General features: G+C 65.0%; 58 protein-coding genes (2 of these 58 running past the window's edge). 35 read left to right on the forward strand and 23 right to left on the reverse strand.

Translation table 11 applies throughout. From position 1 onward, the window contains the following. Window positions 1-158, forward strand: partial view of a TraB/GumN family protein gene (locus tag H3H37_RS07675; protein WP_182161107.1) — the final stretch only. It extends 763 nt beyond the left edge of the window; 158 of the gene's 921 nt are visible here — the last part of the coding sequence; its start codon lies off the left edge, out of view; the stop codon is at window positions 156-158. Window positions 159-204: 46 nt separating this feature from the next. On the opposite strand, the gene H3H37_RS07680 is transcribed toward H3H37_RS07675, so the two are convergent. Then, complete coding sequence (locus H3H37_RS07680) at window positions 205-711, reverse strand: hypothetical protein (RefSeq protein WP_229218724.1); 507 nt, start codon at window positions 709-711, stop codon at window positions 205-207. A 283-nt stretch (window positions 712-994) separates the two neighbouring features. On the opposite strand from H3H37_RS07680, the gene H3H37_RS07685 reads away from it, so the two are divergent. After that, a complete protein-coding gene (locus H3H37_RS07685) occupies window positions 995-1303 on the forward strand; it encodes a hypothetical protein (protein ID WP_182161109.1) in 309 nt (102 codons plus the stop codon). Window positions 1304-1318: 15 nt separating this feature from the next. Here H3H37_RS07685 and H3H37_RS07690 read toward each other — a convergent pair whose 3' ends face one another. Then, on the reverse strand, window positions 1319-1720 hold the full coding sequence (locus H3H37_RS07690; RefSeq protein WP_182161111.1) for a VanZ family protein: 402 nt from the start codon (window positions 1718-1720) through the stop codon (window positions 1319-1321). A gap of 44 nt (window positions 1721-1764) precedes the next feature. On the opposite strand from H3H37_RS07690, the gene H3H37_RS07695 reads away from it, so the two are divergent. Further along, complete coding sequence (locus H3H37_RS07695) at window positions 1765-2094, forward strand: hypothetical protein (RefSeq protein ID WP_182161113.1); 330 nt, start codon at window positions 1765-1767, stop codon at window positions 2092-2094. 52 nt (window positions 2095-2146) lie between these two features. Here the strand turns inward: H3H37_RS07695 and H3H37_RS07700 are convergent, their stop codons facing one another. Continuing rightward, on the reverse strand, window positions 2147-2911 hold the full coding sequence (locus tag H3H37_RS07700) for an SDR family NAD(P)-dependent oxidoreductase (protein WP_182161115.1): 765 nt from the start codon (window positions 2909-2911) through the stop codon (window positions 2147-2149). Between the two features lie 153 nt (window positions 2912-3064). Between H3H37_RS07700 and pyrF the strand changes: the two genes are divergently transcribed. Beyond that, entirely contained in the window at window positions 3065-3889 is an 825-nt protein-coding gene (gene pyrF, locus H3H37_RS07705; protein ID WP_182161117.1) for an orotidine-5'-phosphate decarboxylase, read from the forward strand. 67 nt (window positions 3890-3956) lie between these two features. On the opposite strand, the gene sbcB is transcribed toward pyrF, so the two are convergent. Then, window positions 3957-5402: an exodeoxyribonuclease I gene (gene sbcB, locus H3H37_RS07710; RefSeq protein ID WP_182161119.1), complete on the reverse strand. Its 1446-nt coding sequence runs from the start codon at window positions 5400-5402 to the stop codon at window positions 3957-3959. A gap of 183 nt (window positions 5403-5585) precedes the next feature. On the opposite strand from sbcB, the gene H3H37_RS07715 reads away from it, so the two are divergent. Further along, window positions 5586-6320, forward strand: a complete 735-nt coding sequence (locus H3H37_RS07715; protein ID WP_182161121.1) for a DUF5610 domain-containing protein — start codon at window positions 5586-5588, stop codon at window positions 6318-6320. Window positions 6321-6324: 4 nt separating this feature from the next. Here H3H37_RS07715 and H3H37_RS07720 read toward each other — a convergent pair whose 3' ends face one another. After that, window positions 6325-7308, reverse strand: coding sequence for a GGDEF domain-containing protein (locus H3H37_RS07720; protein ID WP_182161123.1), 984 nt, complete (start codon window positions 7306-7308; stop codon window positions 6325-6327). A 218-nt stretch (window positions 7309-7526) separates the two neighbouring features. Here H3H37_RS07720 and H3H37_RS07725 point away from each other — a divergent pair, with 218 nt between their 5' ends. Beyond that, window positions 7527-8315, forward strand: a complete 789-nt coding sequence (locus H3H37_RS07725) for a helical backbone metal receptor (protein ID WP_182161126.1) — start codon at window positions 7527-7529, stop codon at window positions 8313-8315. A gap of 38 nt (window positions 8316-8353) precedes the next feature. Here H3H37_RS07725 and H3H37_RS07730 read toward each other — a convergent pair whose 3' ends face one another. The 3 genes from H3H37_RS07730 to H3H37_RS07740 form a co-directional block, all read right to left on the reverse strand. Continuing rightward, entirely contained in the window at window positions 8354-8713 is a 360-nt protein-coding gene (locus tag H3H37_RS07730) for an HPF/RaiA family ribosome-associated protein (RefSeq protein WP_182161128.1), read from the reverse strand. Between the two features lie 188 nt (window positions 8714-8901). Next, entirely contained in the window at window positions 8902-9570 is a 669-nt protein-coding gene (locus H3H37_RS07735; RefSeq protein WP_182161130.1) for a DUF1345 domain-containing protein, read from the reverse strand. Window positions 9571-9592: 22 nt separating this feature from the next. Then, the gene (locus H3H37_RS07740; protein ID WP_182161132.1) at window positions 9593-10621 is read right to left on the reverse strand and encodes a CDP-6-deoxy-delta-3,4-glucoseen reductase; all 1029 of its coding nucleotides are present in this window, start codon (window positions 10619-10621) and stop codon (window positions 9593-9595) included. 12 nt (window positions 10622-10633) lie between these two features. Between H3H37_RS07740 and H3H37_RS07745 the strand changes: the two genes are divergently transcribed. Continuing rightward, entirely contained in the window at window positions 10634-11542 is a 909-nt protein-coding gene (locus H3H37_RS07745) for an SDR family oxidoreductase (protein ID WP_182161134.1), read from the forward strand. A gap of 153 nt (window positions 11543-11695) precedes the next feature. After that, complete coding sequence (locus H3H37_RS07750; protein ID WP_182161136.1) at window positions 11696-13237, forward strand: vanadium-dependent haloperoxidase; 1542 nt, start codon at window positions 11696-11698, stop codon at window positions 13235-13237. A 69-nt stretch (window positions 13238-13306) separates the two neighbouring features. Here the strand turns inward: H3H37_RS07750 and H3H37_RS07755 are convergent, their stop codons facing one another. Next, window positions 13307-13570 (reverse strand): hypothetical protein, encoded by a 264-nt coding sequence (locus H3H37_RS07755; protein ID WP_182161138.1) that lies wholly within the window; start codon window positions 13568-13570, stop codon window positions 13307-13309. A gap of 266 nt (window positions 13571-13836) precedes the next feature. On the opposite strand from H3H37_RS07755, the gene H3H37_RS07760 reads away from it, so the two are divergent. Together H3H37_RS07760 and H3H37_RS07765 are read left to right on the forward strand one after the other, a co-directional pair. Beyond that, window positions 13837-14082 carry a hypothetical protein gene (locus H3H37_RS07760; RefSeq protein WP_182161140.1) on the forward strand — a complete coding sequence of 82 codons (246 nt, stop codon included), beginning with the start codon at window positions 13837-13839 and terminating at the stop codon, window positions 14080-14082. Between the two features lie 247 nt (window positions 14083-14329). Then, complete coding sequence (locus tag H3H37_RS07765; RefSeq protein ID WP_008445950.1) at window positions 14330-14569, forward strand: hypothetical protein; 240 nt, start codon at window positions 14330-14332, stop codon at window positions 14567-14569. Between the two features lie 195 nt (window positions 14570-14764). Here the strand turns inward: H3H37_RS07765 and H3H37_RS07770 are convergent, their stop codons facing one another. From H3H37_RS07770 to H3H37_RS07785, 4 genes are all read right to left on the reverse strand, one after another. Then, window positions 14765-14950, reverse strand: coding sequence for a hypothetical protein (locus tag H3H37_RS07770; protein WP_182161142.1), 186 nt, complete (start codon window positions 14948-14950; stop codon window positions 14765-14767). 106 nt (window positions 14951-15056) lie between these two features. After that, the gene (locus tag H3H37_RS07775) at window positions 15057-15956 is read right to left on the reverse strand and encodes a UCP032817 domain-containing protein (protein ID WP_182161144.1); all 900 of its coding nucleotides are present in this window, start codon (window positions 15954-15956) and stop codon (window positions 15057-15059) included. 376 nt (window positions 15957-16332) lie between these two features. Beyond that, the gene (locus H3H37_RS07780) at window positions 16333-18156 is read right to left on the reverse strand and encodes a CHASE domain-containing protein (RefSeq protein WP_182161146.1); all 1824 of its coding nucleotides are present in this window, start codon (window positions 18154-18156) and stop codon (window positions 16333-16335) included. Between the two features lie 216 nt (window positions 18157-18372). Then, window positions 18373-20136, reverse strand: coding sequence for a glutamine--tRNA ligase/YqeY domain fusion protein (locus H3H37_RS07785; RefSeq protein WP_182161148.1), 1764 nt, complete (start codon window positions 20134-20136; stop codon window positions 18373-18375). 270 nt (window positions 20137-20406) lie between these two features. Between H3H37_RS07785 and H3H37_RS07790 the strand changes: the two genes are divergently transcribed. The 4 genes from H3H37_RS07790 (at window position 20407) to H3H37_RS07805 (ending at window position 22934) form a co-directional block, all read left to right on the forward strand. Further along, window positions 20407-20700 carry a DnaJ domain-containing protein gene (locus H3H37_RS07790; RefSeq protein WP_182161150.1) on the forward strand — a complete coding sequence of 98 codons (294 nt, stop codon included), beginning with the start codon at window positions 20407-20409 and terminating at the stop codon, window positions 20698-20700. Between the two features lie 67 nt (window positions 20701-20767). Then, entirely contained in the window at window positions 20768-21268 is a 501-nt protein-coding gene (locus tag H3H37_RS07795) for a hypothetical protein (RefSeq protein ID WP_182161152.1), read from the forward strand. Window positions 21269-21270: 2 nt separating this feature from the next. Next, window positions 21271-22047 carry a hypothetical protein gene (locus tag H3H37_RS07800; RefSeq protein ID WP_182161154.1) on the forward strand — a complete coding sequence of 259 codons (777 nt, stop codon included), beginning with the start codon at window positions 21271-21273 and terminating at the stop codon, window positions 22045-22047. Between the two features lie 14 nt (window positions 22048-22061). Continuing rightward, complete coding sequence (locus H3H37_RS07805) at window positions 22062-22934, forward strand: hypothetical protein (protein ID WP_182161155.1); 873 nt, start codon at window positions 22062-22064, stop codon at window positions 22932-22934. 38 nt (window positions 22935-22972) lie between these two features. Here the strand turns inward: H3H37_RS07805 and H3H37_RS07810 are convergent, their stop codons facing one another. Next, window positions 22973-23908, reverse strand: a complete 936-nt coding sequence (locus H3H37_RS07810) for a LysR substrate-binding domain-containing protein (protein ID WP_182161156.1) — start codon at window positions 23906-23908, stop codon at window positions 22973-22975. A gap of 102 nt (window positions 23909-24010) precedes the next feature. Here H3H37_RS07810 and H3H37_RS07815 point away from each other — a divergent pair, with 102 nt between their 5' ends. After that, on the forward strand, window positions 24011-25252 hold the full coding sequence (locus H3H37_RS07815; protein WP_182161588.1) for an MFS transporter: 1242 nt from the start codon (window positions 24011-24013) through the stop codon (window positions 25250-25252). Window positions 25253-25280: 28 nt separating this feature from the next. Here H3H37_RS07815 and H3H37_RS07820 read toward each other — a convergent pair whose 3' ends face one another. Continuing rightward, on the reverse strand, window positions 25281-25940 hold the full coding sequence (locus tag H3H37_RS07820) for a hypothetical protein (protein ID WP_182161157.1): 660 nt from the start codon (window positions 25938-25940) through the stop codon (window positions 25281-25283). Window positions 25941-26081: 141 nt separating this feature from the next. On the opposite strand from H3H37_RS07820, the gene H3H37_RS07825 reads away from it, so the two are divergent. Then, the gene (locus tag H3H37_RS07825) at window positions 26082-26885 is read left to right on the forward strand and encodes a DUF1223 domain-containing protein (protein ID WP_182161158.1); all 804 of its coding nucleotides are present in this window, start codon (window positions 26082-26084) and stop codon (window positions 26883-26885) included. A 14-nt stretch (window positions 26886-26899) separates the two neighbouring features. Here the strand turns inward: H3H37_RS07825 and vapC are convergent, their stop codons facing one another. Further along, a complete protein-coding gene (vapC, locus tag H3H37_RS07830) occupies window positions 26900-27301 on the reverse strand; it encodes a type II toxin-antitoxin system tRNA(fMet)-specific endonuclease VapC (RefSeq protein WP_182161159.1) in 402 nt (133 codons plus the stop codon). Beyond that, window positions 27302-27535, reverse strand: coding sequence for a type II toxin-antitoxin system VapB family antitoxin (vapB, locus tag H3H37_RS07835; protein ID WP_311197424.1), 234 nt, complete (start codon window positions 27533-27535; stop codon window positions 27302-27304). Between the two features lie 202 nt (window positions 27536-27737). Between vapB and H3H37_RS07840 the strand changes: the two genes are divergently transcribed. The 7 genes from H3H37_RS07840 (at window position 27738) to H3H37_RS07870 (ending at window position 35905) form a co-directional block, all read left to right on the forward strand. Further along, on the forward strand, window positions 27738-28064 hold the full coding sequence (locus H3H37_RS07840) for a hypothetical protein (protein WP_182161160.1): 327 nt from the start codon (window positions 27738-27740) through the stop codon (window positions 28062-28064). A 144-nt stretch (window positions 28065-28208) separates the two neighbouring features. Beyond that, complete coding sequence (ugpQ, locus tag H3H37_RS07845) at window positions 28209-28961, forward strand: glycerophosphodiester phosphodiesterase (RefSeq protein ID WP_182161161.1); 753 nt, start codon at window positions 28209-28211, stop codon at window positions 28959-28961. Window positions 28962-29071: 110 nt separating this feature from the next. After that, window positions 29072-31681: an alanine--tRNA ligase gene (gene alaS, locus H3H37_RS07850; RefSeq protein WP_182161162.1), complete on the forward strand. Its 2610-nt coding sequence runs from the start codon at window positions 29072-29074 to the stop codon at window positions 31679-31681. A 192-nt stretch (window positions 31682-31873) separates the two neighbouring features. Continuing rightward, window positions 31874-32101, forward strand: a complete 228-nt coding sequence (locus H3H37_RS07855) for a sulfurtransferase TusA family protein (RefSeq protein WP_182156115.1) — start codon at window positions 31874-31876, stop codon at window positions 32099-32101. Between the two features lie 207 nt (window positions 32102-32308). Continuing rightward, a complete protein-coding gene (locus H3H37_RS07860; protein WP_182161163.1) occupies window positions 32309-33058 on the forward strand; it encodes an electron transfer flavoprotein subunit beta/FixA family protein in 750 nt (249 codons plus the stop codon). Between the two features lie 36 nt (window positions 33059-33094). After that, entirely contained in the window at window positions 33095-34027 is a 933-nt protein-coding gene (locus tag H3H37_RS07865) for an electron transfer flavoprotein subunit alpha/FixB family protein (RefSeq protein ID WP_182161165.1), read from the forward strand. Between the two features lie 87 nt (window positions 34028-34114). After that, the gene (locus H3H37_RS07870) at window positions 34115-35905 is read left to right on the forward strand and encodes an acyl-CoA dehydrogenase (RefSeq protein ID WP_182161167.1); all 1791 of its coding nucleotides are present in this window, start codon (window positions 34115-34117) and stop codon (window positions 35903-35905) included. Between the two features lie 75 nt (window positions 35906-35980). Here the strand turns inward: H3H37_RS07870 and lnt are convergent, their stop codons facing one another. Genes lnt through H3H37_RS07885 form a run of 3 tightly spaced genes read right to left on the reverse strand, consistent with a single transcriptional unit; the run spans window position 35981 to window position 40295 of the window. After that, complete coding sequence (gene lnt / locus H3H37_RS07875) at window positions 35981-38485, reverse strand: apolipoprotein N-acyltransferase (RefSeq protein ID WP_229218725.1); 2505 nt, start codon at window positions 38483-38485, stop codon at window positions 35981-35983. 4 nt (window positions 38486-38489) lie between these two features. After that, window positions 38490-39170, reverse strand: coding sequence for a hypothetical protein (locus H3H37_RS07880; protein ID WP_229218726.1), 681 nt, complete (start codon window positions 39168-39170; stop codon window positions 38490-38492). A 36-nt stretch (window positions 39171-39206) separates the two neighbouring features. After that, window positions 39207-40295 (reverse strand): SGNH/GDSL hydrolase family protein, encoded by a 1089-nt coding sequence (locus tag H3H37_RS07885; protein WP_182161169.1) that lies wholly within the window; start codon window positions 40293-40295, stop codon window positions 39207-39209. A gap of 252 nt (window positions 40296-40547) precedes the next feature. On the opposite strand from H3H37_RS07885, the gene H3H37_RS07890 reads away from it, so the two are divergent. Next, window positions 40548-41279: a metallophosphoesterase family protein gene (locus tag H3H37_RS07890; RefSeq protein ID WP_182161171.1), complete on the forward strand. Its 732-nt coding sequence runs from the start codon at window positions 40548-40550 to the stop codon at window positions 41277-41279. Between the two features lie 152 nt (window positions 41280-41431). Then, window positions 41432-42241 carry a c-type cytochrome gene (locus H3H37_RS07895; RefSeq protein ID WP_182161173.1) on the forward strand — a complete coding sequence of 270 codons (810 nt, stop codon included), beginning with the start codon at window positions 41432-41434 and terminating at the stop codon, window positions 42239-42241. Window positions 42242-42327: 86 nt separating this feature from the next. Here the strand turns inward: H3H37_RS07895 and H3H37_RS07900 are convergent, their stop codons facing one another. Both H3H37_RS07900 and H3H37_RS07905 read right to left on the reverse strand, forming a co-directional pair. After that, window positions 42328-42930 (reverse strand): outer membrane lipoprotein, encoded by a 603-nt coding sequence (locus H3H37_RS07900; RefSeq protein ID WP_182161175.1) that lies wholly within the window; start codon window positions 42928-42930, stop codon window positions 42328-42330. Window positions 42931-42952: 22 nt separating this feature from the next. Continuing rightward, the gene (locus H3H37_RS07905) at window positions 42953-43390 is read right to left on the reverse strand and encodes an NINE protein (RefSeq protein ID WP_182161176.1); all 438 of its coding nucleotides are present in this window, start codon (window positions 43388-43390) and stop codon (window positions 42953-42955) included. A 223-nt stretch (window positions 43391-43613) separates the two neighbouring features. Here H3H37_RS07905 and rpsP point away from each other — a divergent pair, with 223 nt between their 5' ends. The 9 genes from rpsP to H3H37_RS07950 all read left to right on the forward strand — a co-directional run bounded on the left by rpsP (window position 43614) and on the right by H3H37_RS07950 (window position 51592). Beyond that, entirely contained in the window at window positions 43614-43862 is a 249-nt protein-coding gene (gene rpsP / locus H3H37_RS07910) for a 30S ribosomal protein S16 (protein ID WP_182161178.1), read from the forward strand. A 38-nt stretch (window positions 43863-43900) separates the two neighbouring features. Beyond that, window positions 43901-44440 carry a ribosome maturation factor RimM gene (gene rimM / locus H3H37_RS07915; protein WP_182161180.1) on the forward strand — a complete coding sequence of 180 codons (540 nt, stop codon included), beginning with the start codon at window positions 43901-43903 and terminating at the stop codon, window positions 44438-44440. Between the two features lie 41 nt (window positions 44441-44481). After that, complete coding sequence (trmD, locus tag H3H37_RS07920; RefSeq protein ID WP_182161182.1) at window positions 44482-45228, forward strand: tRNA (guanosine(37)-N1)-methyltransferase TrmD; 747 nt, start codon at window positions 44482-44484, stop codon at window positions 45226-45228. 118 nt (window positions 45229-45346) lie between these two features. Next, window positions 45347-45733 carry a 50S ribosomal protein L19 gene (gene rplS, locus H3H37_RS07925; protein WP_182161184.1) on the forward strand — a complete coding sequence of 129 codons (387 nt, stop codon included), beginning with the start codon at window positions 45347-45349 and terminating at the stop codon, window positions 45731-45733. Between the two features lie 66 nt (window positions 45734-45799). Next, on the forward strand, window positions 45800-46459 hold the full coding sequence (locus tag H3H37_RS07930) for a CoA pyrophosphatase (protein ID WP_182161186.1): 660 nt from the start codon (window positions 45800-45802) through the stop codon (window positions 46457-46459). 92 nt (window positions 46460-46551) lie between these two features. Further along, on the forward strand, window positions 46552-47511 hold the full coding sequence (locus H3H37_RS07935; RefSeq protein ID WP_182161188.1) for a CobD/CbiB family protein: 960 nt from the start codon (window positions 46552-46554) through the stop codon (window positions 47509-47511). Window positions 47512-47754: 243 nt separating this feature from the next. Next, window positions 47755-48099 carry a DUF3579 domain-containing protein gene (locus tag H3H37_RS07940; RefSeq protein WP_182161189.1) on the forward strand — a complete coding sequence of 115 codons (345 nt, stop codon included), beginning with the start codon at window positions 47755-47757 and terminating at the stop codon, window positions 48097-48099. Window positions 48100-48225: 126 nt separating this feature from the next. Continuing rightward, entirely contained in the window at window positions 48226-48675 is a 450-nt protein-coding gene (locus H3H37_RS07945) for a CBS domain-containing protein (protein ID WP_182161191.1), read from the forward strand. Window positions 48676-48856: 181 nt separating this feature from the next. Next, the gene (locus tag H3H37_RS07950) at window positions 48857-51592 is read left to right on the forward strand and encodes a M16 family metallopeptidase (RefSeq protein ID WP_182161193.1); all 2736 of its coding nucleotides are present in this window, start codon (window positions 48857-48859) and stop codon (window positions 51590-51592) included. Window positions 51593-51672: 80 nt separating this feature from the next. Here the strand turns inward: H3H37_RS07950 and H3H37_RS07955 are convergent, their stop codons facing one another. Continuing rightward, the gene (locus tag H3H37_RS07955; protein WP_182161195.1) at window positions 51673-52413 is read right to left on the reverse strand and encodes a GntR family transcriptional regulator; all 741 of its coding nucleotides are present in this window, start codon (window positions 52411-52413) and stop codon (window positions 51673-51675) included. 348 nt (window positions 52414-52761) lie between these two features. On the opposite strand from H3H37_RS07955, the gene H3H37_RS07960 reads away from it, so the two are divergent. Then, window positions 52762-55140: the 5' portion of a TonB-dependent receptor gene (locus tag H3H37_RS07960; protein WP_182161197.1), read on the forward strand. It continues 315 nt past the right edge of the window; only the first 2379 of its 2694 coding nucleotides appear in the window; its start codon is at window positions 52762-52764; the stop codon falls past the right edge of the window.

Below are 55140 nucleotides of genomic sequence, written 5' to 3' on the forward strand. Positions count from 1 at the left end.
TGGGCAAGCGCAATCCGGAAATGGCCAGCGCCATTGAACGCATCCTGCAGCAGGACCGCGTGGCCTTCGTCGGCGTGGGCCTGCTGCACCTGGCTGGCGACCAGGGCTTGCCGCAATTGCTCAAGCAACGCGGTTACGCCATCGAACAGTTGTACTAGGCGCGTCGCCTGGCCCCGGCCCGCGTGCGGGTGGCGCCGCGCGTTGTCAGTAGCGCTGCACGGTGCCGTTGCTGTAGCGGATACGGTCACCCACCTGGTAAGTGGGCATGGTATCCACCACGACCGTTTGTTCCGTGCCATCGTCGAGCTTGATTTTGACGCGGTAGACCTTGTCCGTGGGGGCGCCCATGGTGCCGCCCGCAGCTGCCGCGCCAACGGCGCCCACGCCCACGTCCTGGCGCATCACCTGGTCGATCGTCTGCACCACGCCGTAGGAAGTCTGCGCCGTGGCCGAGCTGCCGCCCGTTGCACTGGTGGCGGACGCGCCGCTGCCGGTGGTGGCGGCCGTGTTGCCGCTGCTGCTCATGTTGCCCGTCGTTTCGTTGCTGTTGCCATAGTTGCTGCCTGTGTTGTTGCCCGTGCTGCCCGTGCTGCCATAGCTGCTGCTGGTGCTGCCTTCCGTTGAGCTCATGCGGTTGCTGTCGGTGCTGCTGCAGGCAGCCAGCAGCACGCACACGGCGCCCATCCAGCGTATCGGTGATTTGTTGTTCATGCTGTTCTCCTTGTGGGGTGTCGACGCCCCGTGGTGCCGGGGCGGCATGGCAAGCCCGCCATTGCGATGGGCCGCCAACGTAAGAGTGGCCATGTCGTCATTCGTTCGGCGCGCAATCGTGCGTATTGAGCGGGATCAAATCCAAGGTTGGCCAGCTTGTATCTGGCACAAATGATTGTCTGAAAATCATCTTCATTCCCCCGGCGAAAGAGTTGATGCATCTCAAAAGAATGCCGTCGCGGACACGTGATAATCGCTGGGTAGCCATTCACAGGACATCCCAATGTTGACACGCGCGACAGATAATATTATTGAAGAATTAATTGATGCGACGTATGGCGACCCGGCGGACGTCCGCCAGCGGCATGTGTTCGCCCATGCCTTGCACGGGCTGGTGCGGCTGGCCAAATCGGAGCAGTTGCTGGATATGCGCCTGGACGTGGCGCGTGCCACGTCGCCCGTACCCGGCCACAGCAGCCGGCATCAGGCGCGCGCGTTGTTACGCAAGATCGGCATGGAACTGGCGCGCGACGCGGAGGGCGGCGCGGCTGGCCGGCCCGATACCCTGCACGGGGGGCTGGAAGACCGTTGAGGGTGTGCGGCCGGGTCAGCCGGCCAGCGGCGCCTTGCGGCGGCGCCACAGCAGCCACAGCACGCTGGCGGCCACCACGGCGGCCGTGCAATCAACCAGCCAGTCCGACACGGCCGCATGGCGGTAGGGGAAGAAACTCTGCACGGTCTCATCGAGCGCGCCCATGGCGGCGATGGTGAACACGGCCTTGGCGGCGCGCGCCGTGATTCCGCCCGTGCCACCCGTGAACAGCAGGAAGGTCAGGCCGGCGTAGGCACAGGAATGCAGCACCACGCCGGACGCCACTTCGCCGATATCGCTGCGCGCACCCGGAATCGAACCCAGCACCAGGATCAGCACGTAAAGGACGATGGCGCTCCAGTAGCGCAGGCGCGCGTGCGAGTCGGTCAGGAAAATCTGGTGGAGCAGGGCGGGCATGGGCTGGGCCTGGGAAAAATGATGGGAAAGATACCACGTCCCCGATGAAAAAAAAGCCCGCTGGTCAAAGCGGGCGCAAAAAACCCATGCGGGCCAAGAGAGGTGTGGCGGGCGCAGCCAGCGGCCTGCGCCTGGAATCCGGAGGTGGCGCGCCGGAACCGGTCCGGCGCGCCTGGCTGCAATCATGCGTATCGGTTGCATGTATTGCAGATGTGGCCAGTATAGGGAGGCAATATGACGCGGGCATGACAGCGCGCAACAAAAATCGGCGCGAAAAAAAAAGCCCGCTGATGAAAGCGGGCTTAAAACTATTTTCTTGGAGGAGAATAGTGGAGACAGGTGTAATTATGCTGCGATGCGTTATATATGTCTAATTGTCGTTTCGGATACCAGTCATGCCTTTGAGTTATATCTCCTCGGAAACACTCAATCCTTGACGGGAACGGTGTAATTCAGCGCCAGCCGGCCGCCATCGACGAACAGGGTCTGGCCCGTCATGTAGCTGGCGTCGTCGCTGGCCAGGAAGGCGGCGATGGACGCCACTTCCTCGGGTTCGCCGCAGCGGCCCATGGGCGTGCGCGACAGGATGGTGTGGCGCGCTTCCGGGCTGCCCAGCACGGCTTTCTTGGCCAGTTCGGTCAAAATGGTGCCGGGGCCGATGCCGTTCACGCGTACGCCGTGCGGCGCCAGGTTGAGCGCCATCACCTTGGTCAGCTGGTTGATGCCGCCCTTGGAAACGACGTAGGGCACCTGGTTGGGAATGGCCAGTTCCGAGTTGACGCTGGACATGTTGATGATGCAGCCACTGTGGCGCTTGACCATTTCGCGCGCCACGGCCTGTCCGCACAGGAACATGGATTTGAGATTGATGCGCAGCACGCGGTCGAAATCCTCCTCGGTCAGGTCGAGGAAGTCGGCGGCGTGGGTGACGCCGGCGTTGTTGACCAGGATGTCGATCTGGCCGAACGCGGCCAGGGTGGCGGCCACCAGCGCGTCCACGTCGGCTTTCTGGCTGACGTCGGCGGCGAAGAAGCGGGCCTGCGCACCCAGCGCGGCGGCCGCTTGGGCGCCGTCGGGCTTGATGTCGACCAGCATGACCTTGGCCCCTTCGGCCACCAGGCGTTGGGCGCACGCCAGGCCGATGCCTTGGGTGGCGCCAGTCACAATCGCAACTTTGTTTGTCAGTTTCATTGGGCTCGTTTCCATGCTGAAGGTTGAGGGCGCTTGTGGCGCCCGGACGGGGAGGGTGTAGCGGATTTTACTCCACCGTGGCGGCCGTTTTCGCGCGGGCTGCGGGTGGCCGCGTTACAATTGAGGGTTTGCAATCGAATAAAGGGCCCTGTCGTGAATTTCATCAATAAATTATCCGCCGCCTGGACGGCCAACGACTCCCTGCTGTGCGTGGGCCTCGATCCCGACATGGCCAAACTGCCGGCCCAGTTCCAGTCTGCGCCGGACGGCATCTACCAGTTCTGCCGCGAGATTATCGACGCCACCGCCGACCTGGCCTGCTCGTTCAAGCCGCAGATCGCCTACTTCGCGGCGCTGGGCGCCGAGCAGCAACTGGAACAGATCTGCGCCTATGCGCGCGCCAACTATCCGCACATTCCGCTGATCCTGGACGCCAAGCGGGGCGACATCGGCGCCACCGCGCGCCAGTACGCGCGCGAAGCGTTCGACCGCTACGGCGCCGACGCCGTCACCGTCAATCCCTACATGGGTTCCGATTCGGTCGAGCCTTACATGGAGTGGAGCGAGCGTGGCGTCATCATCCTGTGCCGCACCTCCAACCCGGGCGGCTCGGACCTGCAATTTTTGAACGTGGACGGCAAACCGCTGTACCAGCATGTGGCGCGCCTGGTGGCCGAAAAGTGGAACAGCAACGGCCAGTGCGCGCTGGTGGTGGGCGCCACGTTCCCGGAGGAACTGGCCCAGGTGCGCGCCATCGTTGGCGACATGCCGCTGCTGGTGCCGGGTATCGGCGCACAGGGCGGCGATATCGCGGCCACCGTGCGTTCGGGCCGTACGGCCAGCGGCCACGGCATGATGATCAATTCCTCGCGCGCGATCCTGTACGCACCGCAGCAGGCCGGTGAGGATTTCGCCGCCGCCGCCCGCCGCGTGGCGCTGGAAACGCGCGACGCCATCAATCAGTACCGCGCCGGCTGAGGCGTATCTCCAGGGGCAGACCCCGGCGCCAAGGCGGGGAGTCTGACCCTCTGCGCTGCGCCGAAGGTCAGTAGCGCGCCGGCGCCACCATCTCCGCGTAGTCGTACAACTCGCCCAGGATGTGCTCGCCGCGCTCGTCGGCCGTTTCCTGCAACTGGTCGATCTCGGTGAACAACTGGTCCACCGTGCGGGCGCCGGCTTCGCCATCGAACAGGCGGGCCGCGCGGTGTTGTTCCCAGTGCTCCATTTCCGCCGCCGACAGCGTCTCGGGGAAGTTGCGGGCGCGGTAGCGGAACAGCAGTTCGGTCAGCCGCGCGTCGTCGAACACGGGCGACAGCGTGGCCAGTCGGGCCGGGCTTTCCTTGCGCAGCGATTCGAGCAGGCGGCGGTCGCCCGTGCCCACGAAGCCGTTGTACAAATCCTCGTCCACGTCCAGCGCGGGCACGCCGGGCCGGTGGAATACCTCGGCCCAGATGGCCGCCATGTCCGGCGCTGCCGCCGCCAGCGCGGCGTTGGCGCGGCATTGCTCGACGTCGATGCCCCAGCGCGCGGCCATGGCCGGCGACAGCGTTTTCAGGTTGGACACCAGCATCGGCGATTTGTTCAGGTGGATGCTCTTGATCGGCAGGCGCGTCATGCCTTCCGGCAGCGCGTCGGCCTTGCTGAACAGGCGCAGCCGTATCGTGTCGGCGTCCAGCTTGGCCAGCTCGCGCGGGTCGTAGCTGCAATCCCACACGATCACTTCATTCTTGTTGGTCGGATGGACGCCCAGTGGCCAGACGATGCCCAGGCAGCCGCGTTCGGCCGGGAACATGCCCGATACGTGCAGGAACGGCGCGCGCAGCGCGGGCGCCAGGTGCATGCCGATCTCGTCGGCCACGCGGTCCTTCTTGTGCAGCGCGAAGCAGAAGTCGAACAGCTTCGGTTGCTTCTGCTTGATCAGGCGGGCCAGCGCGATGGTGGCGCGCACGTCCGACAGCGCGTCGTGCGCGGCCTCGTGCAGCAGGCCGTTGGCGGCGGCCAGGTGTTCCAGGCGGAAGCTGGGCTTGCCGTCCTCGCGCGTTGGCCATTCGATGCCTTCCGGGCGCAGCGCATAGGTCATGCGCACCACGTCCAGCAAGTCCCAGCGGCCGCACTGGTTCTGCCATTCGCGCGCGTAGGGATCGATCAGGTTGCGCCAGAACATGAAGCGCGTGATCTCATCATCAAAACGGATGGTGTTGTAGCCCACGCCCACCGTGCCCGGCTTGGAGAATGCCTGCTCGATGGTGGCCGCGAACTGGTGCTCCGGCACGCCCCATTCCAGGCACTGCTGCGGCGTGATGCCGGTGATCAGGCACGATTGCGGGTCGGGCAGGAAATCGTTGGCCGGCTTGCAGTACAGCATGATCGGCTCGCCGATCTCGTTCAGGTCGGCGTCGGTGCGGATGGCGGCGAACTGGGCGGGGCGGTCGCGGCGCGCCTGCGCGCCGAAGGTTTCATAGTCGTGCCAGAGGAAAGTGTGGGAAGTCATAGAATTGTCAAAAATACTGCAGTTTTCTGGCCGCGGGCCGATAGTATAAGGTGGGAGACCAGGCCGAGTCCGTGCGCGCCCCGGCAGCGCCGCACACAACTGGTTTGCCCCGGGGCTGGCGGCATGGCCGCTGGCCGCGCGCTGAGCAAGTTTGTCCAATATGCTGGGGCAAGGAGCACCATCATGTCAAATCACGTTTCCGTCAACGCCACCGTGGCGGCGCCGAGCGCGCCAGTGAACGTGGCGGCCAGCCAGCAGACGGGCGAGGCCGGACCGGCGCCGGCCGCCCAGGCCAAGCTGCAGTTGAATGCCTCCATCGTGCAGGCCTCGCTGACGGTGTCGATCGGCGCCCAGGACGATCCGCTGGCGTTGCTGCTGAAGTCGGCGCTGACCGGCATCAACGAAGCGTTGCGCGGGCAGTTCGGCGAGAACGCGATCCAGAACGCCATGTCGCAGGACAATACGCCGGAGGGCACGGCGGGGCGCATCGTGTCGCTGTCCACGGCGTTCTATGGCGCTTACCAGAAGCAGCATGCGGGCGAAGACCCGGAGCAGATGCTGAGCAATTTCATGGCTACCATCAAGGGCGGAATGGAGCAGGGCTTCAAGGAGGCGCGCGATATTCTTACCGGCCTGAACGTGCTGAACGGCGACATCGCCGGCAACGTGGACAAGACCTACGAACTGGTGCAGAAGGGCTACGCGGACTTCGAGGCGGCGCAGCGCAAGGCGGCCAGCGTCGCTGCATCGCCGGCTCCCGCGGATGCCGCATCCGCAGCGGGCACAGCTGGAGCAGGCATCTCTGCGCCAGCCACCTCCACGCCCGCCACGCCGGCAGCGGTGGCGGTTACTCACACGGCGTCCGTGTCGGCCCAGGCCTCGGTGGTGGCCACGCCGGCGGCCGGCGGCCGCGCGTGAACTGTCAGGCCGGCTGTTCTTGCAGGGCCACGCGGTTGCGGCCCGCTTCCTTGGCGCGGTAGAGGGCCGCGTCGGCCGCTGCGATCAACGCGTGCTCGTCCTGTTGCGGCTGCAGGCTGGCCACGCCCAGCGAGGCCGTGATGTGGGGCAGCGGCAGGCGCATGTCGCCGAACACGACGGCTTGCCGCATCCGTTCGCACAGCCGCTCGGCCACGGCCGCCGCCACCTTGTCGCTGGTGTCGGGCAGCAGCACCATCATTTCCTCGCCGCCGTAGCGCACGGCGCAATCGGTCGGGCGCAGTGCGCCGCTCAGCACCTGGGCCGCCGTGCGCAGCGCCTGGTCGCCGGCCAGGTGGCCGTGGCTGTCGTTGAATTTCTTGAAGTGGTCTAGGTCGATCATGATCAGCGCCAGCGGCGTGCCGGCGCCGTGTGCCGTGGCCACCATGGTGGGCAGCACATCGTTGAGCCAGGCCCGGTTGTACAGGCCCGTGAGGCCGTCGATCATCGACAGCTGGCGGTAGAACTCGCCCAGCTTCTGGCGCCGGCGCAACTGGGCGTTGGCGGCGCGGATGCGGAACGACAGCAAGCGCAGCAGGTTGCGCGCCAGCGCGTTCGACTCGTCGATCAGTTGCCACACGAGGTCGGCCTCGATCACCAGCAGGTCGCTCTGTTCGAGCGCGGTGATCGACGCCAGGTTGGCTTCCTCGTCCAGCACCGATTGCTCGCCCACGCTTTCGCCCGGCAGCACCTTGCTGACGGTGCCGTCGGCCATGCCGGTGCGGGTGTCGGCCGCCACGGCCAGCGCACCGCTCAGCACGATGTAGAGCCGGGCCTGTTGGCCGTGCGCCACGGGTTGGCCCGCCTCCACCCGCATGACGGCGCAGCCGGCCAGGCGGCGGGCGATGGCGGGCGCGTCATCGGAGCCGCGGAACAGTTGCAGTTCGCTGAGCTGATGGCCGGACGCGCCAAAGGTGCTGATGTGTTTCACGATCGTCTTTCAGGGGAACGCGGCTGCCAACATGCAAGCCTGGGCATGATCATAACGCAAACAAAGTTGTCACGGCACCTAAGACCGACACCGGGGTCAGGTCATGCTTCCGCGCATTTTGCGCGAAGGCATGACCTGACCCCGGTTTGAAGGGGGCTTTTGACCTTGGTGTGCGGCCGTGTTTCAATAGCGCCATTCTTCGCTACCGGGACACTCGGATGAGCTTCATCGACGCCATCGGCCAGCACCATGTGGCCGCGCCGCAGGCCCGCATCGTATCGCTGGTACCTTCCATCACGGAATTGTTGTGCGACCTGGGCCTGGCCGGCCAGATCGTGGGCCGCACGGGCTTTTGCATCCACCCGGCCGAGGTGGTGCAAGCCATCCCCAAGATCGGCGGCACCAAGGACGTCAACCTGGACAAGATCCGCAAGCTGGCGCCCACCCACCTGGTGGTCAACATCGACGAGAACGAAAAGCCCACGGTCGATGCGCTGGCCGCGTTCGTGCCCCACATCGTCGTCACCCATCCGAACCAGCCCTACGACAACGTGGCACTGGCGCGCCTGATGGGCGGCATCTTCTGCGCGGAGGAGCGGGCGCAAGCGTGGTGCGCGGCGTTCGAGGACGAATACCAGGCCTTGCGCGCAGAGCGGGCGGCGGCGCCCGCGCGCCCGCAAACGATGTTGTATTGCATCTGGCAAGACCCGTGGATGAGCGTGTCGCGCGACACCTACATCGCCAACATGCTGGCCGAGATAGGCTGGCAGGTGCCGGACCTGGGCGCGGACCGTTATCCGCGTTTTGCCTGGACGCCGGAATTGCTGGCCGCCATCGATGGCGTGCTGTTGTCGAGTGAACCGTACCGCTTCACGGAAGCCCATTGCGATGCGCTGGAACGCCAGATCGGCAAGCCGGTGCTACTGGTCGATGGGGAAATGATGTCGTGGTATGGCAGCCGGTCGCTGCAGGGATTGCGCTATTTGCGCCAGCTGGCGCAGCGCTGACGGCGCGCCGCGCAGGGCGGCGGGCCGTCCAGGCTATATCAATCAGCCGTTTCGGTGGCGCTGTCCGGGGTGGACGCGCGCAGTTTGGCGTCGTTCAGGCGGCCCAGGGCGCTGTCGATGGCGCGCTTGAGCTTGTCGGCGGAGCCGCCGATGGCCTGGTGCAGCGTGGCTGCGTGGTCGCTCACGGCGATCGGCTGGTAGCCGGTCACGCGCGCTTCCATCAGGCAGCGGTTGTCGCCGTCGGCCGACTTTTGGCCCTTGTTGTCGCTGAGGTGGACTTCGACGCGGCTGATATGCTCGCCAAACCGGTTGAGGGCGGCGCTGACGACAGATTGCACATGTTCGTCCAGGCCTGCATGACGTTCGATGGTTTTATCGGTGTTGATATTGATCTGCATATGCTTACTCCCGGTTATACAAGAAGGCAGGGTCAAAGCATCGCGCTTCGAGGCCGGCGCCCATGGCGCGGCCGGTGTGCACCCAAACCTGGTGGCCTCATCGCCTTGCACACGGTTTTATCTTACTCCTTTTCGGCAACGGCGAAAGCCATGCCAGATCATGTCCCTACGCGATGCTTGGGTATTCCTCAGGTGTTGATAATGCCCGCTGCAATATTGATCGACAGCCCCAATATGACCAGGTTGAAGAAGAAGCTGAGCACCGACTGGCCCAGCACCAGCTTGCGCATCAGCGGCGCGCGCACCGTCACGTCCGAGGTTTGCGCGGCCACCGCGATGGTGAACGAGAAGTACAGGAAGTCCCAGTAATCGGGCTGCTGTTCGCCGTCCGGGAAGGCCAGCGGCGGGGCGCCGGGCTCGGTGTAGTACAGGTGGGCGTAGTGGAAGGTGAACAGGGTGCCCACCAGGAACCACGAGCCGAGCAGGGTGAGCACGGCCAGGCCGTAGTGCCAGGCCCGCTCGTCGGCAGCCACGTCCTTTAGTGTCGACAGCTGCGACACGATGGCCGCCAGGCTGGCCAGCGCGGCCACGCACAGGGTGGACAGGATCACGGGCGAGCGCTCGTCCTGGCGGGCGGCGATCCGTTTGACCACCGCGTGGTCGGCGCGCATCATCATCCAGGCCATGGTCACCAGGTAGCCCCAGGTGCCCGCGTTCCACGCCACCAGCAGGCGCGTCAGCCACGACCAGGCGTCGGGCAGGAACGGCGCCACCACGGCGCCGAGTGCGATGGCTCCGATCAGGTGCGGGCGGCTGCGGACGAAACCGCGCAGCGGCAGCCGGAGACGTCTTGTCATGGGGCGAGCGTGGTGGCCGTCATCACGGCTGGTTGATGTCGGCTTCGCTGGTGAACGCGTCCGCGTAGAACTCGTCGGCCGGCAGCTTGCACTGGGCCACGAAATCCTGGCGGGCCGTGTCGACCATGATGGGTGCGCCGCAGGCATATACCTGGTGGCCGGACAGGTCGGGCAGGTCGGCCATCACGGCCTGGTGCACGAAGCCGGTGCGGCCCTGCCAGTTGTCCTCGGCCAGCGCGTTCGACACCACCGGCACGTACTGGAAGTTGGGCAGCTCGGCGGCCCACTTGCGGCACAGCGTATCCATGTACAGGTCCTGCGGGCGGCGGCCGCCCCAGTACAAGGTCATGGAACGCTGCGAGCCCTGCTGCACCAGGTGTTCGACGATGGCCTTGATGGGCGCAAAGCCCGTGCCCGAGGCCAGCAGCACCATCGGCTTGTCGCTGTCGTCGCGCACGAAAAAGGTGCCCAGCGGGCCTTCGAAGCGCAGGATGTCGCGCTCCTTGAGCGTGGTGAACACCTGCTCGGTGAACAGGCCGCCCGGCATGTGGCGGATGTGCAGCGCCAGTGGTTGTTCCGAGTCCGGCGCCGTGGCCACGCTGTAGCTGCGGCGCTTGCCGTCGCGCAGCATGAATTCGATATACTGGCCGGCCCGGTACTTGAGCTTCTCGTTGGCCGGCAGTTGCAGCGTCATCACGATCACGTCCGGCGCCACTTTTTCGAGCGTGCTCACGCGCGAGGGCATTTTCTTGACCGGGTACTCGCTGCTGCCTTCCACTTCGCGCGCCTCGATCACCAGGTCGCTGTGGGCGGTGGCGCAGCAGAACAGCGACCAGCCCGCGCTTTCTTCTTCCGGCGTCAGCGCTTTCTGCTGGTGGGCCTTGTGGCTGACCGTGCCCGACACGACCTTGCCCTTGCACGAGCTGCAGGCGCCGTTCTTGCAGCCGTAGGGAATGCCGACCCCGGCGCGCATGGCGGCCGTCAGGACGGTTTCGTCTTCCTCACAGGTGAATTGATGGCCGCTGGGCTGTACAGTAATTTGAAACGTCATACAATCTTTCTTATGAAAAAAACCGTTATTCGAAAATTCCACCGTCCGCGCCTGCTGATCATTGGCTGCGGCGATGTGGGCATGCGCTTGCTGCCCTTGTTGCGGACACAGTTCCGTGTGTTCGCCGTCACCAGCCAGCCGGCCCGCTGCGCCGAATTGCGCGCGCTTGGCGCGGTGCCCGTGGTGGCCGATCTGGACCAGCCCGCCACGCTGCGTCGCCTGCAAGGCCTGGCGCCTTACGTGGTGCACCTGGCGCCACCGCAGTCCGACGGCGCGCGCGATTTGCGCACCCGGCATTTGACCGCCATTCTACCTGAGGGTGGGCGCCTGGTTTACGTCAGTACCAGCGGCGTGTATGGCGATTGCGGCGGCGCGATGATAGACGAGAGCCGGCCGGTGGCGCCGCGCAACGGGCGTGCCCTGCGCCGGGTGGATGCCGAGCAGGTGCTGCGGGCCTGGGCCGTGCGCCGCAAGGCGGTGCTGTCCATCCTGCGCGTGCCCGGCATCTACGCGGGCGACCGGTTGCCGCTCAAGCGCCTGCGCGAAGGCACGCCGGCGCTGATCGAGGCCGATGACGTGTACACCAACCATATCCACGCCGACGACCTGGCCCGCATCGTGGCGCGCGCGCTGCTGCGGGGGCAGGCGAACCGGGTCTACCACGCGGTCGACGACAGCGACATGAAGATGGGCCAGTACTTCGACCTGGTGGCCGATGCCCATGGGCTGGCGCGCGCACCGCGCCTGCCGCGCGCGGAGCTGGAGCGGGTGGTCACGCCAACGCTGCTGTCGTTCATGTCCGAATCGCGGCGCATGCGTAACACGCGGCTCAAGCAGGAGCTGGGCATGCGCCTGCGCTATCCGACGGTGGCCGACGCGCTGGGCGGCGGTTGTGGTTGCCAGTGCGGTTGCGCCGGTTGACGCGTCGCGTATCCCTCACGCCACATTTTTTGATTTTTTATCAATGGACGCCGGGTACTATTGGTAGAATCGCGTGCAAAAATGAAAGGTTGTCATTCGGAAAATCTTCCGGACAACCTTTCCCACGTTGATCCATCCAGAACAAAGGCAACCATGTTGATTTCTTCTTCCAGCCGCAAGGGCGCGCGCTGGACCACTTTCGCCTGCGCGGGCGTGATGCTGGCGCTGGCCGGCTGCGGCGGCAGCGATCCGTCCGCCCCCGCGTCCACCCAGGCGGCGCTGATCGTGCCGGCGGGCGACAACGTTGTGCTGCAGTGGGAGCAGGCCCACCTCCAGGCGATCCGCACCGTCAAGCTGGGGCCGCCGATCTCGGCGCGCGGGCTGGCCATGGTGTCGACCGCCATGTACGACGCCTGGGCCGCCTACGATGCGCGCGCCAACGGCACGCGCTACGGCGACACGCTGCGGCGCCCGGCCAGCGAGCGCACCGACAGTTACAAAGCCAAGGCGATCAGCTACGCGGCGCTGGAAACGCTGCTCGACATCTATCCCAGCCAGAAGAGCAGCCTGGAGGCGCTGATGGTCAAGCTCGGTTACGACCCCGCCGTGCGCTCGTCCGACCCTGCCACGCCGGAAGGCATAGGCCACCTGGTGGCCCAGGCGTTGCTGGCTTACCGCCACGTGGACGGCGCCAACCAGTTGGGCGAGCTGGCGCCGCCCGGCCCCGGCGGCAATCCGGTGCCGTACGCGGATTACACCGGTTATGTGCCGGTCAACCCGGCCATGACGGTGGCGGTGGCCACGCCGCTGTCGGCCATGCCGCACCCGGAGGCCTGGCAACCGCTGAGCTATCCGAACCTGGCGGGCGCCACCGTCACGCCAGCCTACATCGCGCCGCACTGGGGCAAGGTGCTCGGTTTCGCGCTGACCCGCAGCGACCAGTTGCGGCCCGCCCCGCCACCAGCGTTCGGCAGCGCCGACTATGTGGCGCAAGTGCAGGAAATCATCGACCTGACGGCCGCCCTGGACGACCGCCAGAAAAGCATGGCTGACTACTGGGCCGACGGCCCCAATTCGGAACAGCCGCCCGGCCACTGGCATTTGTTCGCCCAGCTGGTGTCGGCCCGCGACAAGCACACGCTCGATGACGACGCCAAGATGTATTTCGCGCTGTCGAATGCCATGTTCGACGCCGGCATCGGCACTTGGGAAGCGAAGCGCTACTACAACACCTCGCGTCCGATCACGGCCGTGCGCTACCTGTTCAATGGCAAGCGTATCCGTGGCTGGGGCGGCCCGGGCCTGGACAATGTGGACATGGATGGCGCAGCCTGGATCCCGTTCCAGCCCAGCACCTTCCCGGTGCCGCCGTTCGCGGAATATGTGAGCGGCCACAGCGCGTTCAGCGCGGCGGCGGCCGAGGTGCTGCGCCGCTACACGGGCGCCGACACGTTCAGCGCCAGCGTCACGGTGCCGGCGCACAGCCTCAAGGCGGAACCGGCCTCGCCGGCGGCGGACGTGGTGCTGGCATGGCGCACCTTCTCGGAAGCGGCCGATGAGGCCGGCATGTCGCGCCGCTACGGCGGCATTCATTTCCGCGCCGGTGACGAGGCGGGCCGCCAGCTGGGGCGCAGCGCCGGCGCGCAAGCCTATCTGAAGGCGGCGTCGTTCTGGCAGGGGGATGCGCGGCCCTGATGGCGGTGCTGCGCGGTGACGGGCGTTGAGGGCGGCCCCGGCCCGGCACGGGCCGGCCGCCCGGATGGCTCAGCGCTTCTTCTGTACGCGCTGCTGGTGCAGGCGCTGCTGTTGTTTTTGCTGCGTCTGCGTTTTTTTCTGGCGGGCGTCGTACAGGGCCACGGCTTCCTTCTTGGCCTGCGCGAACGTGCGCAGTTCGGGCTGGTCGTCGTGGGTGACGAAATAATCGGCGGCCTGGGCGTCCATCACCAGCTTGATGGCGGCGTCGTCGGCCATGTCATACAGCTCGGTGAGCAGGGTGGTGACTTCATCGAGGAATTCTTCGTAGGTCATGGCGGTCATCTTTTGCGTCGGTTGCGTTCGTGGGCAGGGCCGTCATTCTAGCGCAACGCCGGCCGTGGGCCGCGGCCAGGCTGCAAGTTACGTGTAAGCTTAATCCGACACACTTGTAAGACGAGTTGCATGATGTGCATCAACCAGGCGGCTCTATGATACGATATCGTGAGCAAAATCGTCGTGGCGGCTGCGGAAATCGCTTAGCTGGCCGTTAACGATACTATCGCCAGCGCAAGCCGGTGGTGACCGTGAAGGAGCGCGACATGCCTACCTCTCTGCATCCGACCAAGGAACAGGTCCGGGCTTATATGCATTTGCGCGAATTCGACCGCCGTCCCCCTCCCACCCCGGATGAGATCCGCCGCCAGCTGGGCTGGTATGGCGAGTCCCACTGTGGCGTCCCCTCCACAGGCCAAGGCCTGTTCCTCCCGGGCACAATCGCCCAGCTGGCCACGCTGTTGGCCGTCGAATGGTGTTTCCTAGCAGCAGGTTTCAGCCGCAAACGCTAAGGTTTTTTACTTATTTCGCAAGGAAAATGTTCCTACCACAAGAAATAGGCGTAAAATCTCTCTAAATCTCACAGAAATGTCTGATGAGTTAGCCTTACGTTAACGGAAGCGTGCATTATCCCGGTTGTGCGCCGTATGCCAGTAGGAAAACTGGCGTCCGGGGCCGCGAGCGGGGAAATGTAGCTGCATATTTTTTATTTGAGTGTCGTTTTCTTACCAAGAGACGGCCGGAAACCTAGTGAACATCATGTCTATCAAAGAAATCACCGCATCGCCTACGTACAACCCGAACCGTGTGCTGGATGCCATCATTGAGAAACTGCAACTGAAAAATGATGCGGCACTGTCGCGCGCGCTGGAAGTCGCTCCACCCGTGATCAGCAAGATCCGCCACAACACGCTGCCGATCGGCGCGACCATCCTGATCCGCATGCACGAGATCAGCGATTTCAGCATCCGTGAACTGCGTGAGCTGATGGCTGCCTAAGCAGCCATTGCCTGGGGCGTCAGCGCAGCCTGACGCCCTTGCTCGTCTGTGCGCCAGGCCCGGCGGGCCTGCCATGACGGCGCCGTCCGGCGTACCGTCTTCTCCGCGCTTCTTTTGTCCTGCCGCCCTCGCGCGTGGCGCGGCGTGCGCGTCTTCCCCGGCCTTGCGGCCAGCCTCGTTCCCTTCCTTGTACCGTCAAGCCGTGGTGCTGATGGTCGTGCCTATCTTCTGGCCCTGGGTGTTGACCGCCGGTGCGGGAGGTGGTGGCGGAGGCGGCGCCGCGACCTGCTCGGCGGCCGGCTTTTGCGCCGGCTTGGGCGGCGGTGCGGGCGGCGCCTGGACGGCGGCGCTGCTGCTGGTGGTGACGGCGTTGACGCTCATGATGCCCTCCACGAAAGAATGAAAAATGCCGGCGGCCCTTGCGAACCCCGGCATCATGGTCTGGCCGCTGGCGGCCGTGCCGCCAGTACGTGCGCTTAGGTGTCCATTATGCGCTCAGGCGTGGCCGCACCGTGTACATGCTGTCGGGCTGGGCCGCGACCGCCGCGCCGGAGTAGGCTGTCTGCTGTTCTGCCTGTAATCCAGAATAGGCCATTTTGTTGGCGTTCGCATCAGAAATCGCGGCACCGGAGTGGGCCACCGTTTGCGCGCCCGAGTACGCCGTTTCCTTGGCCTGCCTGGTGGCTGCGCCGGAATAGGCGGTCTGCGCGCCCGAGTAAGCCGTTTGCTGAGCTTGCCGGGTGGCGGCGCCCGAATAGGCCACCGTTTGCGCCCCCGAGTAGGCCGTTTCCCTGGCCTGTTTGGTGGCCGCGCCCGAGTAGGCGACAGCCTGTGCGCCCGAGTAAGCCGTCTGCTTGGCCTGCTGGGTGGCGGCGCCCGAATAGGCGACCGTCTGGGCGCCGGAATAGGCCGTTTCCCCGGCCTGCCTGGTGGCCGCGCCAGAGTAGGCCGTTTCCGCGCCGCCCGCCTGCACCGCCGCGCCCGAGTAGGCCGGACGGGCGCTGCGGTCGTAGCTCTCGCCGAAGGTCGCTTCATACAGCTCGCGCATGCGCTCGCCCACGCGGTGGTGCACTTGCTCGTCGTCCTCGCCGCGCAGGCCGATGTAGGGGAAGTGGTGCAGGAAATAGCCGAACACGGCTTCGCAGTCGGCTGCGTATTTCATCGTGTCCAGGATGTGGTAGTGCCAGAAAATATCCACGTCCATCAGCGGCGCCGTTTGCTCATGCGGGAAGGTCTTCATCAGGTACAGGAAGCGGCGGTACTCGAACTCGACCGCATTGACCTGCTCCAGCGACCATCCTTCGCCGGACTCTTCATGCATCAGTTTGACCTTGATCGGTTCCAGGTCCAGGTCGGCGATTGCTTGAAAGCTGTCATGTGAAATCATGGATGAATTCCCTTTGCCTTGAGTGAGTTGAAAACGAAGTGGGTGGCGCGGCGCGCTCCGCCGGAAGCGGTGGCCTGGTCGCCGGCCGTTGATGCAGTGTTGCCCGGGCCGCGCTGCTACGGAGGTCGGGTAGCAGTTAGTTGATGCATATCAACATCACCAGTATATTCGGCGCACCACCGATTGCAACGTGAAATTTAAAAAATTGTCGGTAATCGGCACTATGAGAATGGCTTGCAAAATGACAGTAAGTCGCGGCCCGTGACGCCGCCGCGTTGCGGTCCCGGAACGGCTGTGGCGAGCGCGTCAGGAGGGGAAATTGTTGCCCATGGAAAAGATCCCCTTATTGATATTTCTCAATGAACTGGCAGGTTTTTCATGCCGCCAGCACCCGGCCGTCCTGCGCCTGGGTATCTGCCCGCTCGCCCAGCGGCACCACCACGGTCACCGTGGTGCCCGTGCCGTGCTCGCCGGCGCCGATGGTGCAGTGGCCGCCCAGCAGGCCGATGCGCTCCTCGATGCCGACCAGGCCAAACGAGCCGGGCTTGTTGCGTACCGTGGGCGCGATGCCGACGCCGTTGTCGCTGACGGTCATGGTCAGCACGCCGTCGCGCTGGCGCAGCGCCACCCGCACGGCGCTGGCGCGCGCATGCTGCAGAACGTTGCTGAGTGACTCTTGTAGCACGCGGAACAAAGCGGTGGCGCACAGGTCGTCGACGGCGATCTCGTCCCCGACGTCGAGCTCGCACGCCAGCCCGCCATGCCGGCGGAACTGCGCGATCTGCCATTCGACGGCCGCGTTCAAGCCCAGGTCCAGCACGGCCGGGCGCAGGTCGTTGATGATGTGGCGCACGCTGCGGATGGTGCGGTCGATCTGGCCCAGCGTGGTGCGCGCGCGCGCATGCAGGCGCGGGTGGCGCTGGCGCGTGCGCGCGGCCAGCAGGTCGGCCTCGATGCGCAGCACCAGCAGGTTCTGGCCCAGGTCGTCGTGGATCTCGCGCGCGATGCGCTTGCGTTCCTGTTCCTTGATGCGGTCGGCGTGCGCGACCAGGCGGCGCAACTGGTAATGCGAGCGTTGCAGGCTGGCCTGGCTGTCGCGCAGTTCGCGTGTCATCCCCTTGGCCATGCGCACGGCTTGCCGGCGCGACGTGGCCAGCGTGTGGAACAGCAGGTACAGCAGCAGCGTGACCAGGCCGCCCATGCCCAGCGCCAGCCACGGCAGGTAGCGGTCCACCCGCGAGTGCCAGGCTGCCTTGGGCGCGCTGAATTGCGCCTGCCACAGGCGGCCGCCGCATTCGACCGTCAGCGTAGTGGTGAAGGCGTCGCCTGCCGGCCCGCCACGGGCGCCGCCCGCCGGGCTGGAGAACAACAGCTGGTCGGGCGCCGTGCGCGGACGCGGCTCGTACAGTGCGCCGTCGTCGTACAGCGCCAGGCGCAGGTCGTGGCCGCCGATTTCGTCGAGCGCCGCCTGCACCAGCCGGCGCACGCTGAAGCCGATGCCGACTGAGCCGAGGTAGGCGGCGCGCCGCTGCGAGACGCTGTCGAGTACCGCGTCCTGGCGGTAGACGGGCAGGCGCAGGGCCAGTTTGGCGTGGCCCGGCTGGCCGGGCACGGTGATCAGCTGGCCGGAGGTGGCCGGCGCGCCCGTGTCCCGCGCCAATGCCAGCGTCGCGGCCACGGCCGGACGGGCGGCGATGTCGAGGCCCAGCTTGTCGCCGTACTGCTCGACCGGTTCGATCAGCGTGATGATGGTGTAGTCGGGGCGCCGGCCCGGCGGTTCGACGGCGAACGCCGGATAGCCGTCGTGCGCGCTGGCGCTGGCGCGCACGGCCCGTTCGAAGCGTGCGCGCTGGCCATCGCCCACGTAGCGGGCGAAGTTGATGTTGTCGATGGTGGCGAATTCCTGCGGCAGGTTCAGGCCGTTGACGTAACGGTGGAAGCTGGCGCGGTCCACCCCGTCTGTCGCCTGGAAGAAGCTGGCCGCGCCGCGCAGCACGTCCGTATAGGCCCGCACCCGCGCCGCGATGGCATACTGGGCGTTGCGGGTCTGGTTCTGGAAGCGCAGGTGCGCATCATGCTCGATCGACAGTGCCGTGACGACATACAGCGCCAGTCCCACGCCCAGCGACAACAGCGCGCCTGTCCACCACACGGAAGCCGCATGGGAAAGCCAATTCTTGTACGCGGGAATGGTGGGCATGAGGGTGGTCGCCGGACAGTTCCTGGTGGTGGGAAGCGAGGCCGGGGCGTGGCGGCCTGGTCGGCGGGGAAATGTTGCTTGATTTATAAACCCGTTTTACAGTCGCGTCAAGTTGTTTGTCAAATTGCTATTTGTCCTATGCAAAATGGCGCACGCTTTGCTGTCGCGCGCGCAAAAAAAAACCGCCCGAAGGCGGTTTTCCGGGCGGGCGTCCGCTTACTTGGCGACCCAGCTGTCTTTCAGCGTGACGATGCGGTTGAACACCGGCTTGCCAGGCGTGGAATCGACGCGGTCGGCCACGAAGTAGCCATGGCGCTCGAACTGGAAGCGCTGGTCGGGTTGGGCCGCCTTCATGCCAGGCTCCAGGTAGGCCGTGATCACTTCCTTGGCGTTCGGATTGAGCGCCTGCATGAAGTCCTTGCCGCCGCCGTCCGGCTGCGGGTCGGTGAACAGGCGGTCGTACAGGCGCACTTCGGCTTCCAGCGCGGTGGCGGCCGACACCCAGTGGATGTTGCCCTTGACCTTGTAGTTGTCGGAACCGGGCGTGCCCGATTTGCTGTCGGGGAAGTAGTTGACGTGGACGGCGATCACTTTGCCGTTCTCGTCCTTGTCATAGCCCGTGCATTCGGTCACATAGCCGTGGCGCAGGCGCACGCGGCTGCCCGGCGCGTCGCCGATCGGCGGGTAGTAGCGGAAGTAACCCTTGCTCGGCGTTTCCATGAAGTCTTCTTCCTCGATCCACAGTTCACGCGTGATGGGGAAGGTGCGCACGCCCATTTCCGGATGGTGCGGGTGCACGGGCGAGCTGCAGTCTTCGCTGGCGCCGGCGTCGAAGTTGTCGATGATCAGCTTGAGCGGGCGCAGCACGGCCGTGGCGCGCGGCGCTTTCGGGTCCAGGTCTTCGCGCAGGCAGCCTTCGAGCGTGCTCATGTCGATCCAGCCGTCGGACTTGGTCACGCCGATGCGTTCGCAGAACAACTGGATCGCTTCGGGCGTGTAGCCGCGGCGGCGCAGGCCGACGATGGTGGGCATGCGCGGATCATCCCAGCCGTCGACGATCTTCTCGTCGACCAGCTGGCGCAGCTTGCGCTTGCTGGTGATCACGTAGGTCAGGTTCAGGCGTGAGAATTCGTACTGGCGCGGCACCGGTTGCTTGAAGAAGCCGCCTTCGGCAAGCGTCGCCAGCAGCCAGTCGTAGAACGGGCGGTGGTCCTGGAATTCCAGCGTGCAGATCGAATGGGTGATCTGTTCCAGCGCGTCCGAGATCGGGTGCGTGTAGTCGTACATCGGGTAGATGCACCAGGCGTCGCCCGTGCGCACGTGGTGGGCGTGGCGGATGCGGTAGATGGCCGGGTCGCGCATGTTCATGTTGGGCGAGGCCATCGCGTCTTCGCTGGTCTTGGCGCGCAGGATGTGGGCGCCGTCGGGGAATTTACCGGCGCGCATGTCGCGGAACAGTTGCAGCGATTCCTCGCGCGGGCGGTCGCGGAATGGCGAGTTCTTGCCCGGCGTGCTGAAGTTGCCGCGGTTGGCCGCCATGTCCTCGGCGCTCTGGCTGTCTACGTAGGCGTGGCCCGAGGTGATCAGGTATTCGGCCATCGCGTACAGCTGCTCGAAGTAGTCGCTGGCGTAGTGCAGGTGGTGCTCGGTGCCGTTCGGGCCTTCATGGTCCCAATTGAAGCCCAGCCACTTGACGCTGTCGATGATGGTGTCGACGTATTCCTGTTCTTCTTTTTCGGGATTGGTGTCGTCAAAGCGCAAATGGCAGCGGCCCTGGTAGTCGCGCGCCAGGCCGAAATTCAGGCAGATCGATTTGGCGTGGCCCACGTGCAGGTAGCCGTTCGGCTCGGGCGGGAAACGGGTGATCACGGACGGCAGGCCGTCGCGCACATGGGTGCCGGCCGCCAGGTCCGATTCGACGATGGCGCGCAGGAAGTTGGAGGCCAGTGCCGGCGCGGTGCTGTTTTTATCGTTGCTCATCTGAAAAGTTGCTTTGCAAAGTGTCGAGTAGCGGGCATTTTACCGTATCGCTCCCGCGTGGAGCGGGATTTGCTGCGGCGCGCCATCGAAATGGAAGAATAGACAAGATTGTGACGGCGATGACGCTCGCGCGGCCGCGTTTTGCGTGCCGATGGCGGTGGGTTGCTGCCCGTATGCCAGCCAAAGCGGGGCCAAAGCGGGACGGCGGCACCCGATCTATAGGATAATTCGTCTTTAATGTTTATGGCATTCGGCCCGGAGAATTTCCTAATGGAAAATTTATACAATGTGCTCGGTGTCGCGCCCAACGCCACGGACGATGAAATCAAGAAGGTCTACCGCTCGCTGGCGATGCGTTACCACCCCGACCGCAACCAGGCGCCCGGTGCGGAAGTGCGGTTCAAGAGCATCACCAAGGCGTATGAAATCCTGTCCGACCCGGTCAAGCGCGAAGAGTACAACCAGAGCGTGAACCACCGCATCATCATTGACCCGGAGGCGGAGGCTTACCAGTTGTGGCGCTCGGTCTTCGGCCTGCACGGCACCACGTTGCCGGCGGCCTGACGCCACCCCGGGCCGCCCGCGCGGCGCCCCGTTTCAATCCGATCAGCAGTACAGAACGAAAGTAATCATGAGAAAAGTACACCCTGAATTTGCCTATCAGTCGCGCGAACTGGGCGGCCAGATCGAAGGCATTCTGGGCGATCCGCCCGATCACAAGAACTACAAGAACATGGTCGACGCCCTGGTGTCCGAATACGCCAGCGGCGGCGGCATCGAGGATGTGAACATGCTGGCCTTCGCGCTGGTCGATCACATCGAGTTTTCCAACCCCAAGGGCTTGCTGGCCGAGGCGGAAGACTATGAATTCGGCGACCCGTCGCGCGTGTTCGCCATGGCTTCCTGCCAGGGCGAGGAGCCGGCCAGGATGTACGCGGCGCTGGAAGAAAGCTTCCCCGACCTGGCGCGCCAGGCCATCATTACCGCCTTCCTGTACAAGAACCCGCGCAAGTGGGACGACGACGACCAGTCGCTGGACCAGCTGTCGGCCAACGACGACGGCGACGACGAGTACGAGGAAGACCAGGCGAGCGACGACTTCGCCCAAATGTTCGATCAGGAAGGAGAGTGACCATGTCGGAAAAAAGCAATCTGCCCGCGCTGCGCAAGCAGGTGACGGAACTGGTGCTGGCCGGCTCGCTGGGCCACGCCGAGCAAGCGTTTGCCGACGCGGCCGACCAGCACGGCGACCTGGCCGTGGTGGAGGTGCTGCAGGACCTGCCGCCGCAGGTGACGGCGCTGCACATGGCCGGTTTTGACGGCGGCAAGATGTCGCTGGCCACTTTGCTGGTGCCGCCCAAGGCCTGGGCCGACAGCCTGGCCTTCTTCGCCGCCACCTGGCCCGATGATCTGATCGAGGACGATCCCGAGCGCATCGCCGAGTCGCTGTTCGCGCACGTGCACGGCGTGGTGTTCGCCAACGACGACGAGGACCGCCGCAACGCGCTGCTGGCGGAAGCCTCGGCCACCGACTGGGGTTCGACCGTGTTCGCCATCCTGTTCTCGATGGCGCCCAAGGAAATCCTGGAAGTGGCCGGCGAGATCATCTCCAAGGGCCCTTACCTGACGGGCCAGACCTCGTCCGACAACGACGTGGTGCCGCTGGCCGTGGCGCTGGCGCAGGCCTCCGAGGATGGCTGGGACCGCGCGCTGTTCGAGCTGTTCCCCGAATTCCGCCACAGCGCCGACCTGGCCGACGCCGAGTTCAGCGACGATCCGGACGAGGAGCCCAAGCACTTGCAGCGTTCGACCAAGGAACTGCTGTACCGCTTGCGCAAGCAGGTGCCGTCCACGCGCAGCGCGCCCAAGCCCGGCGCTCGCCGCAGCATGGGCACCAACATTTTCTCGTGATGGAAGTCCGATAGATGTTGCCTGCAATCGTAGTAGAAACCCTGCCGCGCCTGACGCGCGCCATCAAGCTGCTGGCGACGGATTCCCGTCCCGACGCCGCCGTCAACCTGGCCGACGAGCTGACCGGCATCACGGCCATGGTGGCCGAAAAGTTCACCAACGACCGCACCGCCGATGGTATCCAGAAGGCGCTGCAGTTGACGGTGGGCGGCGTGTCGCTGGGCCTGGAGAGCGTGCTGCTGGCCGAGAGCGACGAGGCCGCGCTGGACTTCCTCGTCGAGCACGGCGCCGAACATGCGTTCCAGGCCGGCTTCCGTCTGATCCGCGAACTGGCCGCGCTGCCCGAGGATGCGCTGGTGGGCGAGTACGACCAGGACCCGGTGTATGCGCAGCGCCGGCTGCGTGAACTGTTCATCGACATCTGCCAGGCCGACCCGAACCAGAACTGGTCCGGCTATGAGCGTTACGCCCAGCAGCTCAAGCAGCGCAAGGAGGTGCAGGCCATCGTGCGGCTGGCGTCCTGGCTGCGTCGCCACAACAGCGAAGGCCCGGTCAGCGATGCCGACCTCAATGCGGAAGGCGTGATCGCGCTGGCCATCATCTTCGCCGTCGAAGGCGGGGGCAGGGTGGTGGCGCGCACCGGGCAGAAGGAGTTCGAGCGCTTCGTCAAGTCGGTGCGCAAGAACAAGCCGGACTTCGAAGAAGGCTGGGCGGCGCTGGTGGCCGCCGTGCCGGCCCAGCACCATCCGGTGCTGCTCGACCGCATCGACAGCTACCGCAACACCTGCACGGTGCTGCAGCATATCCGTGGCCGCACGGCCATGAAGACGCTGTTCTCGGAACTGGAAAACTACGCCGGCTCCGAGCTCGATGCCGATTACGCCTGATCGACTTTTTCAGATCAGGTCGTATCGCTAAACCAGGGTCAGATCCGCGGGTCTGACCCTTTTGCTTCCTCCTCCTTTTGTTCTTCCTGCGCCGCCGCCAGCGCCAGCGCGACGAATGCCTCCACCAGCGGTGACGTTTCATCCTTGCGCTGCGCCAGCAGCAGCGTGGTGGTCGCTTCCGGCTCGGCCAGCGCGCGGTAGCACACGCCTTCCATCCGGATGCTGTTGAAGGAACCGGGCAGGATGGAAATGCCGCAGCCGGCCGCCACCAGCCCGATGATGGACGACACCTCGCCCGCCTCCATCGCCACCTGCGGTTCGAAGCCGGACGCGCGGCACAGGCGCAAGATCTGGTGGTAGATGCCGGTGCCCGCCGTGGGCGGATACATCACGAACGGCAGCCCTTGCAGCTCGCGCGCCGCCACCACCTCGCGCTGCGCCAGCGGATGGCCGACCGGCAGCACCAGCAGCAGCGGGTCCTTGCGCAAGGTGGTCATGCGCACCGTGTCCAGCACGGCCACTTCGGGCGGGCGCACGAAGGCCAGGTCCAGCGTGCGCGCGGGCAGCGCTTCGATCTGGGGCAGGGTGGGCATTTCATGCAAGGTGAGCGTGACGCCCGGATAGCGCTGCCGGTAGCGGTTGATGACGGTGGCAAACAGCGGCGTGAACGGGGTGGAGAAGGTGAAGCCGATGCGCAGCTCGCCCGCTTCGCCGCGCTGGGCCCGGCGCGCCGTCTGCATGGCCTGGTCGGACAGGGCCAGCACGCGGCGCGCGTCGTCGAGGAACAGCTTGCCCGCTTCCGTCAGGCGCACCCAGCGTTTGCTGCGTTCGAGCAGGCGGGCGCCCACTTCGGCTTCCAGCGCCTGGATCTGCTGGCTCAGCGGCGGCTGGCCGATGTGCAGGCGCTGCGCCGCCCGCGTGAAACTGAGTTCCTCGGCGACGGCCACAAAGTAGCGCAGGTGGCGGAGTTCCATTTTCAGTAATCGTTTTTATGTATTAGTAACGCCTTAAATATATATTGGACGATATGAATGGGCAATCCTAAGATGAAGGCATTGTTCCAGCCCAAGCCCATCATGTCCGCCTCTGCCTCTGCTTCCGCCTCTCCCCGCATCGCCGCCGGCACGCCGGCCTTCCGGCGCACCAACCGGGCGCTGTTCTTCGGCGGTTTTTCCACGTTTGCGTTGTTGTATTGCGTGCAACCGCTGATGCCGGTGTTGTCGCACCAGTTTGCGCTCACTCCGGCGCAAAGCAGCCTGGTGCTGTCGATCTCGACGGCGGCGCTGGCGTTTTCGCTGCTGCTGTCGAGCGCGCTGTCGGAGCGCCTGGGCCGCAAGCCCATGATGGTGACGGCCATGGCGCTGGCGGCCGCGCTCACCGTGCTGTGCGCGCTGGCCCGCAACTATCCGCAACTGCTGGCGCTGCGCGCCATGCTGGGGCTGGTGCTGGGCGGCATGCCGGCCGTCGCCATGGCTTACCTGGGCGAAGAAATCGAACCGGCTTCGCTGGGCTTGTCGATGGGGCTGTACATCAGCGGCAGCGCGTTCGGCGGCATGAGCGGGCGCTTACTCACGTCGCTGCTCAGCGATTATTTCTCGTGGCGGGTGGCGCTGGCCGTGATGGGTGTGGCTGGGCTGATGGCGGCCTGGGATTTCTGGCGCAGCCTGCCTGCCTCGCGCCATTTCGCGCCGGCACGGGGCGGCTGGCGCGCCATGCGCGATGGCTGCCGCCTGCACCTGACGGACGCCGGTTTGCCGCTGCTGTTTGCGCTGGCGTTCCTGCTGATGGGTAGCTTCGTCAGCATGTACAACTACATCGCCTACCGGCTGCTGGCCGCGCCGTATGGCCTCAGCCAGACTTCGGTGGGGCTGATCTCCCTGTTGTACCTGCTCGGCATCTACAGTTCCGTGTGGGCCGGCCGGTTGGCGGACCGGCTGGGGCGGCGCGGCGTGCTGTGGCGCGTGCTGACGCTGATGCTGGCTGGCTTGCTGCTGACCTTGTCCCAGGCGCTGCCGCTGATCGTGGCCGGCGTGGCGCTGTTCTCGTTCGGTTTCTTCGCCACCCATTCCGTGGCCAGCAGCTGGGTCGGGCGGCGCGCCGCCGCGCCACGGGCGCTGGCCTCGGCGCTGTACCTGTTCTTCTACTACTTCGGTTCCAGCGTGGTTGGTTCCGCCACCGGCATGGTGTGGGCGCGCGGCGGCTGGCCGGGCGTGGTGGCCGTGCTGGGCGCGGCGCTGTGCGTGGCGCTGCTGATCGCGCTGCGCCTGCGCCAGTTGACCCCGCTGGCGCCCGCCGCACCGGCGCTGGCGCCGGGCTGAGGCAGGCCGAGACGGGCACGACGGTGCGCTAGCGCGGGCAGTTGGTGTAGGCCTTGCGCCCGTCCTCGTACTGGGTGAAGCAGTAAGTGCCCATTGCCGTCATGATCTTGTAGACGCGCGTCTTGCTGTCGGGCTGGCTCAGTTCCACCATCTTCGCACCTTCATACCACTTGGGGCCGACGGCATCGTGCGCGGCGTTGATGCCGCGTGCCAGCCTGGCCTGCACGCCGTCGGGCGGCAGTTCAATTCCCCGTGATGGAAATTCCTTGCGCAATTGCTTGTCGATGCCGGCGATGTCGCGCCGTGCGCGGCTCATGATGTCGGCCGCGCTGGGCGGGGCTGGGCCGAAATCCGGCTCCGGCGGCAGTTGCTCGGGCGGCGTGATCGCTTGCGGCTGGACGGGTGCCGTGATGGGCGTCTGCGCGGCGGGCTGCCCGGGTCGGGGTGGCGCGGGCGTGCGCGTCAACGGGGCAGGGCGGGGCGGAAGCAAGGGCGGCGCGACCCGCTCCGGGGCCGGACGCGGCGCGAGCGGCAGCAGCCACTGGATGGCGGGCCGGCCATCGGACCGCCCGGTGGCGGGACGGTCAGGCATCTGGCGCCACAGGGCGAACAGCAGCGCGACGTGGATGAGTGCTGTCAGCAGCAGGCCGGGCCAGCGGCGGGCCGTGTGCGATACGGGGTCGTCCATGCTTCAGGTGTGGATGGATGAGGTTGCGCATGGTAACTTATATTTTCGATATGTTTTGTGTTTGTCGCAATTTTTTACAACGGCTGTCAGGTTGCGGCCTGCGGCCCGACAAAAGGGCGTACGGTTTGCATTGGAGACGTCATGAAACACTTTGTATTGAGCCTGGGGTTGAGCCTGGCCGCGGCTGCCGGGCTGAATAGCGCCCCTGCGCTGGCCGCCGGCAGTTGCAGTGCGCACAGCCCCGCTTACCGGGTTGCGCTGCTGGAGTTGTACACCTCGGAAGGTTGCAGCAGCTGTCCGCCGGCCGACCAGTACGTGAGCGGCCTGCGCGCGGCCGGCGTGACGCCGGAGCAGGCCGTGCTGCTGGCGCTGCACGTCGATTACTGGAACGACATCGGCTGGAAAGACCCGTTTTCGCATGCGGCCTACAGCGCGCGCCAACGCTGGCTGACGGGGCTGGCCGGTTCGCGTACCGTCTATACGCCGGAGCTGTTCGTGGCGGGGCAGGAGTTGCGCGGCGGCGTGGAGCGCTGGACGGGCGGCGTGCCGGCCGCCGTCAAGCGCATCAACGCGCGACCGGCGCAGGCCGATATCCGCATGACGCTGGGGCCGGCCAGCGCGGCCGGGTTACCGGTGGAAGTGAACGCCAGCGCGGCCCGCAGCGGCACACTGTTCGTGGCGCTGGTCGAAAGCGGCCTGGCCAGCAAGGTGACGGCCGGTGAAAACAGCGGCCGCCTGTTGCGCCACGATCATGTGGTGCGCACGTGGCTGGCCCCTGTTCCCTTGTCGGCGGGCGGCAAGGCGGGCCTCAACATGGCGACCGTCGCGCGCACACTGCCGTTGCCGCCGGGCGCCGCGCCGGGCAAGCTCGGCGTGAGCGCGTTCGTGCAGTCGGAGCGCGGTGATGTGCTGCAGGCGTTCTCCTTGTCCGTGTGCGGGAACTAAAAGTACAGCAAGTGTTAGCTGGTCCAGTCCTCCACACGCAGCCCCGGTATGCGGTCAAATTCCCGGCGATTGTTGGTAACGACGATCAGCCCACGCGAACGGGCATGGCCGGCGATCATCTGGTCATAGGGGCCGATTGGCGTACCGGACCGGGATAATTCCGCGCGGATCTGTCCAGTGTGTGCAGCGGCATGACTGTCGAAGTCCATTACTTCCAGTCGGGCCGAGAAGCCTTCCACCTCCGCCAAGTTTCGCGTCGGGTCGGTCGACTTCTCCGCGCCATAGATCAGCTCCATCAAGGTAACCGTACTGATGCACATCAAACCATGTTGCCGTATGAACTGCTCCCGAACATGGGCCGGCTTATTCTTGATGGTGAAAATGCAGATATTGGTATCGAGCATGAACTTGAGCATTTAAAACGACGCCCTTTCTTGCTCAGCGGGCTGCTCGCGTTCCGTCATAAAGTCAACTGTGACGCCAGGGCCATCAAACCAGCTTTCCCAGGACGTACCCGCCGGTGCAATGATTCTGGTTTGGCCCAGTACGACGACATCAACCCGCTTCACATCGTCAGGAAAGGCAACCGCCTTGGGCAAACGTATGGCTTGGCTGCGATTGCTTTGAAAAACGGCACCTTGTTCCATCATGCTCTCCACGGTATATACAATGCATATATCCCATCTTAGCTGGTTTTGAGGATATGTCAAAGGCATATCCCAGTGCAATAGCGCAAACCGTTTTCGCCGTGCTTGTGCTGGCTCAAGCGGCATGACGGAACCGGGGCGCCATCGTGCGCCTCCAATGATCACGTGCGCATCGTGCGCGCGAACTACTTTGGAGGAAACCATCATGCTGCAAGCGAATGAGATTCAACGGCGGTTCAGCAGTGTGGAACACGCGATCGGGCAGGCGTCGCAAGCGTGTTCGGCCGAGCGCAACGTGCCGGGCGAATTGCGCGACTGCATCGAGCGCCTGGACAAGCAGGCCGACATGGCGAAGGACGTGATCCAGTCCAACGACGAGAACCGCATCCGTCAGATGGTGGACGACCTGGAACAACTGGGCGACCGCGCCAAGCGCGTGTGCAGCAGCGGCGCCGACCTGACGCCGCAAATGAAAAGCGCCGTCAACCACATGCACCATGAATTGTCGGAGTTGAAGCATCAGTTGCACTAGCATTGGTGGTATAGAAAATGCACCATGTTGGTGCATTTTCTTTCGATGATGTCCGCAAGCGAGAAGCGGGGCACGGCCATTTTCCGCCGCGCCCAAGGCAGGCATGGTAAGGTTGAAACAACAATCTTTTGCGAGGCGTTCGCCATGTGGCCTTATCCTAAAATCGTTGCGCACCGGGGCGGCGGCACGCTGGCGCCGGAAAACACTATCGCCGCCCTGCGCTGCGGGCTGGCCTATGGGTTCCGGGCCGTGGAATTCGATGTCATGCTGTCGCGTGACGGCGTCGGCGTGGTCATGCATGATGAGCAATTCGGCCGCACCGTGCCCGGCCTGGGCAGCGTGCCCACGACGGACGCGGCCGACCTGGCGCGGCTGGACGCGGGCGGCTGGTTCGGGCCGGAATTCCAGGGCGAGCCGGTGCCCACGTTCGCCCAGTTTGTCGATTACTGCCGCGCGCAGCGCATCTGGATGAACATCGAGATCAAGCCGGCACATGGTTTTGAGGCGGCCACCGGGCGCTGGGTGGCCGAGGCCACCCGCGACAAGTTCACCGATGCGCTGGCCGTTGGCGACCCGGCCGGGCTGCCATTGCTGTCCTCATTCAGCATGACGGCGCTGGCCGCCGCGCGCGACGCCGTGCCGGCCCTGCCGCGCGGCTGCCTGTTCGACACCATGCCCGCCGACTGGCAAGCCCAGGCCGCCGCGCTGGACGCGGTCGCCCTCCACACCAACCACAAACACCTGACGCCGGTGCTGGCGCAGGCCGTCAAACAGGCGGGGCTGGGGCTATTTTGCTACACCGTCAACACCCCGGAGCGGGCGCGCGACATCCTGGGCTGGGGCGTGGATGGCTTCTGCACCGACCGCATCGACCTGATCGGCCCGGCGTTCGCCTGAGCGCCACCTGGCACGCCTAGAGGCCGCCGCCAACACCGGCAGGTATTTACCGGCCATTTCTTCACGTATAATCAACCCTTTGCACATGCCAGCCACCATTGCCAACCGACATGAAATCATCTGAAATCCGCGACAAATTCCTCAAGTTCTTTGAATCCAAGGGTCACTCGATCGTCCGTTCCAGTCCATTGGTGCCTGGTAACGACCCGACCATGTTGTTGACCAACAGCGGCATGGTGCAGTTCAAGGATGTGTTCCTCGGCCTCGACACGCGCCCGTACTCGCGCGCGACCACCGTGCAGCGCTGCGTGCGCGCCGGCGGCAAGCACAACGACCTGGAGAACGTGGGCTACACGGCCCGCCACCACACCTTCTTCGAGATGCTGGGTAATTTCAGCTTCGGCGACTACTTCAAGCGCGATGCGATTCACTACGCGTGGGAGCTGCTGACCAAGGTCTACCAGCTGCCAGCCGAGAAGCTGACCGTCACCGTCTATTTCGAGGACGACGAGGCCTACGACATCTGGGCCAACGAGATCGGCGTGCCAAAAGAGCGCATCATCCGCATCGGCGACAACAAGGGTTCGCGCTACGCGTCGGACAACTTCTGGCAGATGGCCGACATCGGCCCCTGCGGTCCTTGCACGGAAATCTTCTACGACCACGGTCCGGACATCTGGGGTGGTCCTCCCGGCTCGCCCGAGGAAGACGGCGACCGCTTCATCGAAATCTGGAACCTGGTGTTCATGCAGTTCAACCGCGACGAAGCGGGCAACATGAACAAGCTGCCCAAGCCGTGCGTCGACACCGGCATGGGCCTGGAGCGCCTGGCCGCCGTGCTGCAGCACGTGCACAGCAACTACGAGATCGACCTGTTCCAGAACCTGATCAAGGCCGCCGCGCGCGAAACCGGCGCCACCGACCTGGAATCGAAGTCGCTGCGCGTGATCGCCGACCACATCCGCGCCGCCGCCTTCCTGATCGTCGACGGCATCATTCCGAGCTCGGAAGGCCACGGCTACGTGCTGCGCCGTATCATCCGCCGCGCGCTGCGCCACGGCCACAAGCTGGGCCAGGCCAAGCCATTCTTCTACAAGCTGGTGGCCGACCTCAACACCGAGATGGGCGCGGCCTATCCGGAACTGACGGAAGCCATGGAGCGCGTGGCCCAGACGCTGAAGGCCGAGGAAGAACGCTTCGGCGAAACGCTGGAACACGGCATGAAGATCCTGGAAGCGGAACTGGCCAAGGATGCAAGCAAGCTCGACGGCGGCACCGCCTTCACGCTGTACGACACCTATGGCTTCCCGCTGGACCTGACGGCCGACATCTGCCGCGAACGCAATGTGACGCTGGATGAGGCAGGCTTCCATGCGGCCATGGAAAACCAGAAGAAGATCGCCCGCGCGGCCGGCAAGTTCAAGATGGCCGCCAACGTTGAATACAGCGGCGAGAAGAACAAGTTCGTCGGCTACGACCAGTTGCAGCACAACTCGAAAGTGATCGCGCTGTACGCCAACGGCGCGCCGGTGACGGAGCTGAAGGCGGGCGAGCAGGGCATCGTGGTGCTCGACACCACGCCGTTCTACGCCGAGTCGGGCGGCCAGGTGGGCGACCAGGGCTTGATCCAGGCCGCTGCCGCCAAGTTCGAAGTGGAAGACACGTTGAAGATCCAGGCTGACGTGTTTGGCCACCATGGCGTGATGGCTTCCGGTGTGCTGAAAGTGGGCGATGCCGTGGGCGCGGAAGTGGACCAGCACCTGCGTGGCCGCACCATCCGCAACCACTCGGCCACCCACCTGATGCACAAGGCCCTGCGCGAAGTGCTGGGTTCGCACGTGGCGCAGAAAGGCTCGCTGGTCGATCCGGACAAGGCCCGCTTCGACTTCAGCCACAACGCACCCGTGACGGCTGAACAGATCGCGCAAGTGGAAGCCATCGTCAACCGCGAAATCCTGGCCAACGTGGCCACCCAGTCGCACAACATGTCGTTCGACGACGCCGTCAAGCATGGCGCCATGGCGCTGTTCGGCGAGAAGTACGGCGACGTGGTGCGCGTGATGGACATCGGCACCTCCAAAGAACTGTGCGGCGGCGTGCACGTGCACCGCACCGGCGACATCGGCCTGTTCAAGATCGTCGCCGAAGGCGGCGTGGCAGCCGGTATCCGCCGTATCGAGGCGGTGACGGGCGAGGGCGCGCTGGCGCTGGTGCAATCGATGAATCGCCGCCTGCTGGACGCGGCCGCGGCCCTGAAGGCGACCCCGGACGAACTGACGGCCCGCATCGTGCAGATGCAGGACAACGCCAAGGCGCTGGAGAAGGAACTGGCGGCCCTGAAATCGAAACTGGCCGCCGGCCAGGGCGATGAACTGGCCACCCAGGCGGTGGTCGTGAACGGCATCAAGGTGCTGGCCGCGACCCTGGACGGCGCCGACGTGGCCGGCCTGCGCGAAACCATGGACAAGCTCAAGGACAAGCTGAAGACGGCCGCCATCGTGCTGGCCAGCGTGGCCGACGGCAAGGTCAGCCTGATCGCCGGCGTGACGGCGGACGCCACGTCCAAGGTCAAGGCGGGCGAACTGGTCAACTTTGTGGCCCAGCAGGTGGGCGGCAAAGGCGGCGGACGCCCCGATATGGCGCAGGCGGGCGGCACCGATGCTGCGGCGCTGCCGGGTGCGCTTGCGGGCGTTGCAGCATGGGTGGCACAACGGGCATAATAAGCGTCCATGCGGCCTGCGCCCCGGTGCAGGCCGTTACCACGCTGAATTTCTCGTTGTGAACATACAACGGTATGCGAACTATTTTGGTGCAGCGCGTCAAACGCACTATTTTGGGGTAGTATGTCTGAAACCAGCGGAACATTTGGAAGCGGGATCGCAATGACAGATACACTACTCGACAACGAAATCATGGAATTTCACAAAGAGCTCGACGCGCGGGGCCTCAATTGCCCGCTGCCGATCCTGAAAGCCAAGAAGGCACTGGCCGAGCTGCAAAGTGGTGAAGTGTTGCGTATCATGGCGACTGATCCCGGCTCCGTACGCGATTTCCAGGCCTTCGCCAAGCAGACGGGCAATGCCCTGTTGTCGCATGTGCAGAATGGCCGCGAATTCGTGTTCCTGATGCGTCGCAAGTAATTCGTTGTATCCTATGCAACCGGGCCAGCAATCCCGTCCCGGTTCTTACTCCCCCGGAAATGTTTTAGCAGTAAATGTCTTTTTTAGGGGTTTTGCACTAGCAAAAAATCGCACGATCGTGCTTAAATTTAGTTTAGGTGGAAAATTTCTTTTATAATCTTCCCCTACTTAGTTCCGTTACTCTTTATTTTTCCCAAAGGCACAGCTATGAAAGTCTTGGTACCCGTCAAACGCGTGGTCGACTATAACGTCAAAGTGCGCGTCAAATCCGACGGCAGCGGCGTCGATATCGCCAACGTCAAAATGTCGATGAACCCATTCGACGAGATCGCTATCGAAGAGGCCGTGCGCCTGAAGGAAGCGGGCAAAGTCACCGAAGTGGTGGCCGTATCGTGCGGCGTGAGCCAGTGCCAGGAAACCCTGCGTACCGGTATGGCCATCGGCGCCGACCGTGGCATCCTGGTGGAAACGGGCGTGGAGCTGGAGCCGCTGGGCGTGGCCAAGCTGCTCAAGGCGCTGGCCGACAAGGAACAGCCACAGCTGATCATCCTGGGCAAGCAAGCCATCGACGACGACTCCAACCAGACCGGCCAGATGCTGGCTGCCCTGCTGGGCTGGCCACAAGCCACCTTCGCCTCGAAAGTGGTGCTGGAAGACGGCAAAGCCGTCGTGACCCGTGAAGTGGACGGCGGCCTGGAAACCCTGTCGCTGACCCTGCCAGCCATCGTCACCACCGACCTGCGCCTGAACGAGCCGCGCTACGTCACGCTGCCGAACATCATGAAGGCCAAGAAGAAGCCACTGGACACCGTCAAGCCGGAAGACCTGGGCGTGGACGTGGCACCGCGTCTGAAGACCCTGAAAGTGGCCGAGCCAGCCAAGCGTTCGGCCGGTATCAAGGTTCCGGACGTCGCCACCCTGGTCGCAAAACTGCGCACCGAAGCCAAAGTCATCTAAGCGCGGCCTGGCCGTTCACATTTTTGAGGAAGAATCATGGTCGCATTAGTTATCGCTGAACACGACAACGCTAGCCTGAAAGGCAGCACCCACCACACCGTTACCGCAGCCGCCCAGTGCGGTGGCGACGTGCACGTCCTGGTCGCTGGCGCCAACGCCGGCGCCGCCGCTGCCGCCGCCGCGCAGATCGCCGGCGTATCGAAAGTGATCCTGGCCGACGCGCCGCACTTCGCCGACGGCCTGGCCGAAAACGTGGCCGAGCAAGTGCTGGCCCTGGCCGGCGCCTACAGCCACATCCTGGCTCCCGCCACCGCCTACGGCAAGAACATCGCGCCGCGCGTGGCCGCCAAGCTGGACGTGGCCCAGATCTCGGAAATCACCAAGGTCGATTCGCCCGACACCTTCGAGCGTCCTATCTACGCTGGTAACGCCATCGCCACCGTGCAATCGGGCGACAAGGTGAAAGTCATCACCGTGCGTACCACCGGCTTCGACGCCGCTGCCGCCACCGGCGGTTCGGCCGCCACCGAAACCGTGGCCGCCGTTGCTGATCTGGGCAAGTCGGCCTTCGTGGGCCGCGAGCTGGCCAAGTCGGACCGTCCTGAACTGACCGCCGCCAAAGTCATCGTCTCCGGTGGCCGTGGCATGGGTTCGGGCGAAGCGTTCAAGATCCTGGAACCGCTGGCCGACAAGCTGGGCGCCGCCATGGGTGCTTCGCGCGCCGCCGTCGACGCCGGCTACGTGCCGAACGACTGGCAGGTTGGCCAGACCGGCAAGATCGTCGCGCCTACCCTGTACATCGCCGTCGGTATCTCGGGCGCCATCCAGCACTTGGCTGGTATGAAGGACTCGAAGACCATCGTCGCCATCAACAAGGATCCTGAAGCCCCGATCTTCTCGGTGGCCGACTACGGCATCGTTGGCGACCTGTTCGAAGTGGTACCGCAACTGGTCGCAGAACTGGGCTGATCGATTTAGCGCCTAGATGAATTACAGGCCACGCTGGTTCCGGCACAATTGCCGGACCACCGTGGCTTTTTTCTTGGAGAATAGAGAATGCCGTATCAAGCACCCGTAAAAGACATGCTGTTCGTGATGAACGAACTGGCCGACCTGGCCGCTGTGAACGCCCTGCCTGGCAATGAAGACGCCACCCCCGACACGGCCGAAGCCGTGCTGGAAGAGAACGCGAAGTTCTGCAGCAACGTGGTCGCCCCCCTGAACAACCCCGCCGACAAAGAGCCCAGCTACTGGCACGATGGCCAGGTCACCACCTCGAAGGGCTTCAAGGAAGCCTTCAAGGCCTTCGCGGAAGCCGGCTGGCAAGGCGTGCAGCACCCGGTGGAATTCGGCGGCCAGGGCCTGCCCAAGCTGCTGGCCACCCCTTGCATCGAGATGCTGAACTCGTCGAACGTGTCGTTCGCCCTGTGCCCGCTGCTGACCGACGGCGCCATCGAAGCGCTGCTGACGGCCGGTAGCGACGAGCAGAAAGCCACCTACCTGGAAAACCTGGTGTCGGGCAAATGGACCGGCACCATGAACCTGACCGAGCCGCAAGCCGGTTCCGACCTGGCCGCTGTGCGCAGCCGCGCCGTGCCCCAGGGCGACGGCACCTACAAGATTTTCGGCACCAAGATCTTCATCACCTACGGTGAGCACGACATGGCCGAGAACATTATCCACCTGGTGCTGGCCCGCACGCCGGACGCGCCACCGGGCGTGAAAGGCATCTCGCTGTTCATCGTGCCGAAGTTCCTGGTCAACGCCGACGGCTCGCTGGGCGCGCGCAACGACGCGCACTGCGTGTCGATCGAGCACAAGCTGGGCATCAAGGCCAGCCCGACGGCCGTGCTGCAGTTCGGCGACCACGGCGGCGCCATCGGCACGCTGGTCGGTGAAGAGAACCGCGGCCTGGAATACATGTTCATCATGATGAACGCGGCCCGCTTCGGCGTCGGCCTGCAGGGCATCGGCGTGGCCGAGCGCTCGTACCAGCGCGCCGTGGCCTTCGCCAAGGACCGCGTGCAGTCGCGCGACCTGGCCGGTTCGGCCGGTCCCGTGTCCATCATTCACCATCCGGACGTGCGCCGTATGCTGATGTCCATGCGTTCCCAGATCGAGGCGGCGCGCGCGCTGGCCTACGTGGGCGCGGGCCTGAGCGACATTGCCCACACCCATCCCGATGCGGCGGTGCGCGCGGCCAACCTGGCCACCTACGAATTCCTGGTCCCGCTGATCAAGGGCTGGTCGACGGAAATGGCGCAGGACGTGACCCGCGACGGCGTGCAAGTGCACGGCGGCATGGGCTTCATCGAAGAGACGGGCGCTGCGCAGCACTACCGCGACGTCAAGATCCTCACCATCTACGAAGGCACCACCGCCATTCAGGCCAACGACCTGGTGGGCCGCAAGACCGTGCGTGACGGCGGCGCCGTGGCCAAGGCTATCATCGCCCAGATCCGCGCCACGGAAGCGCAACTGGCAGCGCAAGGCGGCGCGGAGTTCCAGGCCATCGCCAAGCACCTGGCGGCCGGTAGCAAGGATATGGAAGCCGTGGTCGACTACGTGGTCGCCAACATGAAGAGCGACATCAAGGGCGTGTTCGCGGGCAGCGTGCTGTACCTGAAGCTGGCCGGTATCGTGGTCGCAGGCTGGCAGATGGCGCGCGCCGCGCTGATCGCCAAGCAGAAACTGGACGCCAACGAAGGCGACGCCAGCTTCTACCAGGCCAAGATCGTCACCGCGCGCTTCTTCGCCGACCATATCCTGTCGCAGTCGTCGGGTCTGCGCAGCGCCATCGTTGAAGGCAGCGCCGGCGTGCTGGCATTGACGGAAGACCAGTTCTAAGCAGCGTTCCACGCTTAGTCTGAATAGGAGCCTGTCGCGGCATCGTTCGCGGCAGGCTCTTTTTTTCGCGCTGCATCAAGCGCGGTAGATGGTCAGCAGCAGCCAGCCGGGCATGCCGAGATAGAGCGCCACGTGGCCGGCCCGCTCCAGCCAGCGCCGCATGGCGATCGCGCGCGCGGGGCGCAGCAGCGCCACCAGCAACGTGGCCATGCTGATCGCCATCCGCAGCAGCGTCTGCGTCAACACCACGCCGATGGCCCACGCGGCCCACCACAGCGCGAATGCGCTCAGATACGCTTTCAAGCCGAAGCTGTAGTACTCGCCGAACGCACTGCCGTAGGCGATGTGCTGGTACAGGTGGAACGCCGGCAGCGCCAGCGCGAATGGCAGCAGGATGTGCTTGAGCAGCGGATGGTCGAGCCGCGAGCGGCCGATTGCCAGGCTGGTTTGCGCATACACCTGCGGCACGCCGCGCACGCTCGGTTCCGCCGCTTGTGCCGATTTTGCCGACTGTGCCAGCTGTGCAGCGGTGGCGGCCCGTGCGGCGGCGCGGGCGTCGGCATTGGTCAGTGCCAGTCCGTAGCGCCAGCGCCGTCCCGTGTTCAGTCGCAGCGACAGGCCGGGACCGGGGAAGGGCAAACGCCACAACTGGACTTCCGCCACCTCGCTCAGCGCCAGTTCGCGCCGGCGACCGCCACGCGTCAGTGCCAGCTTGCCATTGACCACCATGGCCTGGGCCGAACACGCCGTAAGCACGCACCACGCGGCCGCTTCAGGCAGCAGGAACAGCATCGAGAACAGACGGATCTGCGCCAGCGTGTTGGTGCGCAGCGCTTCGTTGAGCAGCAGGACGAGGCACATCCACAACAAACCACCGCGCGCGCCCGCACGCAGCAAGCCTGCCAGCAAGCGCGTGGCCGGCGACAGCACGGCCACCCGGGCCGGCAGCGCCGCCGCCAGGCTGATGGCCGGCGCTGCGGTCGCCTCTTCGCCCGTATGCGCGGAGCGCCACGCCGGGAAGGCTGCAACGACCGCCAGCAGGACCAGCGCCGCCGCCGCCACGCGCCCGACCCAGTCGCCCCAGCGCACGATCAGCGTGGGCGCGGGCGTCTGAACGGGTAGGGCGCCTACCACCAGCGTCTGCTCGCCCATGCGCGTGCCCGCGAGGATGGCGCCGGTGGCGTCGATCACGCCGCTGTAGCCATTGCTGGTGACGCGGAACTGCGGCAGCCGCGTTTCGATGCTGCGGAACGCCGCCGCCGACTGGTGCAGGCGCGCACCCAGCGGGTCGGCCGTGAACCACGAATCGTTGGACATGGTGAGAATCGCTTGCGCGCCCAGGCGCACGCCGTCGATGGCGAGATTGGTGTCCATGTCGTCGAAGCAGATCAGCGGCTGCACCGGAATCTCGCGGCCATCGGCCAGCCGCAGCGGCAGTACGCGCGCGCCGTTACCAGGCTGCCAGTTGCCGGTCCACGGCAGCAGGCGCCGCAGCTGCGGGCCGTCCAGCCACGCGGGCACGTATTCCGTGAGCGGGAACAGACGCGTCTTGCGGTAGAAGCCCAGCAGGCCGGCGCCCGGTTGCACGAAGGCGGCCGCGTTGTATTCGCCGGCGCGGTCGCGGTCGTAGGTGCCGAACACGAAGGGGACGCCGGCCGCGTTGACGATGCCGACAATCTCGCGATCGAGTTCGGCACCGGCCGCGCTCTTGGGATGGCCGAAGGTGGTGGGATAGACGGTTTCCGACCACACCACCGCGTCCACGTGCTGGCGCTCGACGGCGTCGTAGCTCATCGCGTAGTGGGTGTCGAGTACCTCGCGCACGAAGGCGGCCGTGCCTTTCTCCTGGCGCTGGCGTTCGTAGTCGATGATGTTGGACTGGATCATCCCCATGCGCAGTGGCTTGCCCTGGGGCGCGGGGCTGGCCGAGAGCGTGAACTGGCCGTAGCCGGCCAGCAGCAGCGGCGCCAGCGCGGCCATTGCCAGCGGGCGGGCGATGGCGCGCGGGCCCGCCGCCCGCCATGCCGGCGCCAGCGCGGCGGCCACACCTTCGTTGGCCAGCAACAGCAGCAGCGTCAGACCGGCCGTGCCCACCACGGCGGCGCCCTGGCGCAGCGCCACGGACGGGTAGAGGCCGTAGCCCAGCGTATCGCCGAGGAACTTGGGCAGCAGCCATTCCGTCGCCACCCAGGCTGCGGCGCCGGCCAGCGCGCCGGGCGCGGCGCCGTAGCGCTGGCGCGTGAGGTGGCGCACCACGGCGAAGCTGAGGAACTGCGGCTGGAACAGCGGGGCGGCGAGCAGCAGGATCGCCAGCCCGGCCGCGCCGCCGATCTGCGTGTAGTGGCCGAAGGCGATGCCGAACCAGGCGAAGGCGCCGGCCGTGTAGCCGATCGCCATGGCCCAGCCGCGCAGCAGGGCGCGTGTCACGGTGGGGCTGGCGTCGAGCGCGCGCAGGCATGGCACTAGCAGGACGAAGCCGAGCAGCCAGCCGGCGCCGCCGCGCGCATACAGGGCGGACATCAGCGCGCTGGCGAGGATCGCTGCCGGCACGCGCATTTTTACAGGAAGGGTCAGGGTCATGTCTCTATTGGCCGGGTCTTGCCGGCTCTCGTGGTGCGGGGATGGTGATGCGCCGCTGCGGCAGGCCGGGCGGCGCAAGTTCCGGCGGCACAACGCGGTCCTTGGGCATGGCGACCGGCTGGTTGTTCGCGTCATACAATTGGAAGTCGGGGGCGAACATGAGGATCGCTTCGATGGTCTGGCCATCATCGGTCACCTGGTGGTGGCGCACATACCCTTTGGGCAGGTCGAAGTCTTCGGGTACGGCCAGGCCGACCAGCGGCGGGCGGGTGCCGGGCGGCGAGAACGCACCGAGGCCGCTGAAGATGCCGCGTTCATGCAGGCGCTCGATCACTTCGGGCATGCTGGGATTGGCGCCACGGGGGATGTAGCTTTTCAGGTCGCGCGTGGGATCGGCGTCGCCTTCGGGCGCATGCGCCGGCTCCTGCGCCGGCCCGGATGACATGCCTGGCAGGTCCGACAGCCAGCCCGGCTTCGCGCCGGCGGCGGCGGACGGCGCCGCCGCCGTGGCTTCACCGCCTTCGCCGGCCGACGAGGCGGACCACAGCCACAGCCCGCCCAGCACGGCGACGCCCGCCAACGCCAGCAGCAGGCCGATGTTGGAGCGGCCGTGCGCATGCGTGCGCGCGCGGCCGGCGCCGTTGCAGCGGGCGCCGGCCGGTGTCGCCTTGGTTCGAGGTGGCATGGTCAACCCAGATCCGGGCCGGGACTTGGCTGGTGCTTAAGGCGTGGCCGGATTGAAGGTCGAAACGGCCCAGCCCATGCGCTCATGCCCGTACTGGTTCCAGATCGGGTTCTTGCCGGCGGTGAAGGAGGTGTAGCGCGGCGCGCCGCTGCCCGTGGTGTCGCCGAACAGGCCGGAGGTGATGGTGCTGCCGGTGTAGGTCGGGTGGGTATCGTCGGACTGGATGTAGTCGTAGCTGCTGCTGGCGGAGACGAAGTGCGTGTTGGCGTCGCGCAGGGTCGAGCGCAGCGTGGTGGTGATGCGGGTCACGTAGCTGGCCTGGCTCTCGCCGGCCACGTAGCGCAGCGCGTCGGAGTCGATCTGGCCGTCGCCGTTGCTGTCATAGTCGCCGCCCATGTACTGCGCGAAGTTGTCGGCGCAGGTGAAGCCCTTCTGGCGCGCCGTATCGCACATCATGTAGTTCATGCGGGCCAGCGATTGCAGGAAGCGGTCCTGCATCTTCACGGTCTGGCCGGTGGTCGCGTCGGTGCACGAGCTTTGCACGTTGTCGGCCGCGTAGCCCGGATAGTGCAGGTTGGAGATCACCTTCAGCTTGACGCCGGGGTAGGCGTTGGCGTTGATGTAGTCCATGGCCGCCGCCACGTAGGTCTTGCAGCTCGCTTCGGCGTTGTCGAGCACCGTGTAGTCGCAGGTGCCGGTCTGGCTCTTGAAGCTGGTGCGCGCCTGCAGGCCGTCGTTGCCGCACATTTCGAAGGTCACCACGCGGGTGCTGCTGGCCTGCATGTAGGAACGCTCGGCCACGATCTTGTTGTTGTACACGTCCGAGGCGACAGCGCCGGACTTGGTGCGGCGCACGCTCTCGATGTCGGCGCCCCACAGGGCGGACATGTATTCCGCGTCCACCGTCGGCGCCGAGTATTTGGCGGCGCTGGTGATGGAGCCGTTGTAGCCGGCGTAGATGGAATCGCCGTAGGCCACCACGCGGTACTTGGTGCTGGTGTTGGCGCGGTCGATGGTCCACGAGGCGTTCTGGTTCAGGGTGCTGGCCGATGCTTCAGCGCCGGCGGCGAGCAGGGCGAGCATGGGTAGCAGGGTGCGTAGTGTGTGGCGAATACGAGTAGGCATGCAGTGTCTCCTTGGTGTGGTTATATGTCTGGACTGCGTCTCTTGGGAATTCGGACTACGCTTAAATGTAGGGCAAAAACAAGTGCAAAAACCGAGCAGGTGCTCGCAATTGAGTGAAAAAACCTGCATGTAAATTAATTTGTTGTATTTTCACAATGCTGTCGAACTGCTCACTTTTCGATACGGTGGCCGGTGCGGCGGGCGGATACTCGCGCTACACTGATGCTCCCATCGAGTGCGCGCGAGTGAGCCATGCGTTATGCCATCGTTTCCGACATCCACGGCAACCTGCCGGCCCTGCAAGCCGTGGTGCGCGATATCGCGCGGCGGGGCGTGGACCGGGTCATCAACCTGGGCGATTGCGTGTCCGGCCCCTTGCTGCCGCTGGAGACGGCCCAGTTCCTGATGGCGCAAACGGAGTGGGTCCACCTGGCTGGCAACCATGAACGCCAGCTGCGCTCGCCGCGCGGGCGCGAAGCGTCGGACGCGTTCGCCTTTGCCCAGCTGGGGCAGGCGGAGCTGGACTGGCTGGCGACGCTGGAGCCCGCATTACGACTGAACGCGCAGGTGCAGCTATGCCACGGCACACCGCGCAGCGATTTCGAATATTTCCTGGAGTCCGTTGAGCCCACCCATGTGCGGGCCGCCACGCTGGCGGAAATCGACGACCGCCTGGCCGGCTGCGACGCAGAGTTGATCGTCTGCGGCCATACCCACGTGCCGCGCGCCATGCGCTCGTCGGCTGGCCAGTTGATCGTCAATCCGGGCAGCGTGGGCTTGCCCGCCTATGACGACAACCGGCCCTGTTTCCATGTGATCCAGAACGGTTCGCCCGATGCGCGCTACGCCATCGTTGAACAGGGCGAGGGTGGCTGGCAATGCGACCTGATCGCCGTGCCGTATGGACATGCCGCCATGGCCGACCTGGCGCGCCGCAACGGCCGCGCGGACTGGGCGCGGGCGCTGGCCAGCGGCTACGTGTGAGCACACAACAAATCGGGCAATATATCGCGCAACACGGGACCGGCCACGGAATCAATCCGCCGCCACAATTGCTAAGGATGGGATCGCCAGCAGGTCTAGAATGAATCCATCGCTCGCCGCCCCGGGCGGGACGTCCAACAGGAGGAAACAGCATGAACCTGCAGCGTAGTTCGATACTCTTCGCCGCCCTGTGGGCGGCCGGCGCAGCCAGTGCGCAGACGGCGCCCGATCTGAAACCGCCATCGGAAGCGAGCATGCCATCGGGGCCGCGCGGCGCCGCCATCGCGGCCGGCAAATTGCTGCTGAGTGAAACCCATCAGCGCTTGCCTGGCAACGTGGGCAACGGCCTGACGTGCACCAACTGCCACATGACAGGCGGCACCGTCGCGCAGGCCTCGCCATGGGTCGGGATCTGGGGCGTGTTCCCCGAATACCGCGCGCGCAGCGGACGCCTGATTTCCTTGCAGGAGCGCGTCAACGATTGCTTTGAACGGTCCATGAACGGCAAGCCGCTGGCCTTCAATTCCGAGGAGATGAACAACATCCTCGCCTACATGCAATGGCTGTCGAGCGGGGTGCCGACTGGCGTCAGCGTCAAGGGGCGCGGCTTCGGGCCGGTCGACCAGAAGCTGGTGCCGAACCCCGTGCACGGCCAGCAGGTCTATGCGGAGAAATGCGCCAGTTGTCATGGCGCCGGTGGCGAGGGCTTGAAGAATGGCGTCGCGTATGCGTTCCCGCCGCTGTGGGGGCCGGCGTCGTTCAATGATGGGGCCGGCATGGCGCGCACTTATACGGCGGCGGCCTTCGTCAAATACAACATGCCGTTGGGGCAGGGCGGTACGCTGTCGGATCAGGATGCGGTCGATGTGGCGGAATATTTCACCCACCAGCCACGGCCCGTCTACGCCGGCAAGGCCAAGGACTGGCCCAAGGGTGACCGGCCGAAGGATGCCCGCAACTGAGGCCATAACGATGCCGTTCAGTCATGCTGAACGGCATCCGTTGGACCGAACTTGTCGGGCGGTGCGCTGCCGGACTTCGTTGCGTCTTAGTTGCGTACCACGGTGCCGTTGGCGTTGCGCACCTGGTCGCCGGCCAGCAGGCCGGGATCGTGGTCGAAGTTGAAGCTGGCGTGCTGGCCGTTGTTGTACTGCACTTCCACGGTCCACACCTTGGTCGACTTGGCCTTCTGCTCGATCTGTTTGCCGGCATAGGCGCCGCCGGCGGCGCCGGCCACGGTGGCCAGTTCGCGGCCATGGCCGCTGCCCACCTGGTTGCCCAGCAGGGCGCCGGCCACGCCGCCGGCGATCAGGCCCAGCGCGCTGCCTTCGCCGGCTTTTTCGGTGACGGTCACGTTGACCACCTTGCCGCAGTCGTTCATGCAGGCGCCGGCCTTGGCGGGCGAGGCTTTCATCGCGGCCTTGGCCTGGGCGATGCTCTTGTCGTATTCGGATTTGGCGTCGCGCATGCACTGCATGCGGGTGCTGGAATCGGTCTCCTCGGCGCACAGTTTCTTGTCATCCGCATAGCGGGTGGCGGCGTGCTTGCTGTCGATCGCATATTGTTCTTTTGCGCTCACGGGCGCCTGCGCCCAGGCGCTGCTCATCAGGCCAGCCAGGCTCAGGGCCAGGATCAGGGGACGACTCGTCATGTTGTTCTCCTAAAGTTGTTGATCAGCCATACGCACCGCCAGTGTACAGCAAGTCAAACAGGCGGGAAATCGTTGCGATGAGCATGCCGGCGCCCACCATTAATGTGAGCACCAGCAACACGGCCAGCGGCCAGTTGGCAGCCGATTGCCGGCCCGATCCGGCGTTATAGCGGGCATCCCATTTCTCGTCCGGCATCAGGCCCAGCACCAGCGCTTCCAGGAAGCCAATCAGCGCCGAGACCACCAGCGGCAGGATCTTGTAGAACCAGTCGGCGCCCGGCGCGGCCACGGCCACCACGGCGGCGGCCGGCAGGCTGGCCAGGTGCAGCCACAGCCAGCGGTCGCGCGCGCCGTGCAGGTAGAGCCGGTGGCCGCCCAGTCCACCCAGCACGAAGGCCAGCAGCGTGGCCACCGTTTTGTTCTTGTGGGGAAGATGTTGCGTTTGATGCAAATTGGCCATGGTTTTGCTAACAAATTGCGGGAAAGCACGCAGTATCGGTCATAATACGGCCCCCGGCGGATCTTTTTTGAGATCGTGAGGCACTTGCCCAGTTCGCCGGAACGGGGGATAATCATCGATTGCCCCAACCCGCCCAATTATGTGCATTAATGCTTGCTGCTACGTGGCAAGGCGCGCTATAATTTGCGGCTTTTTCCGTCTCAGCACACTTTTTGGAAATATTATGGTCGTTATTCGTTTAGCTCGTGGAGGCGCCAAGAAGCGTCCGTTCTACAACATCGTTGCAACCGACTCGCGCAATCGTCGCGATGGCCGTTTCATCGAGCGCATCGGTTTCTACAACCCGATGGCAGCTGGTGGCGAAGTGCCGTTCCGCATTACCGCTGACCGCCTGGCACACTGGGAGTCCGTGGGCGCGCAACTGTCGCCTGCCGTGGCCCGTCTGGTCGCTGCCGCTAAAAAAGCAGCCTAAGTCTGGTTTCTGGTTTGGCCGCTAACAGTGCATCCGGGGTGAAAGTCCCCGACGATCTGGCGCAAGTGGGCTTTGTCTACGGCGCGTACGGCGTTGCTGGCTGGGTGAGGGTAAGACCTTTCTCGGAAGATGCAGATGCATTGCTCAAGGTGAAAACCTGGTGGCTCGACAAGCCGAATGTGCATGACGTGGACGTCAAACAGGTCAAACTGCATGGCGGCGACGTTGTTGCCCAGCTGGTGGGAGTGACAGACCGCAACGTGGCAGAAGCGCTCAAGGGCGCCGCTGTTTCGGTGCCGCGCAGTCGTTTCCCGGCGCTGTCGGCTGACGAATTTTACTGGGCCGATCTGATCGGCCTGGATGTAGTGAACTTGCAGGGTGAGCACCTGGGGCAGGTCACCGACATGATGAGCAACGGTCCGCAGTCGATCTTGCGCATCACGCCGGCCGCCGCCGCCGACAGCGCTCCCGACGATGAAGCGGCGCAAGAGCGCCTGATTCCATTTGTCGATCACTATGTGATCACGGTGGACAAGGCCGCCAAGCGCATCACCGTCGACTGGGGCCTGGACTATTAAGACTCACCTGTGCAACACGGTACAGTCGGAAGGGACGGTCCATGCAATTTGATGTCGTGACCCTGTTCCCCGAAATGTTTGCCGCGCTGACGCAGTCGGGCGTGACCCGGCGCGCGTTCGAACAACAGAAGTGGGGCCTGACGTTGTGGAATCCCCGTGATTTCACCACCGACAATCACCGCACCGTGGATGACCGCCCCTATGGCGGGGGGCCCGGCATGGTGATGCTGGCCAAGCCCCTGGAAGCGACGATCAACGCCGCCAAACAGCGCCAGGCCGAAGCCGGTCTGCCCGCGCCGCGCGTGGTGTTCATGTCGCCCCAGGGCAAGCCGTTGACGCATGAGCGCGTCATGCAGCTCAAAGCCGAACCGGGTCTGGTGATCCTGTGCGGCCGCTACGAGGCGGTCGACCAGCGCCTGATCGACCGTTGCGTCGATGAGGAGATCAGCCTGGGCGACTTCGTGCTGTCGGGTGGCGAATTGCCGGCCATGGCCCTGATGGATGCCGTGGTGCGCCAGTTGCCCGGCGTGCTCAACACGGACGCCTCGGCCGTCGAGGATAGCTTCGTCAATGGCTTGCTCGATTCGCCGCATTACACGCGGCCGGAAACGTATGAAGGCGTGACGGTGCCCGCCGTGCTGTTGGGCGGCAATCACGCCGAGATCGAAAAATGGCGCCGCCAGCGCATGCTGGAGGCGACGGCGCGCAAGCGCCCCGAATTGCTGGTCCGCGCGCGCGAGGCAGGATGGCTGAGCAAGCAGGACGAACAGTTTTTGGCAGGTTTGTAAACCTGCAATTTGCAGTAGCTAGCGGGCATGTTGCCCGCGTGTTTAACCCCATCCTCTACTGGGCGAGTGTCTGAACAGCACTCATTGCGCGCCAGCATGATGGTTTTTGGAGTTTAAAATGGATCTGATTCAACAACTCGAGCAAGAAGAAATCGCTCGCCTGGGCAAGAGCATTCCTGAATTCGCCCCTGGTGACACCGTGGTCGTCAACGTTAACGTGGTCGAAGGCACCCGCAAGCGCGCCCAGGCATACGAAGGCGTCGTGATCTCCCGTCGCAACCGTGGCCTGAACTCGAACTTCATCGTTCGTAAGATCTCGTCCGGCGAAGGCGTCGAGCGTACCTTCCAGCTGTACTCGCCGCTGATCGCTTCGATCGAAGTGAAACGCCGCGGTGACGTGCGTCGCGCTAAACTGTACTACCTGCGTGATCGTTCCGGTAAATCGGCACGTATCAAGGAAAAACTGCCAAACCGTCGCCCAGCAGCGGCGAAAGCAGACGCTTAATCGCGTTTGTGTTTGGATGGAAGGGGCGCCGCTGGTGCCCCTTTTTTGCATGTGGAGGTAAGATTTTTGGCCCAGCTTCCGTTCGATCCCCAGCAATTGCCCGTCGATGGCGTGGCCGGCGAGCCGGCCGTGGCGCCCGAGCGCCTGTCGCCGCAGTGGCTGCGCCAGCGTTTCGCCGCGCCGCCCATCTGGACGCCGGAAACGGCCCAGGAATCGCTGATCGCCCGGCCCCAGCCCACGCCGGCCTCGGTGCTGGTGCCGCTGGTGCAGCGCGACGACGGCCTGACCCTGCTGCTGACCCAGCGCACCGCCCACCTGACCGACCATGCCGGCCAGATCAGCTTCCCCGGCGGCCGCGCGGAAGATTATGACGCCGACGCCGTGGCCACGGCGCTGCGCGAATCGGAGGAGGAGATCGGCCTGCACCGCCGCCATGTGGACGTGCTGGGCGCCTTGCCCGATTACCTGACCGGCACCGGTTACCGCGTCACGCCCGTGGTGGGCCTGGTGCTGCCGCCGTTCGAGTTGACGGCCGACCCGTCCGAGGTGGCCGAGATCTTCGAAGTGCCGCTGCAGTTCCTGATGGACGGGCGCAACCACCAGCGCCTGTCGGTGCAACTGCCGGGCGGCGCGCGCTCGTTCTACGCCATGCCGTACGAGCGCTTCTACATCTGGGGCGCCACGGCCGGCATGTTGCGCAACCTGTTCCACTTCCTGCGCGCCTGACCCGGACGGGCAATATTGCAATAAGTTTGATTCCGGCACTGCACTGCGTTATCGTAGCGGGCATTACGGCTTTGTGACAAAAAGGACGCTTGATGACTTTTCTTTCCATACTCTGCGCGCTGCTGATCGAACAGATGAAACCGCTGCGTGCGGATAACCCGATCTACGCCGAGATCAAGAGTCTGGCGATGCGGATGGAAACCTGGTTCAACGCGGGCCACCCACGCCACGGCCGCATGGGCTGGTTCCTGATGATGGCGATCCTGATGGTACCCACGGCCCTCATCTACGGCGTGCTGATGCACTACAACCTGACGCTGGCCGCCTTCGCCTGGAACATCCTGATCGTCTACCTGACGCTGGGCTTCCGCCACTACAGCCACTATTTCACCTCGATCCAGCTGGCCCTGAACGCCGGCGACGAGGCCACGGCCCGCGCGCTGCTGGCCGAATGGACCAAGCTCGACACGGTGGGCATGGAGACCTCCGAGATCGCCCGCATCGCCGTGGAAAAATCGCTGATCACCACGCACCGCAACGTGTTCGGCGTGTTCTTCTGGTTCCTCATGCCGCTGGGCCCGGCCTGCGCCGTGATGTACCGCGTGGCCGAGCACCTCGCGCGCGCGTGGAACGAACCGGAGCACATGCGCAACGAAGCGTTCGGCCAGTTCGCCGCCCGCGCGTTCTACTGGATCGACTGGATTCCCGTGCGCCTGACGGCCGTGGCCTTCGCCGTGGTCGGCAACTTCGAGGACGCCATCTACGCCTGGCGCAATTTCGCCGACCGCTGGCAGGACGAGGCGATCGGCATCATCCTGTCGGCCGGCGGCGGCGCCATGGGCGTGCGCCTGGGCACGCCGGCCGAGAACGCGGCCAAGGTGGTGCTGGCCGACGCCTCCACCGTCGATACGACGGACGTGGAGCCGGAAGTGCTGCCCGGCGAGGAGCCGAACGTGCGCGCCCTGCAAAGCACGGTCGGTCTCGTGTGGCGCGCGCTGCTGCTGTGGATGCTGTTGCTGCTGTTGCTTTCCGGCGCGGTCTGGCTCGGCTGACGCGGGCGCGGCATACAAGTCCATACAACCGGCATACAATGGAGCTTGCTGGGGCAGGGCCGCACCGCACTGGTGCGGCCCTGCACTTCATTGGCGCCCATCCAGAAAAGCTCGTTTGGAATCAAGGGTTTATGCGGATAGGTCTTCTATAAGATATAATACCTGAAGTTCTTACAGAATCGTACCGCCACCCGGCGCACCTGCCGGGATCTTCCACGCATCCTTGTTACCAACAAGCCGCCTATGGCCGAGTCAGCTCACAACAAGAAAGAACTGCACGACGAGTTCTTTATCCTTGGCGTCACCAGCAATGGCAGACAGTTTCGTCCCAGCGACTGGGCCGAGCGTCTGTGCGGTGTCATGTCCTGTTTCCGTCCCGAGGGCACGGCAGGGCGCCATGCACACCTGCAGTTCTCCCCCTATGTTTGCCCGACCGTGATCAACGGCGTTAAGTCGGTGGTGGTCAACAACCGCCTGCGCGACCTGGAGCCGATGGCCTACCACTTCGTCGTTTCGTTCGCCAAGGACAACGACCTGCAAATCGTGGACGCCTGCCTCGTGCCCGAGCCCGAACCCAAGCAAGGTTAAGCCGCACCGCCCGCCACCGCTGCGCCACGCCCGGTCCTGCCTGGCGACGGCGCACGCTTGATTTGGCAGCCTCCCATTCGCTCCGGATCGCGCTACACTGGGATTTTGACGGAGGAGGGAGCGGCCATGCGTATCGGCGACATCTGTACCGTACAAACTGTGCATTGCAAGCGCGACGTCACCGTGCAGGACGCGGCGCTGTTGATGCGTAACCATCACGTGGGCGACCTGGTCGTGGTCGAGCAGCCGAACGGCGAGCGGGTGCCGGTGGGCATCCTCACCGATCGCGACATCGTGGTCTCCGTCATCGCGCTGGGCCTGGACCCGGCCAGCCTGCTGGTGGGCGACGTCATGAGCGGCGAGCTGATGACGGCCAACGAGGAAGACGACGTCTACGAAACCATCGACCGCATGCGTTTCAAGGGCATACGGCGGCTACCTGTCGTCAACAGCCTGGGCGGCCTGGCGGGCATCGTCTGTATCGACGACCTGATCGAATTCCTGGCCCAGGAAATGGGCGAATTGTCGCGCATCAGCGCCAGCCAGCTCGAACACGAGAAAAAGGCCCGGCACTAGGCCGCCAGCCTGCGGCCTGCCCGGCGCCGCCTCGTTCCCAGCGCTGATCCCGGCGCGGGGAGGGTGGCTTGCATCCTGCCGTCGACGATAGGCATATAACAATATTTTACGTTTTTGCACTGCCACGGCGGTTCGCTTGCGGTTATGCTGGCGCTTTCTGAATTTCCCTAGAGAATTTGCGATGACTCCAAATGCGAAGCGCGTGGCCGTCTGCGGCCTGATGGTGTGCAGCCTGTCTTTCCTGGCCCCGCAGGGCGCGTGGGCGCAAACGTTGCCGGCAGGCGTCACCAAGGGCCCGTCCGTGGAAGGCATCACGGAATACCACTTGCCCAATGGCCTCAAGGTGCTGCTGTTCCCGGACGCATCCAAGCCCACGGTGACGGTCAACGTCACCTACCTGGTCGGCTCGCGCCACGAGAACTACGGCGAGACGGGCATGGCCCACCTGCTTGAACACATGATGTTCAAGGGCTCGCCCAAGAACCGCAGCATCCCCAAGGAATTCAACGAGCGCGGCATGGAGTTCAACGGCACCACCTCGTTCGACCGCACCAACTACTATGAAGTGTTCCAGGCCGGTAACGACAACCTGAAGTGGGCGCTGGACATGGAGGCGGACCGCATGGTCCATTCCTTCATCGCGCGCAAGGACCTCGATTCCGAGATGACGGTGGTGCGCAACGAATACGAGTCGGGCGAGAACCAGCCGTTCTCCGTGCTGCTCAAGCGCATGCAGAGCATCGCCTACGACTGGCACAGCTATGGCCGCTCCACCATCGGCAACCGCAGCGACATCGAGAACGTGCGCATCGAGAACCTGCAAGCGTTCTACCGCACCTACTACCAGCCCGACAACGCCGTGCTGCTGGTGGCCGGCAAGTTCGACCCCAGCCAGACGCTGGCCTGGATCAGCAAATCGTTCGGCGCCATCCCCAAGCCCAAGCGCAAGCTGCCGCCGTTCTGGACTGTGGAACCGACCCAGGATGGCGAGCGCTGCTTCACCGTGCGGCGCAAGGGCGACATGCAGATCGTCGCGCTCGGCTACAAGATCCCGTCCGCGTTGCAGGCCGACGCCGACCCGCTGTCGTTCATGTCCGAGATCCTGGGCGACACGCCGACCGGCCGCCTGCACAAGGCGCTGGTGGAGACCGGCATGGCGGCCGAAGTGTTCAGCTTCGGCCAGACCGGTTACGCGCCGGGGCTGGAAGTCATCGGCGCCGTGGTCAAGGTCGGCCAGCCGGTGGAACCGGTGCGCGATGCGCTGATTGCCGCCGTGGAGAACTTCGCCAAGACGCCGCCCACGGCCGAGGAGATGGAGCGCACGCGCCGCAACTTCGCCAACGGCATCGAGAAAGCCTTGAACGATCCGCAGAAAGTGGGCGTGACCCTGTCCGAGGAAATCGCGCTGGGCGACTGGCGCCTGCTGTTCGAAGGCCGCGACAAGCTGGATCACATCACCCCCGAGCAGGTGAGCGCGGCGGCCGCCCGCTACCTGCGGCGTGACAACCGCACCCTGGGCCAGTTCCTGCCCGACGATGCGCCGCAGCGGGCCGAGATCCCGCCCGCGCCGACCGTGCAGGAAGTGATGAAGGACTTCAAGGGCAAGGTCGCCACGCTCAGTTCGGAAGCGTTCGACCCCAGCCAGGCCAACATCGACGCCCGCACCCAGATCCAGACCATCGGTGGCCTGAAGGTGGCCATGCTGCCCAAGAAGAACCGGGGCGAGGCCGTGTCCGTGGACCTGCACCTGCACTGGGGCGACGAGCACAACCTGTTCGGCAAGAGCACCATCATGGCGGCGGCCAGCGACATGCTGATGCGCGGCACCAGCAAGTACAGCCGCACGGAACTGGCCGACGCGTTCGCCAAGCTGAAGATTTCGGGCAGCTTGTACCACTTCGACACCACCGGCCCTAACCTGGACCAGGCGTTGCGCCTGGTGAGCCACGTGCTCAAGGAGGCCAGCTTCCCGGCCGCCGAATTCGAGCAGATGCGCCAGCAGTGGATCGTCAGCATCGAATCGTCGCGCAACGAGCCGCAATCGCTGGCGCACCAGGCCATGTCCGAGTACTACAACCACTATCCGAAAGGCGACCCGCGCGCGGTGAAGACGGTGGATGAACAGCTGGCCGAGATCCGCGCCCTCAAGCTGGAGGACGTGGTGGCCTTCCACCGCCAGTACTACGGCGCCTCGCATGGCGAGCTGTCCATTGTCGGCGACTTCGATCCGGCCGCCACCAGCAAGACCATCGCCGACAGCTTCAATGGCTGGGACAGCCAGGTGGCCTATGCGCGCATCACCAACACCAACGCCGACAAGCCGGCCCTGCACCAGCACATCAACACGCCGGACAAGGAGAACGGTTATTACGAGGCGCGCCTGAACCTGGACCTGAACGTCAACGATCCCGATTATCCGGCGCTGGAAGTGGCCACCTACATCTTCGGCGGCGGCAGTCTGAAGTCGCGGCTGATGGACCGTATCCGCCAGAAGGACGGCCTGTCCTACGGCGGCGGGGCCGACATCGGCGCCGGCGAGATCGACCGCGCCGGCGGCTTCGGCATGGGCGCCATCGCCGCGCCGCAGAATCTGGGCAAGCTGGAAGCGGCCATCCGCGAGGAACTGGACCGCGCGCTCAAGGATGGCTTCACGGCGGCCGAACTGGCGGGCGCCAAGTCCGGCCTGCTGCAGCAGCGCTTGCAGAACCGCTCCAAGGATGAGGTGCTGGCGGCCGGCTGGTCGCGCAACCTGTTCCTGGGCCGCAGCTACGCGTGGAGCAAGGCGTTCGAGGACAAGGTGAAGGCGCTCACCGTCGAGCAGGTCAACGCCGCGTTCCGCAAGTTCATCACGCCGGCCAAGCTGAGCGTGGTGACGGCGGGCGACGACGCCAAGGCCGGCGCCGCCAAGCCGCAGTAAGACCACCCCCGGGGTCGGAGCCAACATTCATACAACAGCTCGTGTATGGATGTTGGATCCGACCCCGGTTCTCTTTGGAATCAGGCCGTGTTGAGTTCGGCCACGAAGTCGTACATGTCGCCGCGGAAGATGGAGCGGCAGAATTCCACGGCGCGGCCATCGCGCAAGAAGCCCAGGCGTTCCACGGCCAGGCCGGCGTCGCCGGGCTTGGCTTGCAACAGCTCGGCCTGCTCGGCGCTCAGCAACAGCGCGCTCAAGCGCTGCAACGCCCGCACGGGCCGGTTGCCGGCCTGTTCCAGCGCCTCGTACATCGACACCTGCACCGCTTCCAGCGAGGGCAGGGCGGTCGCCACGATGGTCGCGTACTCCAGGCACATCGGTATCTCGTCCGCATAACGGATGCGGTGGAAGCGGTACACGGGCGCGCCCGGACTGAGCCGCAACCGCAGCGCTTCTTCCGGCGTCACCGTCCCTTCCGACCGCTTGAGCCACACGCTGCGCGGCGTGCGGCCGCGCGCCCGCATGTCCTCCGAGAACGAGGTCAGCTTGGCGAAGTTCTTTTCGATGCGGGTGTTGATGAAGTTGCCCGAGCCGGGCCGGCGCACCAGCAGCCCTTCCTCCACCAGGCCGTCGATGGCCTTGCGCACCGTGATGCGCGAGATGGACAGGTCGGCCGCCAGCTGGCGTTCGGCCGGCAGCGCCTCGTCCGGCCCGAACACGCGCTTGTCGATGGCTTCGCGCAAGGCGCGCTGCAGTTGCTGGTACAGGGGCAGGCTGCTGTTCTGCCCCTGATGATGCATGAGCTGGACTAGCGTGGTCATACGGTCGGATCTCCCATGGCGCGGCCTGGCGGGGCGGTGTGTGGTCCGATCATACCAAAAAGGCTGGGCCGTTGGTATTGTCGTGGTATCAGGCCACTCCCCTGTGCTCCCCCTCTGGTAATTGCAAAAATAAACACGAAGTGGTCTGTGTGTCATGCACAACAGACAAAAAAAATCGCGAAACTGGTAGTGTTCTGGTATTGGATTGCGGTATATTGGCGTTCAATTGGTTTTGTAAGTGGTTGTAAAGAGGAACCTGCTGACGATCGCGGCGACGATCGCTGCAGGGGCCGAACGATCAGAACGCTAACAGGCTTGGGTAGCCAGGCCGCAATCAAGGGGGACTACATGAAAAACAATACCGCAACGACGCACCGGATACTGAAACAAGGCTCCAGCCATCTGACGCCGATCGCGTCGGCCGTGGCCCTGCTGGCCATGGGCCTGGCCATGCCGGCTTACGCGCAGGACGCCAAACCGGAAGGCGAAGTGGTGGTGGTGACGGGTATCCGCGCCTCGCTGCAGCAGTCGCTGAACCAGAAGAAGAACGCGGAATCGCTGGTGGAAGTGATCACGGCCGAAGACATCGGCAAGATGCCGGACAAGAACGTGGCCGACTCGCTGTCGCGCGTGGCTGGCGTGACCACCACCAGCGCCGGTTCGGCCGAAGGTTCCTTCGGCGAGAATGAGCACGTGCAGCTGCGCGGCATGCTGTCGCAGATGACGCTGACCACCCTCAACGGCCACACCGTCTCCAGCGGCGACTGGTATGGTCCCAACATCGCCAACGGCGGCCGCAGCGTGTCCTACACTCTGCTGCCATCGGACCTGGTGGGCCGCATCGTGGTGCACAAGTCCTCGCAGGCCGACCTGCTCGAAGGCGGCGCGGCCGGCACGGTCGATATCCAGACCCGCAAGCCGCTGGAATTCCGCGACAAGCTGACCACCTCCGCCTCCGTGGAAGCGGCTTATTCGACGGCTGCCAAGTCCACCGATCCCGCCGTCACGGCACTGATCAACTGGAAGAGCGACGACAACAAGTTCGGCATCCTGGGCCAGGTGTTCTCGCAGACGCGCAAGCTGCAGCGCGCCGGTTCCGAAGGCGTGTGGTGGGACAAGACGGGCGCCAACTACCCCGATCCGGCGCTGGCCAACAAGAACATCAGCCTGTTGAGCGGCGCCGTGCTGTTCCAGCAGGAGCGCAAGCGCCAGGGCGGCTACCTCGAAGCGCAGTGGAAACCGGCCTCCAACGTGACGCTGGACCTGTCGGGCTTCCTGTCGACCGTCGACGCGAAGAACTACAACACCAACTACATGGCCGACACCATCAACGCCGTCAACGGCCCGGGCTGGAACGGCAACGCCGTCAAGCCCACCCAGCCGGCCACCGTGGTGGGCAACACCATCACCTCCGTGTTCTACGGTAAGGACGCCTTCGGCGCCAATTCGGCCGGCGCCTGGTCGGTGGTGGAAGACGTGGCGGCCCGTCCGGACGCCAAGACCGATTCCAAGTTCCTCAACTTCGACGGCAAATGGGTGGTCAACAAGGACCTGACCCTGAACGGCAAACTCGGTCACACCAGCGGCAGTGGCAAGACCACGGACGTGGGCTTCGAGGTGCTGAGCGCATGGAACCAGGGCGCCGGCTACACGCTCACGCCGGACGGTATCTTCGTGCTCAACGTGCCGGGCGGCGACAAGTTCGTGCGCGCCGGCGGCGGTATCGGCGGCTGGGGTGGTTATAGCTCCTCGTCCGACAAGGAAAACTACGGCCAGGTGGACGGCGAATACAAGCTGGCCTTTGACGCGGTGCCGTCGATCCAGTTCGGCGTGCGCATGGCCAAGCACGAGCGCGACCTGACCAAGCTGAACATGGTGCTGGGCGCCGGCGCCACCGACGACACCCAGATTCCCGACAGCGCCATCGGCAATTACGGCAACAACTGGTATGGCAACCTGCCCGTCAATCCGACCCCGGGCTTCAACCCGTTCAAGATCAGCAATGACTACGTCGCCTCGTGGGTCGCCAAGTACGCCACCTTCAACACCCACGCCACGCAGCAGGAATTCAACATCAAGGAAGACGCGACGGCCGCCTATGTGATGGCCAACCTGCAGCCGTCGGAAGCCATCAGCGGCAACGTGGGCGTGCGCTTCGTGCGGACCAAGATGGACATCCACGCCTTCCTGCCCGGTGGTAAGCCAGAGTACGAGCAGAGCTTCAACGACGTGCTGCCCAGCCTGAACCTGCGTGCCGACCTGGCGCAGAACCTGGTGGGCCGCTTCGCCCTGAACCGTGGCATGTCCCGTCCCGACTTCGGCCAGCTTGCCGGCAACGACTTGCGCGACACGGAGCACAACGGCGTGGGCAGCAACCCTTACCTGAAGCCCATCCGCAGCAACAACATCGACTTCAGCGCCGAGTGGTACTTCGCGCCCAAGGCCTTGCTGTCGGCCGGCATCTTCGCCAGCAAGCTTGATGGCGTGATCGCCTACGGCCACAGCATCTTGCCGTATGCCGACGCTTCCCACGGCGGCGCGATCGCCAACTACGACATCTCCTCGCCGGTCAACACGGACGGCAAGCTGAAAGGCATGGACCTGGCGTATGAGCAGAACATCTGGGGTGGCATCGGCGTGAACGCCAACTACACCTACGCCGATGGCGAACAGACCGGCAAGCTGGCCGAGGGCACTTGCAACGGCAAGGCTGGTGAGGATTGCACG

Origin of the sequence: Rugamonas brunnea, assembly GCF_014042345.1 — a bacterium.
GTDB lineage: Bacteria > Pseudomonadota > Gammaproteobacteria > Burkholderiales > Burkholderiaceae_D > Rugamonas > Rugamonas brunnea.

Bases quoted from the DNA above. Each gene is read 5' to 3' on its own strand.
- H3H37_RS07680 (WP_229218724.1), bottom strand. From the start codon at position 711: ATGAACAACAAATCACCGATACGCTGGATGGGCGCCGTGTGCGTGCTG.
- H3H37_RS07685 (WP_182161109.1), top strand. From the start codon at position 995: ATGTTGACACGCGCGACAGATAATATTATTGAAGAATTAATTGATGCG.
- H3H37_RS07690 (WP_182161111.1), bottom strand. From the start codon at position 1,720: ATGCCCGCCCTGCTCCACCAGATTTTCCTGACCGACTCGCACGCGCGC.
- H3H37_RS07695 (WP_182161113.1), top strand. From the start codon at position 1,765: ATGAAAAAAAAGCCCGCTGGTCAAAGCGGGCGCAAAAAACCCATGCGG.
- H3H37_RS07700 (WP_182161115.1), bottom strand. From the start codon at position 2,911: ATGAAACTGACAAACAAAGTTGCGATTGTGACTGGCGCCACCCAAGGC.
- sbcB (WP_182161119.1), bottom strand. From the start codon at position 5,402: ATGACTTCCCACACTTTCCTCTGGCACGACTATGAAACCTTCGGCGCG.
- H3H37_RS07715 (WP_182161121.1), top strand. From the start codon at position 5,586: ATGTCAAATCACGTTTCCGTCAACGCCACCGTGGCGGCGCCGAGCGCG.
- H3H37_RS07725 (WP_182161126.1), top strand. From the start codon at position 7,527: ATGAGCTTCATCGACGCCATCGGCCAGCACCATGTGGCCGCGCCGCAG.
- H3H37_RS07730 (WP_182161128.1), bottom strand. From the start codon at position 8,713: ATGCAGATCAATATCAACACCGATAAAACCATCGAACGTCATGCAGGC.
- H3H37_RS07735 (WP_182161130.1), bottom strand. From the start codon at position 9,570: ATGACAAGACGTCTCCGGCTGCCGCTGCGCGGTTTCGTCCGCAGCCGC.
- H3H37_RS07740 (WP_182161132.1), bottom strand. From the start codon at position 10,621: ATGACGTTTCAAATTACTGTACAGCCCAGCGGCCATCAATTCACCTGT.
- H3H37_RS07745 (WP_182161134.1), top strand. From the start codon at position 10,634: ATGAAAAAAACCGTTATTCGAAAATTCCACCGTCCGCGCCTGCTGATC.
- H3H37_RS07750 (WP_182161136.1), top strand. From the start codon at position 11,696: ATGTTGATTTCTTCTTCCAGCCGCAAGGGCGCGCGCTGGACCACTTTC.
- H3H37_RS07755 (WP_182161138.1), bottom strand. From the start codon at position 13,570: ATGACCTACGAAGAATTCCTCGATGAAGTCACCACCCTGCTCACCGAG.
- H3H37_RS07760 (WP_182161140.1), top strand. From the start codon at position 13,837: ATGCCTACCTCTCTGCATCCGACCAAGGAACAGGTCCGGGCTTATATG.
- H3H37_RS07765 (WP_008445950.1), top strand. From the start codon at position 14,330: ATGTCTATCAAAGAAATCACCGCATCGCCTACGTACAACCCGAACCGT.
- H3H37_RS07770 (WP_182161142.1), bottom strand. From the start codon at position 14,950: ATGAGCGTCAACGCCGTCACCACCAGCAGCAGCGCCGCCGTCCAGGCG.
- H3H37_RS07775 (WP_182161144.1), bottom strand. From the start codon at position 15,956: ATGATTTCACATGACAGCTTTCAAGCAATCGCCGACCTGGACCTGGAA.
- H3H37_RS07780 (WP_182161146.1), bottom strand. From the start codon at position 18,156: ATGCCCACCATTCCCGCGTACAAGAATTGGCTTTCCCATGCGGCTTCC.
- H3H37_RS07785 (WP_182161148.1), bottom strand. From the start codon at position 20,136: ATGAGCAACGATAAAAACAGCACCGCGCCGGCACTGGCCTCCAACTTC.
- H3H37_RS07790 (WP_182161150.1), top strand. From the start codon at position 20,407: ATGGAAAATTTATACAATGTGCTCGGTGTCGCGCCCAACGCCACGGAC.
- H3H37_RS07795 (WP_182161152.1), top strand. From the start codon at position 20,768: ATGAGAAAAGTACACCCTGAATTTGCCTATCAGTCGCGCGAACTGGGC.
- H3H37_RS07800 (WP_182161154.1), top strand. From the start codon at position 21,271: ATGTCGGAAAAAAGCAATCTGCCCGCGCTGCGCAAGCAGGTGACGGAA.
- H3H37_RS07805 (WP_182161155.1), top strand. From the start codon at position 22,062: ATGTTGCCTGCAATCGTAGTAGAAACCCTGCCGCGCCTGACGCGCGCC.
- H3H37_RS07810 (WP_182161156.1), bottom strand. From the start codon at position 23,908: ATGGAACTCCGCCACCTGCGCTACTTTGTGGCCGTCGCCGAGGAACTC.
- H3H37_RS07815 (WP_182161588.1), top strand. From the start codon at position 24,011: ATGTCCGCCTCTGCCTCTGCTTCCGCCTCTCCCCGCATCGCCGCCGGC.
- H3H37_RS07820 (WP_182161157.1), bottom strand. From the start codon at position 25,940: ATGGACGACCCCGTATCGCACACGGCCCGCCGCTGGCCCGGCCTGCTG.
- H3H37_RS07825 (WP_182161158.1), top strand. From the start codon at position 26,082: ATGAAACACTTTGTATTGAGCCTGGGGTTGAGCCTGGCCGCGGCTGCC.
- vapC (WP_182161159.1), bottom strand. From the start codon at position 27,301: ATGCTCAAGTTCATGCTCGATACCAATATCTGCATTTTCACCATCAAG.
- vapB (WP_311197424.1), bottom strand. From the start codon at position 27,535: ATGATGGAACAAGGTGCCGTTTTTCAAAGCAATCGCAGCCAAGCCATA.
- H3H37_RS07840 (WP_182161160.1), top strand. From the start codon at position 27,738: ATGCTGCAAGCGAATGAGATTCAACGGCGGTTCAGCAGTGTGGAACAC.
- ugpQ (WP_182161161.1), top strand. From the start codon at position 28,209: ATGTGGCCTTATCCTAAAATCGTTGCGCACCGGGGCGGCGGCACGCTG.
- alaS (WP_182161162.1), top strand. From the start codon at position 29,072: ATGAAATCATCTGAAATCCGCGACAAATTCCTCAAGTTCTTTGAATCC.
- H3H37_RS07855 (WP_182156115.1), top strand. From the start codon at position 31,874: ATGGAATTTCACAAAGAGCTCGACGCGCGGGGCCTCAATTGCCCGCTG.
- H3H37_RS07860 (WP_182161163.1), top strand. From the start codon at position 32,309: ATGAAAGTCTTGGTACCCGTCAAACGCGTGGTCGACTATAACGTCAAA.
- H3H37_RS07865 (WP_182161165.1), top strand. From the start codon at position 33,095: ATGGTCGCATTAGTTATCGCTGAACACGACAACGCTAGCCTGAAAGGC.
- H3H37_RS07870 (WP_182161167.1), top strand. From the start codon at position 34,115: ATGCCGTATCAAGCACCCGTAAAAGACATGCTGTTCGTGATGAACGAA.
- lnt (WP_229218725.1), bottom strand. From the start codon at position 38,485: ATGACCCTGACCCTTCCTGTAAAAATGCGCGTGCCGGCAGCGATCCTC.
- H3H37_RS07880 (WP_229218726.1), bottom strand. From the start codon at position 39,170: ATGCCACCTCGAACCAAGGCGACACCGGCCGGCGCCCGCTGCAACGGC.
- H3H37_RS07885 (WP_182161169.1), bottom strand. From the start codon at position 40,295: ATGCCTACTCGTATTCGCCACACACTACGCACCCTGCTACCCATGCTC.
- H3H37_RS07890 (WP_182161171.1), top strand. From the start codon at position 40,548: ATGCGTTATGCCATCGTTTCCGACATCCACGGCAACCTGCCGGCCCTG.
- H3H37_RS07895 (WP_182161173.1), top strand. From the start codon at position 41,432: ATGAACCTGCAGCGTAGTTCGATACTCTTCGCCGCCCTGTGGGCGGCC.
- H3H37_RS07900 (WP_182161175.1), bottom strand. From the start codon at position 42,930: ATGACGAGTCGTCCCCTGATCCTGGCCCTGAGCCTGGCTGGCCTGATG.
- H3H37_RS07905 (WP_182161176.1), bottom strand. From the start codon at position 43,390: ATGGCCAATTTGCATCAAACGCAACATCTTCCCCACAAGAACAAAACG.
- rpsP (WP_182161178.1), top strand. From the start codon at position 43,614: ATGGTCGTTATTCGTTTAGCTCGTGGAGGCGCCAAGAAGCGTCCGTTC.
- trmD (WP_182161182.1), top strand. From the start codon at position 44,482: ATGCAATTTGATGTCGTGACCCTGTTCCCCGAAATGTTTGCCGCGCTG.
- rplS (WP_182161184.1), top strand. From the start codon at position 45,347: ATGGATCTGATTCAACAACTCGAGCAAGAAGAAATCGCTCGCCTGGGC.
- H3H37_RS07935 (WP_182161188.1), top strand. From the start codon at position 46,552: ATGACTTTTCTTTCCATACTCTGCGCGCTGCTGATCGAACAGATGAAA.
- H3H37_RS07940 (WP_182161189.1), top strand. From the start codon at position 47,755: ATGGCCGAGTCAGCTCACAACAAGAAAGAACTGCACGACGAGTTCTTT.
- H3H37_RS07945 (WP_182161191.1), top strand. From the start codon at position 48,226: ATGCGTATCGGCGACATCTGTACCGTACAAACTGTGCATTGCAAGCGC.
- H3H37_RS07950 (WP_182161193.1), top strand. From the start codon at position 48,857: ATGACTCCAAATGCGAAGCGCGTGGCCGTCTGCGGCCTGATGGTGTGC.
- H3H37_RS07955 (WP_182161195.1), bottom strand. From the start codon at position 52,413: ATGACCACGCTAGTCCAGCTCATGCATCATCAGGGGCAGAACAGCAGC.